We start from the raw sequence: 47,290 nt of genomic DNA on the forward strand, positions 1-47,290 counted from the left end.
GAGTAGGTCGGCGCTGCTGAAGCCGGTGGTGCGTAGGTCGGCGGTGCCGAGGTCGGTGGTGCGTAAGTCGGCGGTGCGGACGTAAGTGGTGTGGTGGAGGGTGCTGCGGCGCTCACCGGTGCGGCGCTCACCGGTGCGGCGGTCTGAGGCGCCGCTGCTATCGGTGCGGCGGTCTGAGGTGCCTGCGTCACCGGTGCTGCCGTCTGCGGTGCTGCCGTCGGTGGTGCCGAGGTCTGCGGTGCTGCGGTTTGTGCCGCCGCCGGTGTACCCGACCCGGGAGGCGCGCCGGACGTACCCGATTGGGCGGCCGCGGCTCCGGTCGAGGTACTCGCGGCCGGCTTCTCACCCGCCGCCGAGGTCCCCGCCTCACCACCCCCGAATGCCGCCGAGCCGTTGGTACCGCCCGCTGTGCCTGTACCGCCCGCAGTGCCCACTTCTCCTGCGGTGCCTGCGTGGCCTCCGCCGCCCGTCGTGCCCGCGCCACTTGCGGTGCCTGCACCTCCCGTCGTGCCCGTGTCGCCCGTCGTGCCCGCGTGGCCTCCACCTGCTGCGCCGGTGCCGCCCGCCGCGCCGGTACTGCCGGAACCGCCCGGCGTCGCGGCATTGCCGTTGCTTCCGGCACTTCCGCCGCCCGAGCCACCGCTCGCCTGCTCGGCGCTGTTCCCCGTAGTGCCGGTGCCGCCTGGCGCACCTGTTCCTCCGGAGTTCCCCGGCGTGCCCGCCGAGCCCGCGTTCCCTTGTGCACCGGCGGTGCTGGATTCGCCTGGGCCGCCTGCGGTGCTGGAGTTCCCTGGTGCGCCTGCCGTACCGGAATTGCCCGATGTTCCGGAGGTTCCGGCGTCGCTCGGTGTACCCGCCAGACCGGAGATCTCCGACGTGCCCGCCGTGTTGGAGTCGCCCGGTGTACCTATCAGGCCGGAGACTCCTGACCCGCTCGAGTTGCCCGAGGCGTTCGCTCCGCCGGAGCTGCCCGGCGCACTTGCCCCGGCCGAATCACCTGGCACACCGGTGTTGCCGGAATCGCTTGCTGAGCCGAAGTTTCCCGATGTGCCAGCGGTGCCGGCATCGGTGGATATGCCCGCCGTGTCGACGTCTTCTGTCGCACCGACTGCGCCCGTGCCTATCGCACCGAGACCTCCGGGAGTGCCGACGGCGCTGCTACCGACGGACGTGCCCGAGATGCCCGAGTTCTGAGACGCACCGGTACCGCCTCCCCCGATGGGACCGCCCGGCCCACCACCACTCGAATCGTTCGGTCCGCTACCGGATCCGAACAGTCCGTTGGCGGTCCCGATACCGCCCCCGATCGGATCGACCACTGCGGGGAGCGGCGGAATTTCCTGAGCGGCCGCACCGTAGGGCTGGATGTAATAGGCGACCATGTCGTCGCGGGCCTGTTCTTCGCTGGCATTGCGTACCTCGGGAGCGGTGGAACCACCCGAGCGGTCACCTACTTCGGGAATCGCGGCTTTGAACCGAGCCGCCGCGTCCCCGGCTGCCTCGAGCGGAACCGTTTGCTGCCGTAGCGCTTCGCCGAATTCGCCCAGCCGGGTGACGTACCGGCGCAGACCGCCGACGGCCGCGTCGGCCGCCGCGCCCTCCCACCGCTGGTCCACGGCCTTTCCCGCGGCCGATTCGAATTGCTGGGCCGCCCTGGTCACCGCGGTCGCGATGGTCGTCCAGGCGTCCACCGCCCCGACCAGGCCGTCCGGGTCCATCTGTTCGGCGGCCTGTTTGATCTCGGCGTGGGAAAAGCTCTGCGCGTTCTCGGGATTCGTGATCGCCCGGCCGTCGATCGGTCTCATGGCGGTTGTCCCTTCCGTCGGTGCGGTCTGACGATATAGACGCACCCGCACCCGACTCGGTTCCATCGAAACACTGTCGATCCACCTGCGCGGCGGAATCGACGGCCGGGGGAGGGGACTAGTGCGCGACGAGCTGGGGGTAGTCACGCAACTCGATATCGTTGCTCGCGTCGTCGGAGTACTTCGACATCAGCCGCCACAGCGGTGATTCGAGGAACCGGTTGCGCATCGCGATTCCGTAGCCGGTCTTCGGCGCGAGGAACCGGCCCGCGTTGCTGCGCCCGGCGATCTTGGCGTAGCGGCGCATGATCGCGTCGTAGTTCGCGAAGGCGACGGTGTGATCGTCGTGCAGCGCGAGTTCGCCCGCGATCACATACGCGCCGACCACGGCGAGCCCGGTTCCGAAGCCGCCGAGCGTGTTCCCGTATCCGGAGTCGCCGACCAGCGCGACCCGGCCCCTGGTGTAGCCGGATTTCGCCATGTCGACGCGGCTGAGCGAGTCGAGGTAGAAATCGTCGAACGCCGACATCTCCTCCAGCATGCGGGGCACCTGCCAGCCCAGGCCCGCGTAGGCGTCGGTGACGACGCCGCGCTGGGCTGCCACGTCGTCTCGCGGGTAGTCGAGTTCGGGTGCGGTGAAGAGGTAGAGCTGCTGGGCTTTCGGCCCGCCGCTGACGGCCAGTCGTCCCGGCGTGTTGTAGCCGTGGGCGGTGGCCCGTCCGCGCGAACCCGCGTCGGTCGTGCTCCACGGACTCGCGCCCGCCACGCAGTAGTAGTGGCCGAGATGCCGGACGAACTCCCGTTCCGGTCCGAAGGCGAGGCGGCGCACCCTGGAGTGGATGCCGTCCGCGCCGAAGACGAGGTCGAAGGTGCGTGCCGTGCCGCGTTCGAATTCCACGCGCACGCCGTCCCCGGTGTCGGTGAGCGCGGTGACGGCGTCCCCGAAGACGTAGTCGCAGCGCGCCGCCGTCCGCTCGTACATGATCCGTGACAGATCGCCGCGCAGGATCTCCACATCGCCGCCGGTGAAATCGCCGGACATGAAGGCCAGGCGCTCGCCGTGTTCGTCGACGAAGACGGTGTCGGTGGTGCCGGTGCGATGGGCGTGGATCTCCTCCCAGATGCCCATTCGCTCGAGCACGGTCCGGTGCGTGTCGCCCTTGAAATCGACCGCCTGACCGCCGGGTCGAGGCGCGGGGGCGCGTTCGACGACGGTCACCGCGTAGCCGTAACGGTCGAGCCAGTAGGCCAGGGCCGGTCCGGCGATGCCGGCGCCGGAGATGAGGACGTTCTTGGTGTGCATCGGGTGCCTCCACGGGGGTCGCAATCTGTGTCCGATGGAATCTGTTTCCGGTGGACACGAATTAGAGTATGGTAGACACAGTTTTAGAGTCAAGGTATCCACGGAAAGGATTCGGATGGCGCAACCGACCACCGTCGAACTGCTGTGGGGCACCCGGCAGCGGCCGAAACGCGGACCCAAACCGGCGCTCACGCTCAAGGGAATCGTCGCGGAGGCCGTCGCCATCGCCGACGCCGACGGACTGGCCGAACTGTCCATGCAGCGCCTCGCGCAGGGGCTCGGCTTCACGAAGATGTCGCTGTATCGCTACGTTCCCGGTAAAGCGGAGTTGACCGCGCTGATGCTGGACTCGGCGCTGGGCGCGCCCCCCGAGATCGCCGCCGTCGACCGGGATCCGGTCGGTGAACCGTGGCGCGTCGGCCTGCGCCGATGGTGCGAATCGCTCTACGAGCGTTTCAGCGCCCACCCGTGGGCCCTGGAACTCGCCGTCGGCGCGCGGCCCGTCGGCCCGAACGAGATGGCGTGGATGGAGGTCGCGCTGCTCGACCTCGCCGATTCCGGCCTGACCACGTCCGAACGCTTCGACACCATCGCCATGCTGGCAGGCCACGCGCGCGGTCTCGCGCAGCAGGTGCTCGCCGCGGGTCCGCAGGATTTCCAGGACAGCATCGCGGCGCAACTGGCCGAGATGCGCGAGGTGGCGGCCCAGCGCTATCCGGTGGCGAGCGCCGCTTTCGCGGAGGCGGGGGCGGCGGCGGGCGGCGACGGCGCGTTGAGCTTCGGCATCGACCGCATCCTCGACGGATTGGGCGTCCACATCGCGCGCCGTCGCGACGCGCGGCGGCCTATCGTCGGAGCATGACCGAAGAACTCGAACTACAGCAGGACTCGATCACCACCGTGCGCGAATTCTTCGCCGCCCTGGAAATCGGGGCCGTCGGCGAAGCGCTGGAACTGCTCGATCCCGAGATCGTGTGGAAGAACACCTCGCTGCCCGATGTGCGCGGCGTCAAGCGGGTCGGCGGACTGTTGCGCGGGCTCAGCCGCGATCAGATCGGGTTCGCCGCGGAGATCCATCACATCGCCGCCGACGGCGATATCGTCCTCACCGACCGCACCGACATCCTGATCTTCGGACCGGTGCGCATCGCGTTCTGGGTGACCGGCACGTTCGAATTGCGCGACGGTCGAATCGTGCTCTGGCACGACCACTTCTCATTCGAGAACTTCATCAGGGGCACCGTGGTCGGACTCGTCCGCGCGGTCCTCGGTCGCCGCTGATCGGTTCGCGACGGGTCGGGCGTGGCGCCCGGCCCGCGCCGTTCAGGCACGCCCGGTGAGGTATTCCAGGTAGAACTGGCGCAGCATGTCGGCGATATCACCGTCACCGGCGTGGAAGTAGTCGTCGATCATCGGGACGACCCATTTGATGTCGGCTTCGCTCTCGCCGACATTGCCCGCCGCCGCCTCCGCGGCCGGGATCGAGGTGAGCAGACGCCAGAGGAACTTCACATCCCCGTGGCGTACCGCCAGTTTCACCGCGCGGTCGTGCAATTCCTTGGACGACAGCTTCTCGAGTTCCTCGTGATCGGACATGACTTCGACTCTAACGGGCCGTGCTGACCTGCGGCTACGACCGGCGTGCCGATGCCCGTTAACGGGATCTTCACCGACATGCCTACCGCTCCGGGAGCGGAGAACGGGTAGTCGGCGGTAGCGTCGATGATGCGGGCCGCGTCGTTGTGGTTCGTACGGGAGGTCCTGACCGTGACTGAGCTACTCAGTGCGAGGGGGCCGGCACCCGGCCCTCGTGGGTTCTGACGCAAGTCGAACCCATCAGGACGGACCGGTCCAGCGAGATCGTCCGCGCGGGTGCCGCACGGACAAACAAGGAGCCCACCGTGACTGCTGCACGCTCCGTTTCCGCTCCCTCGGCGACCTCCCGTAAAACCGGGAAAGGCGCCGCTGTCACTTCTGATCCCAAGGGAGTAAGCCCCTCGCTCTCCACTTCGTCCGGTGCCAAGACGTTCGTCATCGACACTTCGGTCCTGCTCTCCGATCCCTGGGCATACACCCGGTTCGGCGAGAACGACGTCGTGTTACCGCTGGTCGTCATCAGCGAACTCGAAGGCAAACGCCACCACCACGAACTGGGCTGGTTCGCGCGGGAAGCCCTGCGCAACCTGGACGATCTGCGTGTGCGGAACGGCAGGCTGGACCAGCAGGTGCCGATCGGCACCGAGGGCGGAACACTGCAGGTGGAACTCAATCACACCGACCCCACGGTCCTTCCGGTCGGCTTCCGCACCGACACCAACGACTCTCGCATCCTGGCCTGTGCGCTCAATCTCGCGGCGGAGGGCCGCGAAGTCGTCATGGTGTCCAAAGATATCCCGTTGCGCGTCAAGGCCAGTGCCGTCGGTTTGCAGGCCGACGAGTACCACGCCCAGGACGTGATCACCTCCGGTTGGTCCGGAATGGTCGAAATCGATGTCGCCACCGCGCAGATCGACCAGATCTATTCCGAATCGGTCATCGATCTGGACCAGGCGAGGGAACTGCCCTGCCACACCGGAATCCGGCTGCTCGGTTCCAGCTCCAGCGCGCTCGGCCGGGTGACCCCGGACAAACGCGTCCAATTGGTGCGCGAACGCGAGGCATTCGGCCTGCACGGCCGCTCCGCCGAACAGCGCATCGCCCTGGATCTGCTGTTGGACGAGAGCATCGGCATCGTCTCGCTCGGCGGCAAGGCCGGAACCGGCAAATCGGCGCTCGCGCTCACCGCGGGTCTGGAAGCGGTGCTCGAACGCCGCACCCAGCGCAAGGTGGTGGTCTTCCGTCCGCTCTACGCGGTCGGTGGCCAGGATCTGGGCTACCTGCCCGGCAGCGAGAGCGAGAAGATGGGCCCGTGGGCCCAGGCGGTCTTCGACACGCTGGACGGGCTGGCCTCCGCCGAGGTGATGGAGGAGGTGCTCAGCCGCGACATGCTCGAGGTGCTGCCACTGACCCATATCCGCGGTCGGTCGCTGCACGATTCGTTCGTGATCGTGGACGAGGCGCAGTCGCTGGAACGCAATGTGCTGCTCACCGTGCTGAGCAGGCTGGGCACCGGATCGCGGGTGGTGCTCACCCACGATGTCGCCCAGCGCGACAACCTGCGTGTCGGCAGGCACGACGGCGTCGCCGCGGTGATCGAGAAGCTGAAGGGACATCCCCTTTTCGCCCACATCACCCTCACCCGCAGTGAGCGGTCGCCGATCGCGGCGCTGGTCACCGAGATGTTGGAGGAGTACGGCCCGAACGCCTGACAGGCAAATGTCCAGGGTGTGTTTCATCTCACAAATGAGCGGGTAGTCACCGCTCGATAGCTGTTCGGCAACGACCCGGTGCATCGGTAATGATTCGCCGGGTCGTTGCCGTGCCTCGTCCTACGCTACGCGGGGCGCACCGCGTGAAAGAGCGCCCCGGCAAGCCACGGAAGCCAATTCGAGAGGATGGACATGCACCACTTCGCTCGACGAACGGCTGGATACACCACGGCGCTCATGGCCGCGACACTGCTGCTGACCACCGGATGCGGCGATGACGACGACGATTCCAATTCCGCGGCGAGCACCACGGCGCCCGCGGCCGTGACGACCACGACCGCGCGCGCCACGACCACGCCATCGGAGATCTCCGAAACCGCGCGCAGCGCCGAATCCGCGACCGCGACGACGGGAGCCGACTCCACCGGCGAGTCGACGGAGCAGACCAAGATCCCGACCCAGGGCGGGACCGAGGTCACCGTCTCCGGCGACATCTACGAGAAATATGTCGGCGCGGGCGGTCCGGCCGGCCCGCTGGGCGCGCCGATGGAAGCGCAGGAGAACGGCCCCGACGACGGCGAGTACCAGGATTTCGTGGGCGGAACGATCTACGAGGCGAAGGAAGGCGACCCGCACATCGTCTGGGGCGAGATCCGCAAGGCGTGGGAGAGCGACGGCGGCGCGAACGGCACGCTCGGCTATCCCACCAGCGACGAGACCGATATCCCCGGCGGCAAGCAGTCGACCTTCACCGGAGGCACCATCACCTGGGTGGACGGCCGGATCACCGTCACGCCGAAGTAGGCGGCCGGAATTCGCGGCCCGGTTACGCGATGGATGCGGCGTCCGGCATCATGTGACATCATCTCCGGTGGTTTCGGACGCCGTCCGGCAATGCCGTCGTATATCCCCGCGTCGCGGGCACAGCAGCTAGGTTGTGATGGTGCAAAATCTCTTGACCGATCGTGAGCTGCTCGATTCGCTCGCCCTCGAGGTGGAACTGAATCTGCGGCGCCACATCGAGGTGGCCGACGGATGGCAGCCGCACGACTACGTGCCGTTCAGCGAGGGCCAGAACTTCCGCTTCCTCGGCGGAACCGATTGGGAGCCGGGGCAATCCGAGCTCAGCGAGGTCGCCAAGCTGGCCTTGACGGTCAGTGTCCTGGTGGCCGACAACCTGCCCTCCTACCATCGTGAGATCGGCAAGTACCTGCGCACCGGCGCGTGGTGGCGCTGGGTCGGCCGCTGGACGGCCGAGGAGAACCGGCACGAGATCATGATCCGCAACTACCTCATGGTCACCAGGGCGGTCGATCCGGTGCAGCTGGAGCGGTCGCGCATGGAACACATGACCAAGGGCTTCCGCAGGCCCGCCCTGCATCTGCTCGACGTGCTCGCCACCTGCGCGTTGGAGGAGACGGCGTCGGCGGTCCGGCATCGCAATATCGCCGCGCTCGGCGAGAACGAGATCGTCACCGCCATGGCCGAGCGCATCGCGCTCGACGACGAATTGCAGGCGAGGTTCTTCGCCGATCTCGTCGCCGCGGGATTCGATATCGCCCCCGATCAGACCATGCGCGCCGTCGCCGACAGCGTGGCCGCGTTCACGGTGCCTTCGGTGACCCTGCCCGACGGACGCAGCAGCGACGAACTGCTGGCCGAGGCCGGTGTCTACGACCCGGCGCAGGAACCGACGCTGGTCTTCGCACCGCTGCTGGCACGGTGGAATGTCTTCGAGCGCACCGATCTCGGCGCCGAGGGCGAGCAGGCCCGCACCGACATCGCGCATCTGCGCGGCTGATTCGCCCCCGCCGGTCGGTGCGCTCGCTGAGCGCACCGACCGAAGCGGTCACTTCCCGTTCTTGACCTTCGCCATCGACAGCACGTCGAGACGCCGATCGAGTTCCTCCAGGGAGAGCCCGTCGCCGATGAGACCGCGGTCGATCACGGTCTGGCGAATCGTCTTCTTCTGCTTAAGTGCCTCTTTCGCCACCGCCGCGGCCTCCTCGTAGCCGATCGCCGAATTCAGCGGCGTCACGATCGACGGTGAGGATTCGGCCAGGGTGCGCAGATGGTCCTCGTTCGCCACCAGACCCCGGACGCATTTGTCGGCGAAGAGCCGGGAGACATTGGCCAGCAGGCGAATCGATTCCAGCAGGTTGCGCGCCATCACCGGAATGTAGACGTTCAACTCGAACGCGCCGCTCGCGCCGGAGAACGCGACGGTCGCGTCGTTGCCGATCACCTGCGCCGCCACCTGCGTGACCGCCTCGGGGAGAACGGGATTCACCTTGCCTGGCATGATCGAGCTGCCGGGCTGGAGATCGGGCAGCTGGAGTTCACCCAGGCCGGTGAGCGGCCCCGAACCCATCCAGCGGATGTCGTTGGCGATCTTGGTCAGGCTCACCGCGATGGTGCGCAGCGCCCCCGACGCCTCGACCAGCCCGTCCCTGGCGGCCTGGGCCTCGAAATGATCCTCGGCTTCGGAGAACGCGTCGATACCGGTGGAGCGCCGCAATTCCGCGACCACCTTCGCGCCGAACCCCTCCGGGGCATTGAGTCCGGTGCCGACCGCGGTGCCGCCGATGGGCAGCTCACCGAGCCGGGGCAGCGTCACCATCGCACGGTCGATGCCGAGCGCGATCTGACGGGTGTACCCGCCGAATTCCTGGCCGAGGGTGACCGGCACCGCGTCCATCAGGTGCGTGCGGCCCGATTTCACCACGGTGCGCCATTCGGTGGCCTTGTCCAGCAGCGCGAGCCGCAGATGCTCCAGCGCGGGAACCAGATCCTTGATGACCGCTTCGGTCGCGGCGAGATGGGTCGCGGTCGGGAAGGTGTCGTTGGAGGACTGCGACATGTTGACGTCGTCGTTGGGATGCACATCCACGCCGTTGGCCTTGGCGATCGATGCGATGACCTCGTTGGCGTTCATATTCGAGCTGGTGCCCGAACCGGTCTGGAAGACATCGATCGGGAACTGATCGTCGTGCTTACCCTCGGCGATCTCGGTCGCGGCGGCGATGATGGCCTCGGCCTTGCCCGGATCGAGTAACCCCAGATCCCGGTTCACCTTCGCGCACGCGCCCTTCAACAGTCCGAGCGCCCTGATCTGCGCCCGTTCCAGTCCACGTCCGCTGATCGGGAAATTCTCTACGGCCCGCTGCGTCTGCGCCCGCCACAGGGCATGCACCGGAACCCGTACCTCGCCCATGGTGTCGTGTTCGATGCGGTACTGCGTCTCCTCGGTCATATTTCCGACCCTATGCCGACCGCGCGCCGTGTGGGGCTGCCACGCCTGAGGCGATGCGCACAGCGCGGAACGGGCGACGAACGCCCCGAATCCGAGGGCCCGAAACGCGTACCCGACAGCGACGAAAAAGACGCGCAGCCAACGGCATACGCGTCTTCGTCGAATCTCACGGATCAGGGCAGCGGCGGATCCGCGTCCTCGTCGCCGATGAAGTCCACGGCGGAGTACTCGCGGAGTTTGGTGAGACGGTGGTAGGCGTCGATCATGCGGACGGTGCCCGATTTGGAGCGCATGACGATCGACTGGGTGGAGGCGCCGCCGCCGTAGTAGCGGACTCCGCGCAGCAGGTCACCGTCGGTGACACCGGTCGCGCAGAAGAAGACGTTCTCACCCGCGACGAGATCCTCGGTGGTGAGCACACGGTCCAGATCGTGACCGGCGTCGATCGCCTTCTGGCGTTCCTCGTCGTCGGTCGGCGCTAGTTTGGCCTGTAGCGCGCCGCCCATGCAGCGGATGGCGGCCGCGGCGATGATGCCCTCCGGGGTGCCGCCGATGCCGACCAGGATGTCGGTGCCGGAATCGGGCCGCGCGGCCGCGATGGCGCCCGCGACGTCACCGTCGGAGATCAGCCGGATCCGCGCTCCCGCGTCGCGGACCTCCTGGATCAGCTCCGCGTGGCGCGGACGATCCAGGATGCAGACGGTCAGATCCGATTTCAGCAGACTCTTCGCCTTGGCGACGCGCGCGATGTTCTCGGCGATCGGGGCGGAGATATCGATCACGTCGGCGGCGTCGGGACCGACCGCGATCTTGTGCATGTAGAACACCGCGGACGGGTCGAACATCGCACCGCGCTCGGCGACCGCGAGCACGGCGATGGCGCCGGGCGAACCCTTGGACATCAGCGTGGTGCCGTCGATCGGGTCGACCGCGAAATCCACCTCGGGTCCGGTGCCGTCGCCGACGATCTCGCCGTTGTACAGCATGGGCGCTTCGTCCTTCTCGCCCTCGCCGATCACGACGGTGCCGCGCATCGAGACCGAGTTGACCAGCTCGCGCATGGCGTCGACGGCGGCGCCGTCGCCACCCTCCTTGTCGCCGCGCCCGACCCAGCGGCCCGCCGCCATGGCGCCCGCTTCGGTCACCCGGACCAATTCGAGCGCGAGATTGCGATCAGGGGCCTCACGGCGGCTGGGTGCTGGCTTCGATGCCGTCATGGCGGGGTGCCTCCCTCGGTTGGTTTGTTCCGCACGATTGTCTCATTTCGCCTCGGCCCGACTTCGCACCAGATGGCATGACGTGCGGGGGTGCGGGCGGGAGCGGCCCGCCGCCGAGTGAATAGACGCCGAGTGGATACTTGGACCGTGTCCTACCAAAAGCCACGCATCCTCCACGACTACAAGGATCTGTTCTTCTCGCTGATCCCGTTGGTGCTGATCGCCGTGGTCTTCGCCGGTCTGGCCAGTCAGTGCAGCTTCTCGGCGACCGGTCCGACCGAGGGGAAGATCCCGCATTTCGATGTGCAGTCCGCGCTGAACTCCGACGCGCGCACGCTGCCGTTCCCGATCAGGAATCCGGCCGTGCCCGCGGACTGGACGCCGAATTCGGGCAGTCGCGACACCATCACCGGCCCGGACGGCGGTCCGGTGAGCACCGTGGGATATATCACCCCATCGGGGACGTACATGCAGCTCACCCAGAGCAGCGCCTCCGACGAGGTGCTCGCCCGCTCGATCCTCGGCTCCCGTTTCGCCAACGGCACCCAGCAGATCGGCAACCAGAAATGGACGGTGTTCGCCGAGCCGACCGAGGAGACGGCCTGGATCGCCGATTTCGGCCAGTCCAGGGTGTTGATCAAGGGCGCGGGCGACGCGAGCGCGTTCACGACGCTGGCTCAGGCCGTCACGGCCGCCCCGCAACTGTCACGCTGACCACTTGCCCCGGGCTCTCGGTCAGCGATGGCCGACGACGTTGACGACCGTTCCGTCGGGATCACGCACGAAGAATCGCCGCACGCCCCACGGTTCATCGCGCAACGCGTAGACGATATCCGCGCCCTTCGCGCTCGCCGCGGCGTGCACGGCGTCGACGTCATCGACCTCGACGCTGATATCGGGCTGGAACCGCTCGGCGCCCGGCCCGAGCAGCAGCACCTGGGCGGTCGGGTTGGTGGGCGAGGCCATGGTCACCGCCCAGCCCAGATCCATGGTCTCCTCGAAGCCGAGCAGGCGATAGAAATCGCGGCTGCGCGCCATGTCGTCGGTGCGGATATCGGGTGTCGCGCGACGAATGCCCATGTCTGCTCCTACGTCCGGTTCATACCTGTTCTTCGGCCTCGGAACGGGATATCGCGTCCTCGACGCGTTTGCGCGCGCCCGCCAGATGCTCCTCGCACCGGGTGGCGAGCGCTTCGCCGCGCTCCCACAGCGCCAGCGAATCGTCGAGGTCCATTCCGCCCTGCTCGAGCATCTTCACGACGTTGACCAATTCGTCGCGGGCGCGTTCGTAGCCGAAGCCGCGAATCTCGGCCAGCTCCGTCGGCTCGGCCTCGGCGTTGCCGGAATCGGTCACCGTCGTTCCTTCCTGTCGTCGATGTCGTGCTCGCGCGGACCCGCGCCGCTCACCACGCTCTTGCCGAGTGCCTGTGACCCCAACGCCGCCGCGGTGACGGCGCCGTCTGCCACCCGCACGCGCAACTGACTGCCCGCGGGCGCGTCGTCGATACCGCGCACCACGTGCCGTTCGCGGCCGGAAACCCGCTGCACCACAGCGTAGCCACGCGCCAGCGTCGCGGCCGGGCCGACCGCGGTGAGTTTCTCCCGCAGGTGCCGTGTCGTCGTGGACTCGGCGCCGATCAGGTGGTCGGCGCAGCGCCGGGCGGCGATCCTGAGCCGTTCGACCTCCTCGGTACGCCGGTCGATGTCGCGGAGCGGATCGGCGAGCACCGGCCGCGACCGCAACTGCGCGAGCGCCGCGGTCTCGCGGTCGACCCAGCCGCGCAGCGCCGCCGCGGCGCGATCCCGCATATCGCGCACCCCGGCGAGTTCGGCCGCGGCGTCGGGCACGATCCGCTTCGCGGCGTCGGTGGGCGTGGCCGCGCGCATATCGGCGACCAGATCGCAGAGCGGATTATCCGGTTCGTGACCGATCGCGCTGACGATGGGCGTCGTCGCCGCCACGATCGCCCGGCACAGTGCCTCGTCGGAGAAGGGCAGCAGATCCTCCACGCTGCCGCCGCCACGGGCGAGCACGATGACGTCGACCGCGGGATCGCGATCCAGCGCGGCCAGTGCCTCCAGGATCTGCGGTACCGCCGTCGGACCCTGCACCGCGGTATTGCGGACGTCGAAAAGTACTGCGGGCCAACGATTTCTGGCCACCGTCAGCACATCGCGCTCGGCGGCGCTCGCCCGGCCGGTGATCAGCCCGACGGTGCCGGGCAGGAACGGGACGGGACGTTTCAGGCGCGGATCGAACAACCCCTCGGCGGCCAGCAGCGCCTTGAGCCGCTCGATACGGGCGAGCAGTTCGCCGACGCCGACCGGACGGATCTCGATCACGCGCAGCGAGATCGTGCCGCGCCCGACGAAGAACGACAGTTTGCCGAAGACGACGACCCGGCTGCCCTCCTGGAGCGGAACCAGCGATCGACGGATCAATTCCGGATCGCAGGTCACCGACAGCGACATGTCGGCGGAAGGATCGCGTAGGACCAGGAACGCGGTGCGCGTGCCCGGCCGCAGGTTCATCTGGGTGATCTGACCCTCCACCCAGATACTGCCGAGCCGGTCGATCCACTGCGAGACCTTGAGCGCGACCGTGCGCACCGGCCACGGTTGTTCGGCGGAATTGGCTGGCGTCGCGGCGCCGGTCCGCGCCGCCGTGCCGTCCTGAGTCATGCCGCCAGATATACGCGTCGGGTCGGACACGAACGCAACGGGTCGGGCGATTCGTCGCCGCGGCCCCGCGGCGAGCGCTCGGAACCGACGCGCGGAAGTCGGTCACGCGCGCTTCGCCGCCGTCGCGAGTCCGGGCTCACTGGGCGCGGACGGTGGCGATCCGATTGGTCAACATCGTGACGAACGGCGCCCTGTCCAGGGTGAGCTGTTCGTAGTCGAGCAACTCGGCGAGTTCCTCGACCGAGAGCATGCGCAGCCGGGCGCGCAATTGCGCCAGGGTCATATTCGCGTAGTCGTAGCGCGTGGCGACCTCGGGTGCGACGACCTCGGGCGTTTCCTCGGCGATATCGACCGCGGTGTCGGCTGCCGTGGCGCCTGTCACTGTGGTGTCTGTCACCGGGGTCTCCGTCATCGCGGAGTCGTCCGGCGCGTCGACGGTCGGCAGCGCGACGGCGTGCCCGTTCGTCTCGCTCGCCACGGCGGGCTCGTCGGCGGTGTACAGATCGAAACGGCTGGTTCGCGCGGGATTCGCGAACGCCGGTTCCGAGGAGGGATCGGAGTCGAGATCCTCGTCGAAGGTGGCCCACTCCGGCTGTTCCTGCTCACCGCTGCTCAGACGGTCGAAAACCGCGTCGCCCTTGAGTGCGAGGCTGGTCACGAACTGCTGGATATGCATGGAGGTCTGGAGCAGCTGGCTGATGGCGGTGATCGGAAAGTTCACGGCCGCCGTGGGCAGCCTGCGAGTCTCTTCCAGGGCGTACACGGCGGCACCGGCGGCGACCCGGGCCAGGAACGGAGGTCGGAACATGGTTCTAGCCTGCCCGATACGCCCGACGATGCAAAGGGTGGGTGTCACAGACAGATTGTCGCGTGTCCCTCCACCCGGCTCGCAACCGCCCGACGCAAGTAAGCTGTCGTCATGTCTTCGGCCATCCCCTTGAACGTCGGAATCGCCCGCTCGGCCGGTACCGGAACCGCGCTCGCCGACGGCGAGAAACGAGTCCTACTCGCGGAGCCACGCGGCTACTGCGCGGGTGTCGATCGCGCGGTGGAGACGGTGGAGAAGGCCCTGGAGAAGCACGGCGCACCCATCTACGTGCGCAAGGAGATCGTGCACAACCGCCACGTGGTGGAGACCCTGCGTGAACGCGGTGTGATCTTCGTCGACGAGACCGACCAGGTGCCCGACGGCCAAGTCGTGGTCTTCTCCGCGCACGGCGTGTCGCCCGCGGTGCACGATTCGGCCGCGGCCAGGAATCTTCACACCATCGACGCGACATGTCCGCTGGTCACCAAGGTGCACCAGGAAGCCAAACGATTCGCCCGCGACGATTTCGACATCCTGCTGATCGGCCACGAGGGCCACGAGGAGGTCGAGGGCACCGCGGGGGAGGCGCCCGATCACGTGCAGCTCGTCGACGGCCCCGATGCCGTCGACAAGGTCACCGTGCGTGACGAGAACAAGGTGATCTGGCTGTCGCAGACCACCCTCAGCGTGGACGAGACCATGCAGACCGTGCAGCGGCTGCGCGAGCGGTTCCCACTGTTGCAGGATCCGCCCAGCGACGACATCTGCTACGCGACGCAGAACCGTCAGGTCGCGGTGAAGGCGATGGCGCCCGAATGCGATCTGGTGATCGTCGTCGGTTCGCGCAACTCCTCCAATTCGGTGCGGCTGGTCGAGGTCGCGCTCGGCGCTGGCGCGAAGGCCTCGTACCTGGTCGACTACGCCCGCGAAGTGGATCCGGCCTGGCTGGCCGGGGTGCGGACGGTCGGCATCACCTCGGGTGCGTCGGTGCCGGAGATCCTCGTACGCGGTGTGCTCGACATGCTGGAGGAACACGGCTTCGCCGACGTACAGCCGGTCACGACGGCCAACGAGACCCTGGTCTTCGCCCTGCCGCGAGAACTGCGCACCGCCCGCCACTGACGGACGGGCACGCGCTCAGAGGTTCTCCGGCTTCCGGCGTTCGTTGCGCTGCGACTCCCGGTCGCGATACCGGACATTGGGCTGCGGATGCGGTGGCACCTCGCCTCGGGCGCGACCGCCGCGTGGCGCCTCGCTCTCGGCGCGCGCCGGCATCGCGGCCGCGGGGCGGGCCGTCCGTCCCGTCACGGGCCGACCGCCCTCCCTCGGACGGCCTTTGGTCGCGACCCGGGGCGGGGTTTCCGCCACCTCCGCGCTCGGACGCCTGCCGCCGGGGCGCGGCGGTTCGTACTTGTCGGTCTTCTGATCGCTGATATCCACGATGGGCTCGGGATCGGGCCGTTTGGGACGTCGTTTGGCGGCCTCGGGCGGCGCGGCCTTCGCGGGCCTCGCGTTCTTGGCCGGGGCTTTCGACTTGGCGGATTTGGCCGGACTCGCGGATTTCGCCGGGCGGGAGCGATCGGCCGAGCCGCTGCGTCCCCAACTCGATCCGCGGCGCGCCTCGTCACCGCGTTCCTCGGCTTCGGCCCGCCGATGCAGGTAGATACGCAGGCCACCGATCGCCAGACTCAGCGCGGTGGCGAGGAACATCGTCGGGAACCGCTCCACCAACGGGATCGCGAGGTTGAGCAGGATGTCCTTGATACCGCTCGAGTTACTGCCGGTCAGCTGTTGATACGACAGCGGAACCGCCAGGAACAGCAGCAGCGGCGGCAACACCATCGCGGTGAACAAGCCGCGATAGCGGACCGCGAGAACCGCGGCAACGCAGCCCGCGACATACAGCGCCGCGAAGGTGCCGGTCAGTTCCCCGGTGTTGCCGTTTGCATCGATCAGGAACCCCAGAAACGTGCACGCCACCGCAATCAGGATCGCCGCACCGGCCGGGATACCCGGCACCGACGGCAAGATCGAACGTTGCGGCGCGGGCACCCGGGATCGCACACGTTGGGAAGCAGCCACGCTGAGAACACTAACCGGCGTGGCGCGTGTCGGCGTTACGGCACGGCCAGCGGCGCCGTCGTCGATCGATCGGCGCGAAGGTCGTCGCCGGTCGACGGACGCGGGCGGCGGGTGGTCGAGCGGTGCGCGCACCACTACTCCTCCGCGTCGGCGAAGGCCGCCGCCCTCGGCATCGATTCCAGCTTGCCGATCTCGGGAATCGGCTGCTCAGCGATTTCCAGGTCGTGCAATTTCCTGGCCGTCACCATGACACGAGATTCTACCGACGCCACGGTGTAGTTGAACGCCTCGACCGCCTTACCGAGTTGCGATCCGAGCCGGTCCAGGTGTTTACCGGTCATTCCGAGCCTGTTGTAAAGCTCTCTTCCCAATTGCTGGATCGTCGCGGCGTCGCGCGAGAGCGCCTCCTGCCGCCAACTGAAGGCCACCGTGCGCAACAACGCGATCAGGGTGGTCGGGGTCGCGAGGATCACATTGCGACCGAAGGCGTGCTCGAGCAATCCGAAGTCGGCGGTGAGCGCGGCATCGAGGAACGGATCACCCGGAATGAAGAGCACCACGAATTCCGGGGCCGGATCGAAGGCGGCCCAATAGGCCTTGGCCGCCAATTTGTCGACGTGCACCCGCAGGTGTTTGGCGTGCCGGGCCAGCAGATCGGCGCGCAGATCCGGATCATCGGCCGCGCACGCGTCGAGGTATGCCTCGAAGGGCACCTTGGCGTCGACCACGATGCTGCGGCCACCCGCCAGATGGACCACCAGATCGGGACGCACCGTCGCGGTCCGGTCGTTGTCACCGTCGTCGCGGGTGGCCCGGCTCACCTGGGTGGAGAAATCGCAATGCCTGGTCATACCCGCCAGTTCGACGACCCGTTCCAATTGGATCTCGCCCCAGCGCCCGCGCACCTGCGGCGCCCGCAGCGCGGAGACCAGTTGATTCGTCTGCCCGGCCAGCTGATTCGAGGTGCGCTGCATACCCGCGACCTGTTCGCGCAGACCGGAATACGCGTCGACGCGCTGGTGCTCGACATGCTGGATGTGGCGTTCGAGCGCCCCCACCGCCTCGCGCAACGGTTCGACCATCGCGCCGATCGCGTGCGAATGCCTGCGCGCGGCGTCTTCGTTCGCCGCGGTGAGGGAATGGCGTAGCAGCCGTTCGTTCTCACCCGCCGCCTCCAGTCTCGCTTCGGCGGCGACCGCCCTCCTGCCCGCCCGCGCGGAATGACCGAGCCAGCCGAGTCCCACTCCGGCGGCGAATACCAGCATCAGTGCGACGAGCATCGGTGCGGTCATAGCGCAGATAGTGCCGTACGTCACCGACAGGAATCAAAGCCGACCGGCTACCGATCGGCGACGCGTCCGCAAATCCTCGGCGCCACGGTGGAATCCACGCCGGGGCGGTAGAGGAAACACCGCCGAACACGCCGATCCGAACGCGGCAAATCCGACACCCGGGTCGGGGCGATTGAATTCTGTCGGTGGGTACGCCTACGGTTTCGCCCCATGCGGATGCTGCACACCTCGGACTGGCACATCGGGCGTACCTTCCACGGCGTCGATCTGTTATCCGACCAGGAGCGCGCGTTGGGCGCGGTCGCGGAACTGGTCGCCGAGGAGTCCGTCGACGTCGTGCTGATCCCCGGCGACATCTACGACCGATCGATTCCGAGCGCGGACGCGATCGCGGTGTGCAACCGGGGATTCGAGGCGATCCGCGCCGCGGGCGCCACGATCGTGGCCACCTCGGGCAATCACGATTCGCCGACACGTCTCGGCGCCGGCGCCAGTTTCGCCGCCGCGGGTGGCCTGCACCTGCGCACCACCGTCGCCCAGGCCGATCGGCCGGTGCTGCTCGCCGACGAGCACGGCGACATCGCGATGTACGGCATCCCGTACCTCGAACCCGAGATCACCCGCGCCGAACTCGGTGTGCCGCAGGCACGTTCGCACGCCGACATCCTGGACGCGGCGATGGACAGGATCCGCGCCGACCTCGCGCGACGCGGCGATATCCGTTCGGTGATTCTCGCGCACGCCTTCGTCGTCGGCGGCGCGGCGACCGGGTCGGAGCGGTCCATCTCGGTCGGCGGCGTCGAGACGGTTCCGCTCTCGGCGTTCACCGGGATCGACTACGTCGCCCTCGGCCACCTGCATTCGCCGCAGACCCTCTCGGAATCGGTGCGCTATTCGGGTTCGCCGTTGCCGTACTCCTTCGCGGAGAACTCACATCGCAAGGCGGTGTGGATCATCGATCTGGACGAGTCGGGGTTGCGGGAGGTCCGGCGTCGCGACCTTCCCTCGGTGCGTGGTCTGAGCAGGCTCACCGGCACACTCGACGAACTGTTGGACGACCCGGCACATGCCGAGGCGCAAGAACATTACGTCTCGGCGACCCTCACCGACACCGCCCGTCCCGTCGATCCGCTGCGTAAGCTGCGCGAACGGTTTCCGCACGTGGTGCACGTCGAATGGGCGCGCCCGGAGGGCAATCCGGAACTGCGCTACCGCGAGCGCGTGCGCGGCAGGCGTGATACCGAGGTGGCGCAGAGCTTCCTCACCGATGTGCGCGGCGCACCGAGCGCGGGCGAGATGGCCTGGCTGGAAAAGGCACTCGCCGCGGCGGTCGCCGAACCCGACCGGCAGCCCGCCGCGCTGCCACTCGCCGGGGAACTCACCGCGTGAGGCTGCACCGGTTGGAGATGACCGCGTTCGGACCGTTCGCCGAGCCGACCGTCATCGACTTCGACACGCTGGGATCCGACGGACTCTTCCTGCTGCACGGGCAGACCGGCGCGGGAAAGACCACCGTGCTGGACGCGATCGCCTTCGCCCTCTACGGCAGCGTGCCGGGGGCGCGGGGGGAGAGCAAACGCCTGCATTCCGATCACGCCGACGAGCAGACACCGCCACGGGTGGTGCTGGAGGCCGTGATCGGCGGCAGGCGGCTGCGGCTGACGCGGTCACCGGAATTCGTGCGGCCGAGTAAACGCGCCAAGGGCGGCTTGGTGAAGGAGAACCCCACCGCGACACTGGAATGGCTCGACGGTCCCGGCGTCAACCTGTCCAGGCTCACCGATATCGGCAACGAGGTCATCCGCCTGCTCGGCATGAGCGCCGACCAGTTCTTCCAGGTCGTCCTGCTGCCACAGGGGGATTTCGCGCGATTCCTGCGGGCACACAACGAGGATCGCGAGAAACTGCTCGAAAAACTTTTCGACACAGAACGTTTCGGCACCGCCGAACAGTGGCTCGCCGAGAAGCGCCGCGCCTCCGAGGCCGAGATGAGACGGCGGACCGATTCCATCCGGCGTCTCATCGACAATGTGGCGATGGCGGCGGGGCGCAATGTCACCGAGGTCGTCGAACCTCACGAGGCAGTCACCTGGTCACAGGATCTGCTGGCCGCCGCCAGAGCCGATCTGACGACCGCCACCGCGGAATCCGAACGGTGTCAGCGGGATTCGGCGCGGATTCGGTCCGAGGCGGAGGAACAGCGCCGCCTCGACGAACTACGCCGCCGGAGGGGAGCCGCCCGCGCCACCCTGGACGGTTACCTCGCCGGGGCGGACCATCGCGCGGCATTGCGCGCCGAATGGGAGTCCGCCCGTCGCGCCCAGCCGGTCACCGAAGCGATCGATGAGGCGAGAGCCGTGGTCGTGACCGCCCGAAAGCACGAGAAACGGCGGCGCGAGGCCGAAGACGCGCTGGTGACCGCGCTGATGGATCCCGCGGCCGCCGATCTGGGTCGGGCCGAACTGCTCGCGACGCCGCCCGCCGACACGGCGAGCGATGCGGACGATCGTGAGATCTCGCGGGCCGGTGATCGGCAGTCGGGAACACATTCCGGGCGGGGCACGACTGTGCGTCCCGACGCCGATATCGATGCGGCGATCCGGCGCTGGAGCGCACAGACCGGAGCGCTGGACGAGGTGCGCGGCGACGTCGACATCGCGACTGGCCTGAGCAGGGAGTTGACCGAACTGCGCGGCGAGGAGACCGCGCTCGCGGCCCGCATCACCACGGTGAACCGACGTCGCGAGGAACTGCCCGCGGCGATCGCCGCCGCGGAAGCGCGTTCGCGCGAGGCCGCCACCGCCGCGGCCACCCTGCCCTCGGTGCGTACCGAACTCGAACGATTGCAGACGGCGGTGTCGGCCGCGGTCGAATTGGCCACCCGCCGAACAGCACTCGACCACGCCCGGATCGAATTCGAATCCGCCAGGTCCGATCACAACGACGCCAAGGAGCGGGTGCTCGACCTGCGTGAACGTCGTCTCGCCGGTATGGCCGCGGAATTGGCGGGTCAGCTCGTCGACGGGCAGCCGTGCGCGGTCTGCGGTTCCGAGGACCATCCGGACCCGGCGCGCCCGACCGCGCACGCGGTATCCAAGGCGTCCGAGGACGAGGCCGTCGCCGCCGAACGGGTCGCCGAGGAAGCACGCAATCGAGTGCAGACACAGATCACGGAGCTGGAAAGGGAGATCGAGAAATTCAAGGCCGCGGGCGGTGACGCCGATCGGGTCGAACTCGCCGCCGCGCTGCGCGCCTGCACCGACCGCTACCGCGACGCCGAGGATATGGCCGAACTGGTCGACGGATTCGACGCCGAGCTGGCACGGCTGCGCGCCGACGAGACCGGCCTCCTGGACGAATTGCGCGCCGCCGATACCCGGCGCAGCACCGTGTCCACGCGGATCGCCGGTGCGGCCGCCCGTCACACCGAACTCACCGAACGGCTGCGCGCTGCCGCCGGTGCGGACCGGACCATCGATGATCGCCGTCGCCGTATCGACGCCCTGATCGGCACCGCCACGGCACTGCGCGAGGCCGTGGCAGCCGTCGCCAAGGCAGGTGAACAGGTGGTCGTCATGGCCGAACGCGTCGAAAGTCTCGCTCGTGCGGCGGGATTCGCCATCGACCCGCAGGTACGCGCCGATGCCGTCGGTGACGATGTCGCCGTACTGGCCGCCTACGCGAAGGTCGTCGCCACCGCATCGCGACCCCCGCGACGGCACGAGGAGATAGACGCCGAACTGCTCGACGCGGAGCACAGGAAAGGCAGCGCCGAGGCCGTCCTCGCCGAACCCGAGGTGCAGGCGGCCGCGCTCACCGAACCCCGCGATCCGGCCGAACTGCAACGCCAGGTCGCGGAAGCCCAAACCCACCTGAACGCGGCGGTCGCCGCCCATGCCGAGGCCACCCGCCGGGTGAATCTGCTCGAGGATCTGGGCGGACAACTGTGGGTCGCGCTGGATCGGGTCGCGCCGCTGCAACGGGCCCACGACGAACTCGCCGGTGTCGCCGATGTCGTGGCGGGACGCGGGGAGAACAACCGCCGCATGTCGCTTCGGTCCTATGTCCTCGCAGCCAGGCTGGAGGAGGTGGCACTCTCGGGCTCGGTGCGGTTGCGTCGAATGTCGGGCGGGCGTTACGAATTCGTGCACTCGGACCGGGAGGGACCGAACGGTCGACGCGGCGGACTCGGCCTCGACATCCGCGACGACTACACCGGCGCGATCCGCCCGGCCAAAACGCTCTCCGGCGGCGAAACCTTCATGGCCTCGCTGTCGCTCGCCCTCGGACTCGCCGATACCGTCGCCGCCGAATCCGGCGGCCAGGTACTCGACACCCTCTTCATCGATGAGGGTTTCGGCGGCCTCGACGCCGACACCCTCGACGCCGTCATGGGCGTGCTCGACGAATTGCGCGCGGGCGGCAGAGTGGTCGGCCTGGTCAGCCACGTGGACGAAATGCGCCAGCGCATTCCCAGCCGCCTCCACGTCATCCGCGGCCGGAGCGGATCGCGCCTCGAGACGACCGTTTCGTAGCACGATCGCGGCTCCGCGCCGCGCGACTTCATCATCGAGCGTTCACACGCTGGTCAGGGGTGCGCCAGGAGTCGACGGCCGCGCCGCGCCGCGGTGCCCACGCCGCGCGACCGCGTAGGTCGAATAGCTCGTAGGTCGAATAGCCACCGTTTCGCGGGCAGACCCAGCGGACCCGCCTACCGCGTGCGCCCTTCGTGGTCGAGCAGCCACCGTTTCGCGGGCAGACCCCAGCGGAACCCGCCGAGCGCGCCGCCGATGCGCAGCACGCGATGACACGGCACGAACAGGGCCGCCGCGTTGCGGGCACAGGCGTTGGCGGCGGCGCGGGTGGCGGCGGGCCTGCCCGCGACGGCGGCGAATTCGGTGTAGGTGACCGGATCGCCCGCGGGGATCTTGCGCAGCACCTCCCACGCGTGTAGCAGGAACTCACCCGAGTGCTGGCGGACCGGGATCGCGTCGATCGCGTCGAGTTCACCCCGGTGGTAGTCGGAGACGGCGGTCGTGATCGCACCGAGCGAATCGCGTTCACGCAGGTCGTCGGGGCGCAGCCGGGTATGGATCAGCAGACGCAGGTTCTCGGCGTCGGCGGTCCACCCCGCGGCCAATACCGCCCCGTCCCGATCCGCGAGGGCGGTGAACGGACCGATGGGTGTGTCGACCGTGGCGTAGTCCGCGGTGCTCATGACGTATGCCCTTTCGTTGTTCGAGGTTGCCGGTCGATCGGTCGACTCACGACGCCCCGGCCCGTTTGTGCCCGTTCTTGCGCGGCGCCCGTCCCGCCAACGCGGCCTTCCACATGTGCATCGACAGATACGACCGCCACGGCGCCCACCGTTCGGTGTCGGTGAGGTCGACGCCGAGCAGTGCGGCCCCCTCACGAACCACGAGGTCGGTGCCGAGCAGGATATCGGGGTCGGCGAGCAGTCGCATGGCCACGTAGTCGGCGGTCCACGGGCCGATGCCGTCCAGGGCGAGCAGGTCGCGGCGCAGGTCGGCGGCGGTGCGGCCCTGATGCAGTCGCAGTTCGCCCGAGGCGATCGCGCCCGCGGCCGCGACGATCGAGTGGACCCGCCGCGCGGGACCGGTGAGGACTTCGGCGCCGCGTTCGGCGATGATCGCGGGCGTCGGGAACAACCGGGGCAGCGGCCCTTCGACTTCCTCGCCCAGCGCGTCGACCAGGCGTGCGGTATGTGTCGACGCCGCCGACACGGAGATCTGCTGGCCGATCATGGTGCGCAGCAGCAGTTCCGGACCGTCCAGGCAACCGGGCACCCGGATCCCGGGACTGAACAGCGGACGCTGGGTTCCGGTCGGCTGCGGCGGCTCACCGGTCGCGGGTGTGGTGCCCGCGTCGGGCAACTGCTCGCCGTCCAAGGGTTGGGCGGCGTTGCGGCGCGACAGCACGCCGAGAACCTCATCGATGCCGACCGGATCGGCGTCGAGATCGAGCAGGTGCCGCAGCCGCGCCACGGTCGGGGCCAGATCGCGCATATCGTGCAGGGCGAGTTCGGCGCGCACGTGATCCCGCTGGAAGCTGAGCCGGGCCGTCGCGTGGCCGTGCGGTGTGCGCAGATTGCGGGTGTAGGCGTGGTCCTCCCACTGCTCCACGCCCTGCGCGACGTGCGAGGACAGGAACCATTCGAGCCAGGCGCGGTCAAGCGGTTCCCGGTAGGGCAGTCGCAAGGTCAATACCCCGTTGACGGCGGGGGCGATGGGCGTGTCCTTGCGCGCGCGCTGGGCCTCGGTGCGCATGGTGGTCGGACTGACGGCGAAGACCTCGCGCACGGTGTCGTTGAACTGCCGGATGCTGGCGAATCCGGCCGCGAACGCGATATCCGACATCGGCATCGCGGTGGTCTGGATCAGCAGCCGGGCGGTGTGGGCGCGGTGCGCGCGGGCCAGGGCCAGCGGCCCCGCGCCCAGTTCGGTGGTGAGTACGCGCGTCAGTTGACGCTGTGAATACCCGAGGGTCGCGGCCAGCGCGGGCACGCCGCCGCGTTCGATCACGCCGTCACCGATGAGTCGCATGGCCCTGGCCGCGAGATCGGCCCGTGTGTTCCATAACGGGGAACCGGGTGCGGCATCGGGTAGACAGCGTCGGCAGGCCCGGTATCCGGCGTGCTGCGCCGCCGCGGCGGTCGGCAAGAAGCTGACATTGGTTCGTTTGGGTGTGATGGCCGGGCACGAAGGGCGGCAATAGATCCCGGTGGTTCGCACCGCCGTGAAGAACTGTCCGTCGAACCGCGAGTCCCGCGTCGACACCGCCCGATAGCACCGCTCGAAATCCAACGCCGTGATCGTCACCCAATCAACAATGTCAGCTCGCGCGAGACCGTGCTAGCGGAAATCCGCCACGGATGCTCGAAGTTGCCCCGGACCCGGGAAATCAGGGCGGCGTAAACCCGCGTCGGACGCCGTGGATCGGCCCGAACGCCGTCGGCCGCAACACGAAACAGCAACAACCGGAAGGTATTACCGATAGGGAGTTATCGGCGTTTGCCCGCCACGGCGACAGGCGATGTCAGCAGCAGCGGTTCTGTGGATTCCGGTCCGCTTCCGCGTACCGGTCCCGCCAGTAGTCGCGCTCGGTCGGGATCTCACGACCGGGGTGATTACGCCGCAGATGTTCGACATACCTGCGGTAGTCCTGTCCGCCGAGTACCGAGTCGACCCACCAGAGAACTGCCTTCACGCCGCCGCGCACGCGGCCGAGTGCGCCCGAACCGTCGGACGGGCCGACCAACCGGAGGGCACGCGCGCGCCGCCGGTCGGCCGATCCACCGGACCGGCCGACCCCCGACCCGGCTGTGCGCGTCATACGGACGAACGATCCACCGCGTGCGCCGCTCCCGGCGCCCGCACCGTCCCCGCCGCGATCAACTCGTCCCACTGCTTCTGCACCTCCCGCTCCGCGGCGGTGGCGACGAACCCGCTCGGCGCGAAGATCCGCGACGGTTCCTCCGGCGATTCGGTCGTCTCCGAACCGCCCGCCCGCCACGCCCGCACGCAGACGATGGCGCCGACGATCGCGACGATCAACACCAGCACCGCGAAGACGATCGACAGGGTGCCCTGGATGAACGTATTGCGCAGGGCGGTCTCGACCTGGTCCGGTTTGGCCGTCAGACAGCCCTTGCCCGCGTCCTTGGCCGCCTGGCACAGGCTGTGTTGTTTCCAGTACCCGAGTTTCGGATCGGCGGAGAAGATCTTCTGCCACGACGCCGTCATCGTCACCGTGAGATCCCAGATCAGCGGAATACCCGGTATCCAGGCGTATTTCACCAGGCCCTTCTTGATGATGATGGTCAGCACCACCGTCAGCGCCACCGCGGCGAGCAACTGGTTGGCGATGCCGAACAGCGGGTAGAGCGCGTTGATCCCGCCGAAAGGATCGTTGACGCCCATCAGCAGGACCGAACCCCACGCCGCGACGACCACCAGCGAGCACAGCCACGCGCCGATCCGCCACGACGGATCCTTGAATTTGCGCATCGGGCCACCGAAATTGCCGAGCGCGTCGGAGACGATGAAGCGCGCGACGCGGGTGCCCGCGTCGATCGTGGTGAGAATGAACAGCGCCTCGAACATGATCGCGAAGTGGTACCAGAACGATTTCATCGCCGAGCCGCCGAGGAATTCGGAGAAGACCTGCGAGATACCGATCGCCAGCGTCGGCGCACCGCCGGTGCGCGAGATGATCGTCTTCTCGCCCACGTCGGCGGCGGCCTGGGCGAAATCGGCCGCGGTGGCTGGCGGTCCGGACAGTCCGAGCGAATTCGTATACGCGGCGGCGGTTTCCGGGGTGTTGCCGGTGAGCGCGCCCGGTGCGTTCATGCCGAAGTACAGGTGCTGGTCGATGATCGAGGCGGTGATGATGGCCATCACCGCGACGAACGATTCCATCAACATGCCGCCGTAGCCGATCATGCGGCCGTGGGATTCCTTCTCCAGCAGTTTCGGTGTCGTTCCCGACGCGACCAGCGAATGGAATCCGGACAGCGCGCCGCACGCGATGGTGATGAACAGGAACGGGAACAGGCTGCCCGCGAAGGCCGGTCCGGTCCCCGAACTCGCGAACTGCGAGACGGCGGGCGCTTGTAGCACCGGCATGGTGATCAGGATGCCGACGGCGAGCAGACCGATGGTGCCGATCTTCATGAAGGTCGACAGGTAGTCGCGCGGCGCGAGTAGCAGCCACACCGGCAGCACCGAGGCGAAGAAACCGTAGGCGATCAGCAGCCACGCGATCGTCGTCTTGGAGAGGGTGAACCAGTCCTCGCCCCAGCCGGTCTCGGAGACCCAGCCGCCCGAGACGATCGCGAACAGCAGCAGCGCGATACCGATCGCGGACACCTCACCGACCCGACCTGGCCGCAGGAACCGCAGGTAGACACCCATGAACAGGGCGATCGGGATGGTCATGCCGATCGAATACACACCCCACGGGCTCTCCCCGAGCGCGTTGACGACCACGAGCGCGAGCACCGCCAGCAGGATCATCATGATGACGAGGATCGCGACGATGGCCGCGACGCCGCCGATCGCGCCCAGTTCGTCGCGCGCCATCTGCCCGAGGCTGCGACCACGTCGTTTGGTGGAGGCCCACAGCACCAGGTAGTCCTGCACCGCACCGGCGAAGACCACGCCGACGACGATCCAGATGGTGCCGGGCAGATATCCCATCTGGGCGGCGAGCACCGGTCCGACCAGCGGTCCCGCGCCCGCGATGGCGGCGAAGTGGTGGCCGTAGAGGACCCGCCGGTCCATCGGCATGTAATCCTTGCCGTTCTCCAGGATTTCGGCGGGTGTGGCCAGATCGTCGCGCGGTGTGGTGATCTTCCATTCGATGTAGCGCGCATAGAACCGGTAGGCGATGACGTAGGTGCAGACCGCCGCGACCACGATCCAGACCGCGTTGACGTTCTCGCCGCGCGCGAGCGCCAGGATGGTCCAGGCGACCGCGCCGAGTACCGCGATTCCGGCGAAAACCGCCTTCTTGGCCGGTGTGACCGGGGACCGATCGACCACGCCGACGGGTGGCAGCTCCGGATCGGTCCGCAGATATTCGAGTGTCGCCATCGGCCTACTCCCCTGTAGAACTCCGCTGAAACACGTGCCAACGTATCCGATCGGCGTCGGCGGTCAGGCGGAATTCCGCTATCACGGGCTCATCGACGAAATTTGTCCCGTGTGTCGGGCGCTTCGTGATTGTTGCCGTCAGTAAGCTGCGTTGCCGTCCGTACTACGCCGCCCTCGCCCCGCAGGAGTGCCGTACTGCATCCGACCCGCGCGGTTTCGCAACCCCGGCCGTCGCACCGGCCGGTCGTTCCCGCCGCGCGGTTGCGTAGGCGGACACTGCTCGGCTCCGCACTCGCCTTACCGCTGCTGAGCGGCTGCGGCGGTGACGACGACGCGCTCACCTTCTTCTTCCAGGCCCGCCCCGAGGAAGCGCGGGTGCGCCGCCGGATCATCGAGGAATTCCGGAAACTGCACCCGGAGATCAGGATTCGGACCATCGTGTCCGGCCCCGACCCGCTCCAGCAGATGCTCACCTATTGCGCGGGCGGCAAATGTCCCGACGTCATGATGGCGTGGGAACTGCTCTATTCGGGTTTGGCGAAACGTGGTGTGCTGCTCGACCTGCGCACCCTGCTCGACCGCGATCCCGGCTATGCGGAGACGCTGCGCCGCGACAGTTTCCCCGCGCTGTACGACACCTTCGCCTACGCGGGCGGCCAGTACGCGCTGCCCGAACAGTGGTCGGGTGTCTTCCTCTACTACAACCGCGAACTGTGCGCCGGAATCTCGCCGCCGACCCGGTGGCGCGACGCGTGGACCTTCGACGAATTCCTCGACGCCGCGCGTGCCGTCACCCGCCGGGACAGCTCGGGGCATGTGTCGCGCTGGGGTTTCGTCGACGCCTGGGTGCCGTATTTCTCGGCCGCCTGCTTCGGCATGAACAACGGGTCCGACTGGTTCACCCCCGCCGTGGACCCGGTCCGCGCCAATCTCGACGACCCGCGCTTCGCCGAAGGATTCCAGTTCTATGCCGACCTCGCGCTCCGGCACCGGGTCGCCCCGCGCGTCGGCGAACAGCAGTCGGTCTCCGCGCCGGACCTGTTCCGCCGGGGCCGCGCCGGGATGGCGATGGGCGGACACTGGCTGTACTCCGAATTCGCCGGGCAGGACGATCTCGATATCGACCTCACCGTGCTTCCGGTCGGACCGCACGGCGGCCCGGGCGCGATCACCGATGTCGGATGCACCGGCCTGGCGATCGCCGCGGACAGTCCGCGTGTCGAACAGGCGTGGGAATTCGTGAAATTCGCGACGGGACCGGTCGGGCAGGAACTCATCGCGCGATCCGGGCTGTTCGTACCCGTTCTGAAATCGGCGATGGCGGCACCGGGATTCGCCGACGCCCACCGCGATATCCGCAATCTCGCCGTACTCACCGACGGTCCGGGCAGTTCGCGCCCGCTGGCGGTCACCCCGGCGTGGGGCAAGGTGTCCGCGCTGCTGGAACGCGGCGGGAATCGGGTGCTGCGCGGCGCCGCCCGCGCCGACACGCTCGACCCCGGGGATATCGACGCGGTACTCGGCGCGTCATGACATCCGGGTCCGGCAGGCATCGCGCGAAGAAACGTCGCCCGACCCTCGCGCGTCGCCGTGAACGAGCGGGTTGGCTGTTCGTGGCGCCGAATCTGACCGCCGTCGCGATATTCCTGCTGTTCCCGCTCGGCTTCTCGCTCTATCTCAGCTTCCACGCCTGGGATCTGTTCAGTCCGCCCCGATTCGTCGGGACGGCGAACTATCGCAGGCTGTTCGGCTCGGATCCGTTGTTCCCCATCGCCTTACGCAATACCGCGTTGTTCACCGTGCTCACCCTGGTGCCGACGGTCGTCATCGGAATGACGGTGGCGTCCGCGCTGCATCGAAAACTCGCCGGTATCGCGGTCTTTCGCACCGCCGCCTTCCTGCCCCTGGTCGCGTCGACCGTCGCCATGGCCGTGGTGTGGCGGTTCATCTTCACCACCGAAGACGGGCTGCTCAACCTCGCGCTCGCCCGCGTCGGGATCGACCCGGTGCCGTGGCTGACCGACCCGAACTGGGCCCTGATCTCACTGAGCGTCGTGACGGTCTGGAAGAGCGTGCCGTTCGCGACCGTCATCCTGCTCGCCGCACTCCAGGGCGTGCCGACGGTGCTGTACGAGGCGGCGAAGATCGACGGCGCGGGTGCGTTTCGGCGCTTCCGGTCGATCACGGTGCCGCTGATCCGCGGGCCGCTGTCGTTCGTCTTCGTCATCACCGTCATCGACTCGGTCCAGGCTTTCGACCAGGCCTATGCGCTGACCGGCGCGAACGGCGGGCCCGAGACCGGAACGTATCTGCTCGGAATCATGCTGTTCCAGCACGCCTTCGGCTTCTACGAGATCGGCTACGCCTCGGCCCTGGCCTGGGTCATCTTCGCGATCCTGTTGGTCCTGACCCTGGTGCAACTGCGATTCGCCCGACGCGGCGAGGTGGAGTTCTGATGCGCGTGCGGCAGATCGACGAGGCCGAGGCGGTCAACGGCGGGGCGACGGCCGGTACCCCCGGTGTGCTGGGACGGGTGGCGCGCAGATTGGTGAGGTCGGGCTCCGGTGCGGAACGCGAGTCGGTGCCGTCACCCGTTCGTGGTTCCCGCGCCACGCGCGAGTCCCGGCCCCGACGCTCCCATACCGCGCGGCGGTTCCTCCACGGCTCCGCGATCTACGTGATCCTGATCCTCATCGCCTGGTGCGCACTGATCCCCATCCTCTGGGCGGTCTCCGGTTCACTGAAGAGCGACGGCGAAATCACCGAGCCGTCGATCCTGCCCGAGCATCCGCAGTGGGCCAACTACGGCCGTGTCTTCGACACACTCCCCATGGGACGGATGTTGTTCAACACCACCGTCTACGCGCTGTGCGTGACCGCCGGACAGGTCTTCTTCTGCTCCCTGGCCGGATACGCCTTCGCCCGCTTACGTTTTCGCGGCCGAGAAGTGCTCTTCCTCGCCTACCTCGCCACCCTGATGGTGCCGCTGACCGTCACGGTGATCCCGCAGTTCCTGATCATGCGCACCCTGGGCTGGGTCGATACCCCGTGGGCGATGATCGTGCCCGGCCTGTTCGGCAGCGCCTTCGGCACCTACCTCATGCGTCAGTTCTTCCGCACCCTGCCAACGGAATTGGAGGAAGCCGCGATCCTGGACGGTTGCACCACCTGGCAGATCTACTGGCGGGTGCTGCTGCCGCACACCCGCCCCGCCCTCATGGTGCTGGCCGTACTCACCTGGATTTCGGTGTGGAACGATTTCCTGTGGCCGCTGATCATGATCCAGCGCAACGAATACGCCACCGCCACACTGGGTCTGGTTCGACTGCAAGGCCAGTACCACACCCAGTGGCCGCTGTTGATGGCGGCGGCGGTCGTCATCCTGTTACCACTGCTCGCGCTCTACGCCGTGGCGCAACGCGCGTTCGTGCACGGCATCGCCATGTCGGGAATGGGCGGGCGTTGAACGGTTCGATACGCCCCGGTCGTCAGGCGTGCGGCGAGTGCGTGCCATCGCGATCGTCCCCACGAACCACCTGATCCGAGGTCGAAGAAACTCAATCGAGCGCGCGCACGGTCGACGGCGTCGCGGCACGCTCTACTCGCCGCTGTAGGTACCGAAACTCCAGATATTGCCCTCGGGATCGCGCACCGCGAAACCCCGTGAGCCGTAATCCTCGTCGCGCATGTCGCGCACCACCTCCGCCCCCGCCGCCGTGGCGCGGGCGAAGAGTTCGTCCGGGTTGTCGCAGACGACATAGACCAGGTCGTTACCCGGTTCACGCTGCCCGAACGGGGTGTCGTCCTTGCCGACCGAGCCGAACATCACCCCGCCACCCAGCGGCCAGCGCAACTCACCGTGTTCGACGACGGAGGGATCACCCTCGCGGGCGTAGATCGCCGTCAGTTCGAAACCGAACGCGTCGACAAGGAAATCCGCCGACGCGCGGGCGTCACGGAAGGCGAGGCACGGCCACACGGCCGCGGCGATACGGGTAGTGGATTCTGCTGGATTCGTCATGTTCTCAGCCTGCGCTCTCGACGCCGGACCCGTCTTGGACGGATGTAACCTCCTGCGCCAGCCAGGTCGTCGGACTACACCCGGCCAACTCGGCGAAATCGCGATTCAGGTGCGCCTGGTCGTAATACCCGCAGGTGGCCGCGACCTGGGCGATCGTGATGTGCGCCGGAACGCGCTCGATCATCCGCCGGGCTCGTTCGAACCGGGTGATCCGCCCGGCCAGCTTCGGGCTCACCCCGAATTCGGCGCCGAACCGCCGCGCCAGATGCTGCCTGCTCCACCCGATCCGGTCGGCCAGCGGCCCGATCGCCACACCACCGCCACTGTCGACGAGAGTCCGCCAGGCCCAAGCCAATTCGGGCGTCACGAGACGATCGGGATGCGCCAACCGCCCCAGCACGTCATCGCAGATCGCGAACCGCCGCGACCACGGCGCGGGCCCCTGCAACCGCTCCCACAACTCGTCACCTGCGGGCCCCGCCACATCCGCGCATTCCAGCGAGGTATTCCACAGCGCACTCGCGGGCGTCCCGAACAAGGTCCGACACCCCATCGGCGTCAACGCGATCGTCACCCCCTCCTGATCCCCCGAATGCGCGATCGCCGCCGAACTGGCCTGCAACCCGCTGAGCACACAGCGGTAATCCTCCGGCCGCTGCCTCGGATCCGTCTGCGCGACCACATCGATACTCGGCCCGATGGACACGATGAACGTCAGATGCCGCGACGGCAGACCCCGGTGCAATCCGGGCGGATAACCGGTCATCCGGTAGCCGAGGTAGTGGTCGATGAACCCGGCCAGCGCGGGCGCGGGTCGTGCCGTCACCACCTCCGTGGTCGGCTCCATATGGTCACGGTACGCCGGGGTGGGGCTGTGGATGGCGTGAGTGGCGACGAACGAGGGCGTTGCGGGCCGAGTGCGAAGGTTCCCGCCCGGTTTCAGGCATTGCCCGGGTCGGCACAACGAAGTTTCGCGTGCTTCGCTCGGCGACGGAGGTTTCGCGCGCTTCGCATTGCGGCTGAGCGGGCGCGTCGCTCAGCGACCGGAGGGCGCGCGCCTTGCGTCGGTGACCGGGGCGCAGCGCATCTCGCGGGGCAACCGAGGGATCCGGCAGACTTGGCGACGAGGTGCCCGCGTGCATTGCATGGCGACAGGGGCACCACGCGCCTTGCTCTCCGTGACCGAAGTGCCGCGACCTCGCATGGCAACCGGGCGCTGCGCGCGGCGAACAGGTCCTGCGCTGGCACGACACGGTTCGGATCACGCGGCAGCCGTGAGAGCAGATAGCGGCGCCGCTCGAGAATCTGCACGTGCATCTGCGCATCGACCACGACCTCGTGGCCACGCCGCAGCGCCCGCGTGCCACGCGAGGTTGCGGCACTTCGATCATGGAGCGCGAGGCCCGTGGTGCTTCGGGCGTCATGCACTGCGCGCGGGCACCCTCGTTGCCAAGCTGCCGGCCACCTCGGTGGGCGCTCGGTTAGCGACCGGGGCGTGCCTTGCGTTGGTGACCGGGGCGCAGCGCACTCGCGTGGCAGCGTCCGGAAGTGGCGCAGTTGGTCGGCGCTTCGATGCCCATCTCGGGCAGCGCTTGGAGGGCGTCCACTCTCCAGGCCGACGGTGTCCGGGGCCGGCCCGGCCTGCGCGGACGTTTTCGCCGCAGATCGGCGGAAACCTCGCAGCCGACGCAGTGAATGTCCACGCAGGCCGGACCGATCCCGCACATCGCATGTCGGACGCATTGCGGGCGGGTTGCCCGAGGTCAGAATGATGCCCGGACTCGGTCGTCGGCCCCGCGATGCCTTGCCGCACGTTGCGAACGCTGGGACCGAGCGAACGAGCGTCGAGCGACGACCACCGTGCCGTTGAACACCGCGACGACCGGTTTGCCGCCGGCTCCCAGACGGCGCAGATCGTCGGCGAGCGCGCGTGATCGCTCGGGGGTGGCCGGAGGCCTGACCACCGCACCTGCCGGTGATTCCGCAGCGTGCCCAGTATCGAGCCCTCCCGGAGACGGTCGTGAGATGCCGCACAACAACGCCAGTGGATACGTAATATCCGCAGGTCCTCCCGTTACCGTTACGCCTTCTGACGATCAACGGAGGTCGGTATGCGTCGGGTCGGATATGCGCGCAACGGTGGTCCCGAGGTACTCGAGGTGGAATCGGTGGATGTGCCGACACCGGGCCCCGGTCAGCTCCTCGTGCGCGTCGACGCGATCGGCGTCACCCTGCCTGTCGTGCGGAGAGTTCGGGAGACGGCGCAACCCGGCCCGCTCGGCGGCGAGATCGCCGGTGAAGTCGTCGCGGTCGGCGAGGGCGTCACCGACTGTATGCCCGGCTACCGGGTTACCGGTCCGTGCTTCGGCCACGCCTACGCCGAGTACGCCCTGCTCGACGAGTCGATGGCCTCGACCATCCCGGACGGCGCGTCCGCCGTCGACGCCGTGGCCCTCGTGCGCGGCGGCCTGGTCGCGCTGGGCGCGCTCGATGCCGCGAAACCGGAATCCGGCGATTCGGCGCTCATCACGGCGGCGGCGAGCGGTGTCGGTCACCTCGCCGTCCAACTCGCCCGGATCCGCGGAGCCAAACGTGTCACCGCGGCCGTCTCCGACCTCTCGAAAACCGATTTCCTCACCGATCTCGGCGTCGACGACGTAGTCTCCTACGACGCTCCGACCTGGGGCGACCCCGTCGACTTCGCCCTGGACGCCGTCGGCGGCGACCTGCTCACCTCGACCTTGGCCGCACTCGCCCCCGGCGGCCGCCTGGTGACCCTCGGCTCCGGCGGCACGATCCATGCCGACGACCTCGCCGACGCGAAATCCGTGATCGGCTTCCGGATCGCGCGCATCGCCAGGGAAGCCCCGGAAACCTACGACCACTGGCGTCAAGAGCTGTGGCAGTACGTCGCCTCGGGCCAGCTGCGCCCCGCCGTCCACGCCGAATTCGCCCTCGACGACGCCGCCGCAGCGCACGCTGTCATCGAAGCCCGCGCCAACCTGGGCAAAGTCGTCCTCATCCCCTGATCCCGCCCCACCCGGGCAGCACCGCACCCGCTGGGCGCGCGTTCCCGGGAGCGGCGGACCGCGAGGTCGAGCGCGACGCGTAGACTTCCTGACTCGTGAGTCTCACCCTCGGAATCGTCGGCCTGCCCAACGTCGGAAAGTCGACGCTTTTCAACGCGCTGACCAAGAACGACGTGCTTGCCGCGAACTACCCGTTCGCGACCATCGAGCCGAACGTCGGGGTGGTCCCACTGCCCGACCCACGTCTCGACGTCCTCGCGAAGATCTTCGGCTCCGAGCGCATCGTGCCCGCCGTCGTCTCCTTCGTCGATATCGCGGGCATCGTGAAGGGCGCGTCCGAGGGCGCCGGTCTCGGCAACAAATTCCTCGCCAACATCCGCGAAGCCGACGCCATCTGCCAGGTCGTGCGCGTCTTCGCCGACGACGACGTGATCCACGTGGACGGCAAGGTCGACCCGGCCTCCGATATCGAGGTCATCGAAACCGAACTCATCCTCGCCGACCTGCAAACGCTGGAGAAGGCCGTCCCGCGCTTCGAGAAGGAAGCCAAGCTCAAGAAGGAGCGCAAGCCCCTCGCCGACGCCGCCAAAACGGCGCAGGAGATCCTGAACAACGGAACCACCCTCTTCGCCGCAGGCAACAAGGTGGACACCGAACTCCTGAAGGAACTTTCGCTCCTCACCACCAAACCCTTCCTCTACGTCTTCAACGCCGACGAATCGGTGCTCACCGACGACGCGAAGGTCGCCGAACTGAAAGCCGCCGTCGCCCCCGCCGACGCCGTCTTCCTCGACGCCAAGGTCGAAGCCGAACTCCTCGAACTCGACGACGAATCCGCCCTCGAACTCCTCGAATCCATCGGCCAGGCCGAACCCGGCCTGCACGCCCTCGCCCGCGCCGGCTTCCACACCCTCGGCCTCCAGACCTACCTCACCGCGGGCCCGAAAGAAGCTCGCGCCTGGACGATCCACCAGGGCGACACCGCTCCCAAAGCAGCGGGCGTCATCCACACCGACTTCGAACGCGGCTTCATCAAAGCCGAGATCGTCGCGTTCGCGGATCTGGTGGACGCGGGATCGATGGCGGCGGCGAAGGCGGCGGGCAAGGTCCGCATGGAGGGCAAGGATTACGTCATGTCCGACGGCGACGTCGTCGAGTTCCGTTTCAACGTTTGATCGCCGCATGGTCCGCGAACCAACAGGGCGGACCATATACCGCCACCCGGCGGACGTTCTGCGGTTTCCATCCCACCTTCGGGTGGAGGATCCGGCCGCTTGGTCGGCGCCACGTGCCGCCTACCGGGGCGCAAACGGTAGGCGCACCGCGACGTGGTCGGTCTATCGACGCCATCTCCGACGTGTCTTGCCACCGGCCGCCAGCTCCACGACGATCCCGCCGAAACGACCCTCCCGCATCGTCGCGGTGTGTCCGTCGATAAAGCATGTACCGGTGCGGGTGACCTCGACGCATTCTTCTCTCTGGGAGCCGGAGTCGAGCGTGTCCGCGTAGTAAGCGATCATTCCACCACTGAAATCGGTGTTGAAGCCGGTGACCCGGCGCCCAGCGTTGTCGGTGGTGCGATTCAGGCACTGATCGCAGACCGCGCGGGGATAGCGTTCCGCGTAGATCGTGGGCCGCTCGCAGCGCGGGCAGGGTTGGGTGTATCGACGCCCCGCGGTCGGGCTCTGCAACAGGAAGTCATTGCGGGCGAGGACTTTACGCCCGGAGTCTCCCCGATTGCCGCTGCGCCGCAGGGCGATGAGAACGAACTCGGCGTAGTCTGCCGTCTCGGGATCGATCGTCCCGTGCCCGTCTATGCGTGTGAGGCCGAAGTCGTAGGCCTCGAGCGCCACACGGTGCGCCACCGAGAGTTCGCTGTCGGGGATGTCTCTGTTGGCGTGTTCGGCTCGGGCCAAGTGCTCGGCGATCACCGTGTCGATGGTGTCGTCGCTGACCGACAGTAGCCCGCCGCCGTGAGCTGTAGTTGTCACCAGGACATAACCCGCCATATCGCCGCGATCGGTGCTGATCGTTTCCAGGAAGGCGAAACCTCCTCCGTACCGGGCATTCTCGAGCCCCGGATGCGGATAGGGGATGAGCGTGTCGGGATCCCGAGCCAGATCACGCGCGATTCGCAGCGCTTCCTCATAGGTCGGCGGCAGGCTTGGGTCTGGCGGTTTCATGTCGGCCAGCCTATCGAGCCGGGCTTCGATGGGTCCGAATGTGAAATCGGCACTTCAGGTTTGGTCGCACCGGGCACCTTGGGTGCGCGGCAACACGACATGGCCTCCATCGACGCGACCGACGGTTCGGTGTCGAGCACCTCGGAGCCACGACCGAGGTTCACCTTCTTACCGACTCCCGGTTGCGAGCCGTGGATTCGCTGATCGCGATCCCAGGCGAGGCCGAATGAATCTGTGTGCAAGGACTTTCCGGTGCCTACGTCGACCCGGTGTCGATGAGCGGGCACGTGAACGGCGGGAGCGGTGTCGGAGGTGCTGTAGCCGGCGTCGGCCATCGTCGAGGGGCCGCCCTATACTCGGCTGCGCCGGGCTCTGCCATCCCGGTACAGGGGGAGGGGCAAATCGTGGGTGTTCGTCGCGGCCACCGGATCGTGGTGGTGTCGGGTGTTCTGTGCATGGTGGCATGGCTGGTCGGCTGTGCCACTCCCAAGAGTTTTCAGCTGAAGTATCAGCCGGGTTTCTCCTCACTTCCTTCGACATGCGCCGCTGCGGTACGACCCGCGGAGTCCGCGGTGCAGGCGTACGCGGACGAGTTGTACGACGCGGGAGCCGATTTCGAACATACCGATGGCAACGACAGCGACCAATTCTCGGACCTGAACTGCGTGATGAAGTACTCCGATCCGATCTTGCGTCAACCGGTCGCGCCCCATCGGGTCGCGATGTCGCGCAGTTTCGCGATCTCGATGAGCCTCGATCGAAGCCCGAGATCCGTCGGGACGACGACGAGCCGATTGGCGGCGCAGGCCACCACGACCGGCAACAACGCGCGACCGCAACCGCTTCCCGGTATCGGCGAAGACGCGATCGTCTGGGTGGAGGAGTTCGAGCGGCGCGTTACCCGCGTGGGGGTCCGGTTCCGGATCGGCAACCTACAGGTGGAGGTGGAGACCTTCGGCAGGGATTGGTCGGGCGTGCCGCAAACCTTCCCGGTCGCCAACTCACCGGAATTGCGCGAGGATCTGCGGGCGGGCGCCCAATCGATCGCCGAAGCGATTGCCCAGCAGGCGCGGTCGGCGTATCCGACCACGGTCTACGACTACGAATCGCCCACGAGGGTGACCAGCCGGACCCGCACCACGACATCGACGACCGTCACGCCTTCGGCGGAGAAAATCTGGGATTCCTGTGCGGTACCGGAGAGTGACCTCGCCGCAGCCGATATCCGGATCCAGCAGAAATCATCCGGATGCAGCTGGCGCGGAGAATGGTTCCAGATTCTTGCTCCCGGTGTCGCCGCCAACTATGAGAGCACGCTGTTCGAACTCGGCCATCAGACCTACGCGCGGCCGACACCGCTGACCATCGGCGACCGTTCCGCGGTGATGTTGCACTGGGAGACCACCGACAGCTTCTGTGTTCTGGCGTTCGATGTCCTCGCTGACCCGCAGGCCCCTCGGGAACCGCGGGTGATCATCTTCGAAGCGTCGAAAGACAAGGGGCACACGCGAGACGCGCTGTGCACCGAGCTGGTACGAGTGGCGACCGTCATCGTCGGATTGCTACCGCCCGCGGCTCGAGCCTTCCCGAGATGACGATGGCGATCCGATCCTCGGATCAGCCGCCATCGCGCTTCGGGCGATTCAGAACGCGGGCACGCTGCTGGTGCTGGCATTGCCGCCGAGTGACGGTTGCAGGGTGATCTCCCAGTCCGATTCCGCGTCGAACGGATCATCGAATTTCTGGAAGGTGCGGGAACGGGTGAATCCGAGTGTGGCGCTGTCCCAGTCGACACCGGATTTCAGGTAGACGAAGTAGGTGCCCGCGATCCCGGTGAGCGTGGCCTCGGAGTTGCCCTGCACGTAGATCGTCGCCTGCGGGGCATTGGGGCTGCCGTTGGTGACCACCACCGCGAAGTCCGCGCTGTTGCCGTTGTTGATGAGCAGGGTTCCCGATCCGTTGAGACCCGCTTCTTGGACGACCTCGCCGTTCTCGGCGCGACGGTTCAGCACCGGCGCGGGCGGTGGGGCGGGGGTGGTCGTCGGTGCGCGCGAGGTGCTGAACGGGCTCGGTCGCTGTGTCGTGGTGGATGCGGTCGTGTCCACCGACGTCCCACACCCGACGAGCGCCAGAGCAGCAGCCACGACCGCGGCGCCAATGAGCCAGCCTTGCTTTCTCGACATGATTTCCCCCGTTGCCTCAGAGCGCTGATCAGCTCTCGCGTACCCAGTATCGCGTGTAACAGCGGTGATGTCAGTGCAATTGATGCCGTGCTCATGGACTGGACGAGGAGGCGGATCGGTGGCCGTTTCTCGGACTGATCGAGCCCGTCATGGGTGAATGGCGGCTGCCTCGCACTGTGAGCGGACAACGGTCGGCCGGGGCTGTGAATCCGTACGTCGGCCGATGTGTGGGTTGTGTGGAAGGTCTGTGGAGCCGACCGGTGGCACGGGTGATTCGGGTGATACTGGGCGGTGTGAACGGGACGTGGGAGGCATGGGGCGGAGTCGCGTTCGTCGCGTTCGCGGCGATACCGATCGCGGGTCTCGTGGCGTGGTGGTTGGCTCGGCGGCGCGGGTGGCGTGCGGCGCTCTGCGAGGTCGGGATGGTGGTGGGCACCGTGCCGTGGTTGTGGATGATCTTCACGCCGCTCGGAACCGGTCGATCGGTGAATCCGGTGCCGCTGCGTGATCTGGCCGAGGTACTGGCGGACAATCGCGTCGTCGAGCAGCTCGGAGGGAATCTGCTGGTCTTCGCGGCACTCGGCTTCCTGTTGCCGGTCCGTTGGCCGTGGTTCACCCGCTCGTACCGCATCCTGTTGGTGGCAGGGACGGCGTCGATCGTGGTGGAGGCCGCACAGTTCGCGCTCGCGATCGGCCGCCACTCCACCGTCGACGACGTGCTGTTGAACGCGCTGGGCGCATACCTGGCGGGCAGGCTCTCGCGACGTTGGTGGGCGCCGCACCCGCCGGACCGCTTCGGCCCGCCATCCGTGAGTGAGTCCCGCAGCAGCGTGGCGATGTAGCAGACCGGCCGATCGTGCGAGCACTTGATAGGTTTCGATGGTGCGGGCGATCACGCTTTTCGAGGAATACGTCGACTGGCTCCGTGTCAATGTGCCACTGGCATACGACAACCTCGGGCCACCCGCCGACCGCGCCGAGATCGATGCGCTGGAACAAGCACTCGGGCAATGCCTTCCGGACGATGTGAAATCCGTCCTCATGCTGCACAACGGTCAGCGCCGAACGGTGACATCGACGCGCGGCGACCATGCGGTGCCCTGCATTCCGACCCTGACCTTCCTGTCGACATCTTCGATACTCGACTGCTGGTCGGAATGGATTCCGGTGCGCGCGAGCAAGGACATCGAGGCCCTGCAAGCCGCCGGTGCTGTCATGTCGGGTGCGGAAGGCCGAGTCGAACCGCTGTATACCTCGCCCGGCTGGATCCCGCTGTGGTCGGATACCGCGCGCGCCGACTACATCGGCCTCGACCTGGACCCCGATTCCCAAGGAGTCCACGGCCAGATCATCAACTTCGGACGAGATGAAGAGCGGCACTACGTCTGCGCGGACAGCTTCACCGACTTGCTGGGGTTTCTCGTCGACGAGGTTCGATCCGGACGGTGGCCCGCATCGATCTTCATCGATGACGATTACGAAGACGACGACCGGTCGGAGCTCGAAGAGCTGCCGTGGTTCGGCAACCCCGGCGACCATTTCTTCAACGCGCTCTACGACCGAGCCATGAACTCTGCCCGGTCCCGAGCGTCGGAGTCGTGAAAGAGAAGGTCCACACTTGTCGGAATCCGCTCTCCTGAATCACGTAGACGACGATGTCGCGAGGTCTGCTCGATACGGAATCGCCCCTGCCTGCGTCATCGACGGGTAGCGCGTCTACCGAACTCGATGGGCTGACCGCGTCGCTGTCTTCGCTACGATCCGCCCGTGGCCACGGGCGAGTTCACCGCGTTGACCGGACTCGAGATCGAACAGATCTGGATCTGGAAATCCTATGTGCGCCTGGTCTTCGATCTCGCGGCATCCGATCGGCCCGGCGTTCACATCGACCTGACCGACTTTCGGTTCACGGACGCGGCGAACGAGAATTGGGAAGTACGGGTCGACAGTGATCCCCTCACGGCAGCCCCGATACTGGGCTTACTGAACCATCGGATCACCATCGCGCGGGTTCACGATTGGGAACTCACCCTCGACTTCGACACCGGCGCGCACATCGTCTGTCCTCCGCAGGCGCCATACGAAGCCTGGTCGGCCTGCCTTCCCGACGAATGCTGGTACTGCCCGCCGGGCGGGCCCGAGTCCGACTGGCCACATCCCTGACCCGTTCGGCCCGGCGGTCCCGCCGGCATTCGCGGATGTATCGACGTTCGCCTGGCACGAACCGTCGGCGGCGACCATGGCGGGGCAGCGATCAGCCCTCGTCCACACGCGCCGCGACTCACCACGTACCCCTTCGGGTCACGCCATTTCTCACCGGGGTCGCCGCGAACCCGACACCGCTGACGCACCACACGTGCGATGGTCCAGACCGCCGATACGATCGTCGCCTACATCCTCACGTTCGCGCTTGACATTGTCACGGTGTCAAGGCCTTCACTGGCTGTCGGAGGTGGTCCCCATCAATTCGACACACACGAACCCACAGCACACCCGACTGCTCGACGCTTTGGCCGCGGGGAACTCGTCCACGCGGCTCGAGGCGGCGATGGCGCTGGGCACGTATCCCGATCCCGGTTTTGTCGACGCGCTGGTGGGGCGGTGCGCGGTCGAGCCGGATTTCTTCGTTCGCGACATGCTCACCTGGGCGCTGACCCGTCTCCCGTCGGATATCACGGTGCCGAAACTCGGCGTGGAACTTCGTTCCGAACGTGCTCAGGCGCGCAGTCAGGCGCTGCACACGTTGTCCAAGATCGGGGATCCGAAGGCGTGGTCGGTGATCACGCCGTCGCTGTTGCGTGATGTCGACGACGAGGTCGCGCGGAGTGCGTGGCGCGCCGCCGTCGTTCTCGTGCCGGACGCGGAGAAGGAAGGGTTGGCGGTGACGCTGGCCACGCAGTTCGGGCGCGGGGACCGGGAGGTTCGGCTGAGTCTGAGTCGTGCCATGGTCGCGCTCGGCGAGGTGGTCGAACCGGTCCTGCGGACGGCGATGGACAGTCACGACGAAGCGGTGCGTGCGCACGCGCGTGCGACGCTTGGACTTCTGCGTGATCCCGACGCCGGGTTCGATCTCGCCGTCGATGCGGCGAAGCGGGTCGTCGCGCTCGGACCGGAACGGGAGGAGACGACGACGTGCTGATCGGCGAGGTGGCGCGCCGCTCGGGGGTGAGTGCCAGGATGCTCAGGCATTACGACGCCCTCGGGCTGGTGCGACCGACGGGCCGCACCGTGGGCGGCTACCGGGAATACGGCCCCGAGGACATCCGGCGGATCTTCCATGTGGAAGGTTTGCGCTCTCTGGGGCTGTCGCTCCGCCAGATCGGGCGGGCGCTCGACGATCCTGGATTCACCCCGTCCGCGTTGGTCGGAGACCTCATCCGCAAGACCGAACAGCGACTGAACCGGGAGCGGGAACTCCTCGACCGACTCCGCGCGGTCGATGCCACCGGCCCTTCCGGCTGGCAGGACGCCCTGCGCACCATCGAACTCCTGCACAAACTCCGTTCACGGGATTCCGCCCGGCGACAGCAGGCCGTCCTCGCTCCGGCCGAGGACGTAGCGATGCCCGCCGAACTGCTGGCCGAGGCGATTCTGACCGAATCCGACCTGAATGTCGCCGGAGCGTTGCGGTGGGCCCTCGCGCGCGCGGGCGGTGACGGTGTGGCGATCCTGGAGTCGGGAATGGGCTCCGACGACGTCGACGTCCGGCTACGCGCGACCCTCGCGCTCGCCGAACTTCCGGGCGACGACACGACCGCCGTGCTCACCGACGCGCTCGAGGACGCGGACCCGACGGTCCGCCGCCGCGCCGCCCTCGCGCTGGGCGCGCGGGGCGTGACCCGAGCCGTGCCGGAACTCGTCGGTTCGGTGGTCGAGGGCAGCAGCGATGTGGAGGCGGCCGAGGTCCTGGGAACGTTGGCGCGGGACGCGAAGTGGGCCGAACGGATCATGAACGCGCTGGTCGACGAGCTCACCGCGCACGCGGCGGATTCGGCCGTGCGGATACGACTGACGCAGGCGCTGGCCGAGATGCCCGGAACGATCGCCCTGAACCTGCTGCGGGAACTGGTCCACGACGGAGATCGGTCGGTGGCGCTGCTGGCCTCGGCGCTCGTGGAGATGCTCGAAGAGCGGTCGGACGAGGGATCAGCGAGCGAACAGTGACGAAGACCGGGGACCGTCCCCTCACCGCAGGGCGGCCAGAACCGCGTCGACCCGGTCGGCGAGTGAACCGTCCAGTTCGATCACGGTGACGTCCTCGAACAGCGGCGATAGGTCCGTATAGACCAGATCCAGCATGACGTCATCGACCGCTCGACGCAGTTCCGGCATCTCCGCCGTCGGTAGTCTCCGCTCGGTGTCGGCGGTGATCGGCACGATGACGAGCAGGTCGAGGCGGGCGAACGCGGCGCGCAGGACGGATGTGTCGATCTCGGCCTCCACGTCGACCCCGTACGCCGCCAGATAGGCGAGGAAGTCGAGTGGTGTCCGGTCGAAGACGACGCGCGGGGCCGGGGCGCGTAGCGACTGCAGTGACCGGCTCAACTGCGCACGGTAGTCGGCGAGCGAGGGCGGATATTCGAACTCGTAACCCTCTTCTTCGAGAAGTACGTAGGGCTCGTCGACGCAGAGGTGATCGGTCAGGCGACCGCACAGCGCTTCGACCAGTGTCGTCTTGCCGGTGCCGTGTGGTTCTGATACTCCTATGCGCATGATCGCCGCCCGATTTTCATGCGCCGACGCGCGCGTCGACGAACGCGCCGTCGGTCAGAACCGGTACGGCGGAACTGGATTCGATCTCCACGGCGACGGCGACGTCGTCGGCGAACCCGATACTCGCCAGCTCCAGACCGGACGCGCACCCCGAGACCAGTGCCGCCGCATCGGCGTTCCCGGTGTAGGAACTCCGTGCCAGCGTCGCTTCCGGTGACAGCGGTCCGGCCCCGGATTCGACGAGCGCCGCGATGACGGCGGCGGCTCCGAGCCAATCCTCGATCGCCGGTCGCAGCACATCCCGGCCCGGCCAGTGCTCACCGGCGGCGATCACCGAGACCGGCTGCTCTCGGGTGCCCCATCCCTGGTCGACGATCCAGCGCGCGACCGCCGACGCGTTGCGCAGGCACGCGGCGATGACGGGAATCCCGTCGACCGCCGCCGAGATGGCCGATCCGTTCGGTGACGGAAGGACCAGGCGTCGCGGTGCGGGAGCGCGGCGCAACGCCGCGGGAGACAGCGACCACGGCCGACGCTCCGAGACCTCGCGTCGGCCGACGGCCAGTTCCGCGTCCGAGTCCGCCGCGAATCGCGCAGCGGTCCCGTCGCGCCACCGGTAGGGCAGCACTTCGGTCCCGGCGTCCACGGCCACCGATACCGAGGTCGTGAACGACAGGATATCGACCACGACGACCGCCGCGCTGCCCGGTCCCAGCGCCTGTGCGCCTACCGGGCCCCAATCGACCCGCACACCGAACCGACGTTGCTCGGCCCAGTCCGGAATCACCCTCGAGATCTGTTCCCCTCCCATGCCCGCGACTCTATCCGCGCCCACCGACATCTCCGAGTGGGAACGGGAGGTTCCGCGTCACCGCGCGCTGAGCAGAACGACGGGGTATTCCCGGTCGGCTTTGCGCTGGTATTTCGTGTACCGGGGCTGAGCGGTGGTGATCCGCTGCCACGCGCGCTCGCGGTCGGCGCCCTCCAGCACCTGGGATGTCACCGGGACGGCGTCGCGGCCGTGGAATTCGATCGCCACGCTGTCGGGGTGCGCCCGCAGGTTGACGTACCAGTCCGGGTGCACGGCGCCGCCGCCGGAGGCGACGATCAGCCAGGAGCCGTCGCCGTCGCCGAACCACGAGAGCGGGGCCTGTCGCGGCTGCCCGGTGCGTTTGCCCACGGTGTGCAGGATGAACATATCCATGCCCATGACCTTGCCGGGTTTGCGCCGGATCCTGCGGGTGGTCCTCACGTTCATCTTGCGCTGGAACCACAGCGACAGGGCGTTGGATTTCTGTGCTTTCTCGGTCATCAGTACCTCCGATCGATCCATCGGTTTCGTGACACCCGTCCGGGACGAACAGTATCGGCAGTGCGCGTGACCGGACGTCGTTCTCGTCTCAGGCGCGCTCGTCGATGCGCACCATATTGCCCGCGGGATCGCGGAAGGCGCAGTCGCGCACGCCGTAGGGCTGGACGGTCGGCTCCTGGACGACCTCGGCCCCGTCGGCCCGCACCCGTTCGAAGACGCCGTCGAGATCGGAGGTCGACAAGAGGATGGAGGCGTAGGTTCCCTTCGCCATCATCTCGGCGATGGTGCGACGTTCTTCGTCGGTGACGCCGGGCGCGGCGGTCGGCGGGTGCAGCACGATGGACGTCGCGGGCTGGTCGACCGGGCCGACGGTGATCCAGCGCATCTCGCCCTGTCCGACGTCCTCGCGGACCTCGAAGCCGAGGGTGTCGCGGTAGAAGGTCAGCGATTCCTCGGGATCGGCGTGGGGCAGGAAACTCGAATGAATGATGATGTCCATACCGATGACGTTAGGTGCCGGGTCGGGCGGTCGCTTCTCGATTCCTGACCGGTCCGCCGGGTGCGGGGTGCGCCCCGATGCGACCGCCACCGGATCTGGACCAAGATTGCGACATGTCTGTAGATCCCGACCTCGCCGAGGCGATCACCGCCATGCACTCCGATCTCGCCGAATGGATCGGTTCGGCCGCACCGCCGAAGGTGTTCGACCGGTTCGCCCATGTCTTGCACGAGGGGTTCTCGGCGGTGACGACGGTGGGACAGGTGGTCGACAGGGACACCTTGCTCGCCGGGTTGTGGTCGGCCAGGAATCTGCAACCCGGTCTGGAGATGGACATCACCGATATCGCGGAACTCGTGCACGGTGGCGGTCTCAGCGTCGTCCGCTTCACCGCGGCCAACCGTCTCGGTGACGTCTCGTCCGCGCGGCGCCTCGCGACCGCGGTCCTCGTCCCGGGAGATTTCGGCTATCAATTGCGAATATTGCACGAAACGAACACGCCGACAACGGAAATCGAGGACCCCTCGGTCGAGCGGATCGCGAACAGTTCGAGACGTGGGGAATCGACGGGATGAGTTTCGCCGTCGATGGTGAGATCGTCGGTATCCGCGAGTTCGCGAACTGATACCGAATTCAGAAATCGTCTCATAAGCGGACCGGGGCCGAATATCGCTACGGCCGCATCGACCCCGGCCCGAGGTCGCGAAATACGAAGCGGATCAATGGTTTCTGTGCGGTCCGAAGGAACTCGTCGCCGAAACGGCACTGGCGCTGGGGAAACGCGGTATCGACCGATCGCGGATCGAAACCGAGCTGTTCGAGACCCACATCCCGGACGTGACGCCGGTGACGACCGACACCCGGACGAGTACGGTCACACTCACCGGATACGGCGCGGATCTCGATGTCGAGGTGCCGCGAACCGCCCTGATTCTCGACGTCGCGCTGCGGCAGCGGGAAGATCTGCCGTATTCGTGTCTCGGTGGCTCGTGTGGAACCTGTATCGCCACCGTCGAATCCGGACGGGCGCGAATGGAGCCGGATCCGCTACTGGCGATCATCGAGGACGAGATCGACCGCGGGCTGGTACTGGCCTGTCGTGCGCGTCCGGTATCGGACGAGGTGACCCTGCGCTTCGGTCGCTGAGCGTCTCACCGGCCCCTCGGATACATCGTGACGATACTTCCGTCGAGGTTGGCGGCGAGGTAGGCGCCGCCGTAATCATCGGTCAGGTAGATCAGCAGGGTGGGGCGTTCGTCGTTGAAGGTCCAGGCCGGATTGACGATCACGTAGCGCAATGTCGGTTCCGGGACGCCGAGTTTCTCGTTCGCGGTGGCGAAGAGTCCGGGTACCAGGTCCCAGTTGATCGTGTTCAGCGCGATGGTGGCACTGTCGGCGTCGAGTTCGCCGCCCGCGCCCTTGCGGCTGGCCGAGCCGTTGCGGAAAACGTACTCGTCGTACACGCTCGGCCTGTTCCGGACCGGCGCGGAGGCGTTGACGTAGTTCGGGTAGAAGGTCACCTCGGTGAATTCTGTTCCACCCGAAGCCTTTTCCAGGGCGGAAACGGCTTGGCGCATCCCCGTCGGGGTCAGCAGGTCGGTGCTGTCCCCGGCCGGTGAATTGGTCACGCGCACACCCGGACTCGTGATGACACCCGAACCGGGCACGATCAGGGGCTCGGTTCGTGAGCCGGTGGTGAGTGTGGTGCCGGGGAACGCGGTCGCGCCCGGACCGTCGTCGCCGGAATCGGGACGCAGGGCCAGCGCCGCCAGCGCGACGACGGCGACCACCAGGACCGCGGCGGTGGCCATGCCGAACTTGGCTCCGCGCGAGACCTTTCCGCGCGCGGGGGGACTCGCGTGCAGGTCGGGCCGATACGGGGCCGGACCGGACCCGACGGCGTGCGACGGCGGGGTATAGGGGTCGGTCCGGTACGGGGGCTGCGGCGTCGGGCCGGACACGATGGGCTGCGACGGCGGGGTCGGC

Annotated in this window: 45 protein-coding genes and 1 pseudogene; 22 read left to right on the top strand and 24 right to left on the bottom strand. The window is 67.7% G+C overall.

The window, feature by feature from the left end; translation table 11 throughout:
• Both JZ792_RS25830 and JZ792_RS25835 read right to left on the bottom strand, forming a co-directional pair.
• Nucleotides 1–1,805, bottom strand: a 1,805-nt coding sequence (locus JZ792_RS25830; protein WP_438804385.1) for a PPE domain-containing protein, incomplete at its 3' end; no start/stop codon positions are given.
• A gap of 118 nt (nucleotides 1,806–1,923) precedes the next feature.
• A complete protein-coding gene (locus JZ792_RS25835; protein WP_216914284.1) occupies nucleotides 1,924–3,108 on the bottom strand; it encodes an FAD-dependent monooxygenase in 1,185 nt (394 codons plus the stop codon).
• 115 nt (nucleotides 3,109–3,223) lie between these two features.
• Here JZ792_RS25835 and JZ792_RS25840 point away from each other — a divergent pair, with 115 nt between their 5' ends.
• Both JZ792_RS25840 and JZ792_RS25845 read left to right on the top strand, forming a co-directional pair.
• Nucleotides 3,224–3,970 (top strand): TetR/AcrR family transcriptional regulator, encoded by a 747-nt coding sequence (locus JZ792_RS25840; protein ID WP_216914286.1) that lies wholly within the window; start codon nucleotides 3,224–3,226, stop codon nucleotides 3,968–3,970.
• The gene (locus JZ792_RS25845; RefSeq protein ID WP_216914288.1) at nucleotides 3,967–4,389 is read left to right on the top strand and encodes a limonene-1,2-epoxide hydrolase family protein; all 423 of its coding nucleotides are present in this window, start codon (nucleotides 3,967–3,969) and stop codon (nucleotides 4,387–4,389) included. Before JZ792_RS25840 ends, JZ792_RS25845 begins: the two co-directional genes overlap by 4 nt.
• 42 nt (nucleotides 4,390–4,431) lie before the next feature.
• On the opposite strand, the gene JZ792_RS25850 is transcribed toward JZ792_RS25845, so the two are convergent.
• The gene (locus JZ792_RS25850) at nucleotides 4,432–4,704 is read right to left on the bottom strand and encodes a hypothetical protein (protein ID WP_216914290.1); all 273 of its coding nucleotides are present in this window, start codon (nucleotides 4,702–4,704) and stop codon (nucleotides 4,432–4,434) included.
• A 305-nt stretch (nucleotides 4,705–5,009) separates the two neighbouring features.
• Between JZ792_RS25850 and phoH2 the strand changes: the two genes are divergently transcribed.
• The 3 genes from phoH2 (at nucleotide 5,010) to JZ792_RS25865 (ending at nucleotide 8,217) form a co-directional block, all read left to right on the top strand.
• Nucleotides 5,010–6,416: an RNA 5'-3' helicase PhoH2 gene (gene phoH2 / locus JZ792_RS25855; RefSeq protein WP_216914292.1), complete on the top strand. Its 1,407-nt coding sequence runs from the start codon at nucleotides 5,010–5,012 to the stop codon at nucleotides 6,414–6,416.
• A 237-nt stretch (nucleotides 6,417–6,653) separates the two neighbouring features.
• Complete coding sequence (locus tag JZ792_RS25860; RefSeq protein WP_254190360.1) at nucleotides 6,654–7,220, top strand: LGFP repeat-containing protein; 567 nt, start codon at nucleotides 6,654–6,656, stop codon at nucleotides 7,218–7,220.
• Between the two features lie 136 nt (nucleotides 7,221–7,356).
• Nucleotides 7,357–8,217 carry an acyl-ACP desaturase gene (locus tag JZ792_RS25865; protein WP_216914296.1) on the top strand — a complete coding sequence of 287 codons (861 nt, stop codon included), beginning with the start codon at nucleotides 7,357–7,359 and terminating at the stop codon, nucleotides 8,215–8,217.
• Nucleotides 8,218–8,265: 48 nt separating this feature from the next.
• Here the strand turns inward: JZ792_RS25865 and JZ792_RS25870 are convergent, their stop codons facing one another.
• Together JZ792_RS25870 and glpX are read right to left on the bottom strand one after the other, a co-directional pair.
• The gene (locus tag JZ792_RS25870; RefSeq protein ID WP_216914298.1) at nucleotides 8,266–9,669 is read right to left on the bottom strand and encodes a class II fumarate hydratase; all 1,404 of its coding nucleotides are present in this window, start codon (nucleotides 9,667–9,669) and stop codon (nucleotides 8,266–8,268) included.
• A gap of 173 nt (nucleotides 9,670–9,842) precedes the next feature.
• The gene (gene glpX, locus JZ792_RS25875; protein WP_216914300.1) at nucleotides 9,843–10,886 is read right to left on the bottom strand and encodes a class II fructose-bisphosphatase; all 1,044 of its coding nucleotides are present in this window, start codon (nucleotides 10,884–10,886) and stop codon (nucleotides 9,843–9,845) included.
• A gap of 147 nt (nucleotides 10,887–11,033) precedes the next feature.
• On the opposite strand from glpX, the gene JZ792_RS25880 reads away from it, so the two are divergent.
• On the top strand, nucleotides 11,034–11,600 hold the full coding sequence (locus JZ792_RS25880; RefSeq protein WP_216914302.1) for a DUF4245 domain-containing protein: 567 nt from the start codon (nucleotides 11,034–11,036) through the stop codon (nucleotides 11,598–11,600).
• Nucleotides 11,601–11,621: 21 nt separating this feature from the next.
• On the opposite strand, the gene JZ792_RS25885 is transcribed toward JZ792_RS25880, so the two are convergent.
• From JZ792_RS25885 to JZ792_RS25900, 4 genes are all read right to left on the bottom strand, one after another.
• Nucleotides 11,622–11,966 (bottom strand): VOC family protein, encoded by a 345-nt coding sequence (locus JZ792_RS25885; protein WP_216914304.1) that lies wholly within the window; start codon nucleotides 11,964–11,966, stop codon nucleotides 11,622–11,624.
• A gap of 19 nt (nucleotides 11,967–11,985) precedes the next feature.
• Nucleotides 11,986–12,240, bottom strand: a complete 255-nt coding sequence (locus JZ792_RS25890; protein ID WP_109527909.1) for an exodeoxyribonuclease VII small subunit — start codon at nucleotides 12,238–12,240, stop codon at nucleotides 11,986–11,988.
• Nucleotides 12,237–13,568, bottom strand: coding sequence for an exodeoxyribonuclease VII large subunit (gene xseA / locus JZ792_RS25895; RefSeq protein WP_216914306.1), 1,332 nt, complete (start codon nucleotides 13,566–13,568; stop codon nucleotides 12,237–12,239). Before xseA ends, JZ792_RS25890 begins: the two co-directional genes overlap by 4 nt.
• A gap of 136 nt (nucleotides 13,569–13,704) precedes the next feature.
• Nucleotides 13,705–14,376 (bottom strand): lipid droplet-associated protein, encoded by a 672-nt coding sequence (locus tag JZ792_RS25900; protein ID WP_216914308.1) that lies wholly within the window; start codon nucleotides 14,374–14,376, stop codon nucleotides 13,705–13,707.
• 111 nt (nucleotides 14,377–14,487) lie between these two features.
• Between JZ792_RS25900 and JZ792_RS25905 the strand changes: the two genes are divergently transcribed.
• Nucleotides 14,488–15,498, top strand: coding sequence for a 4-hydroxy-3-methylbut-2-enyl diphosphate reductase (locus JZ792_RS25905; RefSeq protein ID WP_216914310.1), 1,011 nt, complete (start codon nucleotides 14,488–14,490; stop codon nucleotides 15,496–15,498).
• A 15-nt stretch (nucleotides 15,499–15,513) separates the two neighbouring features.
• Here the strand turns inward: JZ792_RS25905 and JZ792_RS25910 are convergent, their stop codons facing one another.
• Together JZ792_RS25910 and JZ792_RS25915 are read right to left on the bottom strand one after the other, a co-directional pair.
• Complete coding sequence (locus JZ792_RS25910) at nucleotides 15,514–16,590, bottom strand: DUF6542 domain-containing protein (RefSeq protein WP_308165461.1); 1,077 nt, start codon at nucleotides 16,588–16,590, stop codon at nucleotides 15,514–15,516.
• Nucleotides 16,591–16,592: 2 nt separating this feature from the next.
• Nucleotides 16,593–17,750: a DNA recombination protein RmuC gene (locus JZ792_RS25915; RefSeq protein WP_216914312.1), complete on the bottom strand. Its 1,158-nt coding sequence runs from the start codon at nucleotides 17,748–17,750 to the stop codon at nucleotides 16,593–16,595.
• 210 nt (nucleotides 17,751–17,960) lie between these two features.
• Between JZ792_RS25915 and JZ792_RS25920 the strand changes: the two genes are divergently transcribed.
• Nucleotides 17,961–19,139 carry an exonuclease SbcCD subunit D gene (locus JZ792_RS25920; protein ID WP_216914314.1) on the top strand — a complete coding sequence of 393 codons (1,179 nt, stop codon included), beginning with the start codon at nucleotides 17,961–17,963 and terminating at the stop codon, nucleotides 19,137–19,139.
• Complete coding sequence (locus JZ792_RS25925) at nucleotides 19,136–22,285, top strand: AAA family ATPase (protein ID WP_216914316.1); 3,150 nt, start codon at nucleotides 19,136–19,138, stop codon at nucleotides 22,283–22,285. The genes JZ792_RS25920 and JZ792_RS25925 overlap by 4 nt, the downstream gene beginning before the upstream one ends.
• A gap of 176 nt (nucleotides 22,286–22,461) precedes the next feature.
• Here the strand turns inward: JZ792_RS25925 and JZ792_RS25930 are convergent, their stop codons facing one another.
• From JZ792_RS25930 to JZ792_RS25945, 4 genes are all read right to left on the bottom strand, one after another.
• A complete protein-coding gene (locus JZ792_RS25930; RefSeq protein ID WP_216914318.1) occupies nucleotides 22,462–22,968 on the bottom strand; it encodes a methylated-DNA--[protein]-cysteine S-methyltransferase in 507 nt (168 codons plus the stop codon).
• Nucleotides 22,969–23,014: 46 nt separating this feature from the next.
• A complete protein-coding gene (locus JZ792_RS25935; protein WP_216914320.1) occupies nucleotides 23,015–24,589 on the bottom strand; it encodes a DNA-3-methyladenine glycosylase 2 family protein in 1,575 nt (524 codons plus the stop codon).
• A 217-nt stretch (nucleotides 24,590–24,806) separates the two neighbouring features.
• Nucleotides 24,807–25,103, bottom strand: coding sequence for a YbdD/YjiX family protein (locus JZ792_RS43540; protein WP_216914322.1), 297 nt, complete (start codon nucleotides 25,101–25,103; stop codon nucleotides 24,807–24,809).
• Nucleotides 25,100–27,364 carry a carbon starvation CstA family protein gene (locus JZ792_RS25945; RefSeq protein ID WP_216914324.1) on the bottom strand — a complete coding sequence of 755 codons (2,265 nt, stop codon included), beginning with the start codon at nucleotides 27,362–27,364 and terminating at the stop codon, nucleotides 25,100–25,102. Before JZ792_RS25945 ends, JZ792_RS43540 begins: the two co-directional genes overlap by 4 nt.
• Before the next feature lie 261 nt (nucleotides 27,365–27,625).
• Between JZ792_RS25945 and JZ792_RS25950 the strand changes: the two genes are divergently transcribed.
• From JZ792_RS25950 to JZ792_RS25960, 3 genes are read left to right on the top strand one after another with little or no spacing between them, the layout of a single operon-like run.
• Nucleotides 27,626–28,897: an ABC transporter substrate-binding protein gene (locus JZ792_RS25950; RefSeq protein ID WP_216914326.1), complete on the top strand. Its 1,272-nt coding sequence runs from the start codon at nucleotides 27,626–27,628 to the stop codon at nucleotides 28,895–28,897.
• Nucleotides 28,894–29,820 carry a carbohydrate ABC transporter permease gene (locus tag JZ792_RS25955; RefSeq protein ID WP_216914328.1) on the top strand — a complete coding sequence of 309 codons (927 nt, stop codon included), beginning with the start codon at nucleotides 28,894–28,896 and terminating at the stop codon, nucleotides 29,818–29,820. Before JZ792_RS25950 ends, JZ792_RS25955 begins: the two co-directional genes overlap by 4 nt.
• On the top strand, nucleotides 29,820–30,830 hold the full coding sequence (locus JZ792_RS25960; RefSeq protein WP_216914330.1) for a carbohydrate ABC transporter permease: 1,011 nt from the start codon (nucleotides 29,820–29,822) through the stop codon (nucleotides 30,828–30,830). The genes JZ792_RS25955 and JZ792_RS25960 overlap by 1 nt, the downstream gene beginning before the upstream one ends.
• A gap of 132 nt (nucleotides 30,831–30,962) precedes the next feature.
• Here JZ792_RS25960 and JZ792_RS25965 read toward each other — a convergent pair whose 3' ends face one another.
• Both JZ792_RS25965 and JZ792_RS25970 read right to left on the bottom strand, forming a co-directional pair.
• A complete protein-coding gene (locus JZ792_RS25965; RefSeq protein WP_216914332.1) occupies nucleotides 30,963–31,385 on the bottom strand; it encodes a VOC family protein in 423 nt (140 codons plus the stop codon).
• A gap of 4 nt (nucleotides 31,386–31,389) precedes the next feature.
• A complete protein-coding gene (locus JZ792_RS25970) occupies nucleotides 31,390–32,232 on the bottom strand; it encodes an AraC family transcriptional regulator (RefSeq protein ID WP_216914334.1) in 843 nt (280 codons plus the stop codon).
• Nucleotides 32,233–33,496: 1,264 nt separating this feature from the next.
• On the opposite strand from JZ792_RS25970, the gene JZ792_RS25975 reads away from it, so the two are divergent.
• Both JZ792_RS25975 and ychF read left to right on the top strand, forming a co-directional pair.
• Complete coding sequence (locus JZ792_RS25975; protein ID WP_216914336.1) at nucleotides 33,497–34,414, top strand: quinone oxidoreductase family protein; 918 nt, start codon at nucleotides 33,497–33,499, stop codon at nucleotides 34,412–34,414.
• A gap of 95 nt (nucleotides 34,415–34,509) precedes the next feature.
• Entirely contained in the window at nucleotides 34,510–35,589 is a 1,080-nt protein-coding gene (gene ychF, locus JZ792_RS25980; RefSeq protein ID WP_216914338.1) for a redox-regulated ATPase YchF, read from the top strand.
• Nucleotides 35,590–35,751: 162 nt separating this feature from the next.
• Here ychF and JZ792_RS25985 read toward each other — a convergent pair whose 3' ends face one another.
• Entirely contained in the window at nucleotides 35,752–36,597 is an 846-nt protein-coding gene (locus JZ792_RS25985; RefSeq protein WP_216914340.1) for a hypothetical protein, read from the bottom strand.
• 404 nt (nucleotides 36,598–37,001) lie between these two features.
• Here JZ792_RS25985 and JZ792_RS25990 point away from each other — a divergent pair, with 404 nt between their 5' ends.
• Nucleotides 37,002–38,192, top strand: a complete 1,191-nt coding sequence (locus JZ792_RS25990) for a hypothetical protein (RefSeq protein ID WP_216914341.1) — start codon at nucleotides 37,002–37,004, stop codon at nucleotides 38,190–38,192.
• A gap of 48 nt (nucleotides 38,193–38,240) precedes the next feature.
• Here the strand turns inward: JZ792_RS25990 and JZ792_RS25995 are convergent, their stop codons facing one another.
• Nucleotides 38,241–38,702, bottom strand: coding sequence for a hypothetical protein (locus tag JZ792_RS25995; RefSeq protein WP_216914343.1), 462 nt, complete (start codon nucleotides 38,700–38,702; stop codon nucleotides 38,241–38,243).
• A gap of 338 nt (nucleotides 38,703–39,040) precedes the next feature.
• Here JZ792_RS25995 and JZ792_RS26000 point away from each other — a divergent pair, with 338 nt between their 5' ends.
• From JZ792_RS26000 to JZ792_RS26020, 5 genes are all read left to right on the top strand, one after another.
• Entirely contained in the window at nucleotides 39,041–39,622 is a 582-nt protein-coding gene (locus JZ792_RS26000; RefSeq protein WP_308165462.1) for a VanZ family protein, read from the top strand.
• A 37-nt stretch (nucleotides 39,623–39,659) separates the two neighbouring features.
• Entirely contained in the window at nucleotides 39,660–40,382 is a 723-nt protein-coding gene (locus JZ792_RS26005; protein WP_216914345.1) for an SMI1/KNR4 family protein, read from the top strand.
• 165 nt (nucleotides 40,383–40,547) lie between these two features.
• A complete protein-coding gene (locus tag JZ792_RS26010) occupies nucleotides 40,548–40,943 on the top strand; it encodes a DUF6188 family protein (protein WP_216914347.1) in 396 nt (131 codons plus the stop codon).
• A 289-nt stretch (nucleotides 40,944–41,232) separates the two neighbouring features.
• Nucleotides 41,233–41,919, top strand: a complete 687-nt coding sequence (locus JZ792_RS26015) for a HEAT repeat domain-containing protein (RefSeq protein ID WP_216914349.1) — start codon at nucleotides 41,233–41,235, stop codon at nucleotides 41,917–41,919.
• Nucleotides 41,913–42,944, top strand: a complete 1,032-nt coding sequence (locus JZ792_RS26020; RefSeq protein WP_216914351.1) for a MerR family transcriptional regulator — start codon at nucleotides 41,913–41,915, stop codon at nucleotides 42,942–42,944. The genes JZ792_RS26015 and JZ792_RS26020 overlap by 7 nt, the downstream gene beginning before the upstream one ends.
• A gap of 21 nt (nucleotides 42,945–42,965) precedes the next feature.
• Here JZ792_RS26020 and JZ792_RS26025 read toward each other — a convergent pair whose 3' ends face one another.
• The 4 genes from JZ792_RS26025 to JZ792_RS26040 form a co-directional block, all read right to left on the bottom strand.
• Nucleotides 42,966–43,493 carry an AAA family ATPase gene (locus tag JZ792_RS26025; protein WP_216914353.1) on the bottom strand — a complete coding sequence of 176 codons (528 nt, stop codon included), beginning with the start codon at nucleotides 43,491–43,493 and terminating at the stop codon, nucleotides 42,966–42,968.
• Nucleotides 43,494–43,509: 16 nt separating this feature from the next.
• Nucleotides 43,510–44,304: a 2-phosphosulfolactate phosphatase gene (locus JZ792_RS26030; RefSeq protein WP_216914355.1), complete on the bottom strand. Its 795-nt coding sequence runs from the start codon at nucleotides 44,302–44,304 to the stop codon at nucleotides 43,510–43,512.
• 57 nt (nucleotides 44,305–44,361) lie between these two features.
• Nucleotides 44,362–44,805 carry a nitroreductase family deazaflavin-dependent oxidoreductase gene (locus tag JZ792_RS26035; protein ID WP_216914357.1) on the bottom strand — a complete coding sequence of 148 codons (444 nt, stop codon included), beginning with the start codon at nucleotides 44,803–44,805 and terminating at the stop codon, nucleotides 44,362–44,364.
• An 88-nt stretch (nucleotides 44,806–44,893) separates the two neighbouring features.
• Entirely contained in the window at nucleotides 44,894–45,304 is a 411-nt protein-coding gene (locus tag JZ792_RS26040) for a VOC family protein (RefSeq protein WP_216914359.1), read from the bottom strand.
• Between the two features lie 113 nt (nucleotides 45,305–45,417).
• Between JZ792_RS26040 and JZ792_RS26045 the strand changes: the two genes are divergently transcribed.
• A complete protein-coding gene (locus JZ792_RS26045) occupies nucleotides 45,418–45,879 on the top strand; it encodes a hypothetical protein (protein ID WP_216914361.1) in 462 nt (153 codons plus the stop codon).
• Between the two features lie 271 nt (nucleotides 45,880–46,150).
• The gene (locus JZ792_RS42720) at nucleotides 46,151–46,450 is read left to right on the top strand and encodes a 2Fe-2S iron-sulfur cluster-binding protein (RefSeq protein ID WP_216914363.1); all 300 of its coding nucleotides are present in this window, start codon (nucleotides 46,151–46,153) and stop codon (nucleotides 46,448–46,450) included.
• A 5-nt stretch (nucleotides 46,451–46,455) separates the two neighbouring features.
• Here the strand turns inward: JZ792_RS42720 and JZ792_RS26055 are convergent.
• Nucleotides 46,456–47,290 (bottom strand): annotated as a pseudogene (locus JZ792_RS26055) (hypothetical protein); the annotation flags it as partial.

Origin of the sequence: Nocardia noduli (genome assembly GCF_019038455.1) — a bacterium.
Classification (GTDB): Bacteria; Actinomycetota; Actinomycetes; order Mycobacteriales; family Mycobacteriaceae; genus Nocardia; species Nocardia noduli.

What these genes read in the sequence shown, in the direction of transcription:
- JZ792_RS25975 (WP_216914336.1), top strand. Translation starts at nt 33,497, where the DNA reads ATGCGTCGGGTCGGATATGCGCGCAACGGTGGTCCCGAGGTACTCGAG.
- JZ792_RS25945 (WP_216914324.1), bottom strand. Translation starts at nt 27,364, where the DNA reads ATGGCGACACTCGAATATCTGCGGACCGATCCGGAGCTGCCACCCGTC.
- JZ792_RS26035 (WP_216914357.1), bottom strand. Translation starts at nt 44,805, where the DNA reads ATGACCGAGAAAGCACAGAAATCCAACGCCCTGTCGCTGTGGTTCCAG.
- JZ792_RS26030 (WP_216914355.1), bottom strand. Translation starts at nt 44,304, where the DNA reads ATGGGAGGGGAACAGATCTCGAGGGTGATTCCGGACTGGGCCGAGCAA.
- JZ792_RS25930 (WP_216914318.1), bottom strand. Translation starts at nt 22,968, where the DNA reads ATGAGCACCGCGGACTACGCCACGGTCGACACACCCATCGGTCCGTTC.
- JZ792_RS25865 (WP_216914296.1), top strand. Translation starts at nt 7,357, where the DNA reads ATGGTGCAAAATCTCTTGACCGATCGTGAGCTGCTCGATTCGCTCGCC.
- JZ792_RS43540 (WP_216914322.1), bottom strand. Translation starts at nt 25,103, where the DNA reads ATGACGCGCACAGCCGGGTCGGGGGTCGGCCGGTCCGGTGGATCGGCC.
- JZ792_RS25985 (WP_216914340.1), bottom strand. Translation starts at nt 36,597, where the DNA reads ATGAAACCGCCAGACCCAAGCCTGCCGCCGACCTATGAGGAAGCGCTG.
- JZ792_RS25915 (WP_216914312.1), bottom strand. Translation starts at nt 17,750, where the DNA reads ATGACCGCACCGATGCTCGTCGCACTGATGCTGGTATTCGCCGCCGGA.
- JZ792_RS26005 (WP_216914345.1), top strand. Translation starts at nt 39,660, where the DNA reads ATGGTGCGGGCGATCACGCTTTTCGAGGAATACGTCGACTGGCTCCGT.
- JZ792_RS25835 (WP_216914284.1), bottom strand. Translation starts at nt 3,108, where the DNA reads ATGCACACCAAGAACGTCCTCATCTCCGGCGCCGGCATCGCCGGACCG.
- JZ792_RS26025 (WP_216914353.1), bottom strand. Translation starts at nt 43,493, where the DNA reads ATGCGCATAGGAGTATCAGAACCACACGGCACCGGCAAGACGACACTG.
- JZ792_RS25870 (WP_216914298.1), bottom strand. Translation starts at nt 9,669, where the DNA reads ATGACCGAGGAGACGCAGTACCGCATCGAACACGACACCATGGGCGAG.
- JZ792_RS25860 (WP_254190360.1), top strand. Translation starts at nt 6,654, where the DNA reads ATGGCCGCGACACTGCTGCTGACCACCGGATGCGGCGATGACGACGAC.
- JZ792_RS25840 (WP_216914286.1), top strand. Translation starts at nt 3,224, where the DNA reads ATGGCGCAACCGACCACCGTCGAACTGCTGTGGGGCACCCGGCAGCGG.
- JZ792_RS25960 (WP_216914330.1), top strand. Translation starts at nt 29,820, where the DNA reads ATGCGCGTGCGGCAGATCGACGAGGCCGAGGCGGTCAACGGCGGGGCG.
- JZ792_RS25970 (WP_216914334.1), bottom strand. Translation starts at nt 32,232, where the DNA reads ATGGAGCCGACCACGGAGGTGGTGACGGCACGACCCGCGCCCGCGCTG.
- JZ792_RS25905 (WP_216914310.1), top strand. Translation starts at nt 14,488, where the DNA reads ATGTCTTCGGCCATCCCCTTGAACGTCGGAATCGCCCGCTCGGCCGGT.
- JZ792_RS26045 (WP_216914361.1), top strand. Translation starts at nt 45,418, where the DNA reads ATGTCTGTAGATCCCGACCTCGCCGAGGCGATCACCGCCATGCACTCC.
- JZ792_RS25955 (WP_216914328.1), top strand. Translation starts at nt 28,894, where the DNA reads ATGACATCCGGGTCCGGCAGGCATCGCGCGAAGAAACGTCGCCCGACC.
- xseA (WP_216914306.1), bottom strand. Translation starts at nt 13,568, where the DNA reads ATGACTCAGGACGGCACGGCGGCGCGGACCGGCGCCGCGACGCCAGCC.
- glpX (WP_216914300.1), bottom strand. Translation starts at nt 10,886, where the DNA reads ATGACGGCATCGAAGCCAGCACCCAGCCGCCGTGAGGCCCCTGATCGC.
- JZ792_RS25885 (WP_216914304.1), bottom strand. Translation starts at nt 11,966, where the DNA reads ATGGGCATTCGTCGCGCGACACCCGATATCCGCACCGACGACATGGCG.
- JZ792_RS25845 (WP_216914288.1), top strand. Translation starts at nt 3,967, where the DNA reads ATGACCGAAGAACTCGAACTACAGCAGGACTCGATCACCACCGTGCGC.
- JZ792_RS25920 (WP_216914314.1), top strand. Translation starts at nt 17,961, where the DNA reads ATGCGGATGCTGCACACCTCGGACTGGCACATCGGGCGTACCTTCCAC.
- JZ792_RS26040 (WP_216914359.1), bottom strand. Translation starts at nt 45,304, where the DNA reads ATGGACATCATCATTCATTCGAGTTTCCTGCCCCACGCCGATCCCGAG.
- JZ792_RS25965 (WP_216914332.1), bottom strand. Translation starts at nt 31,385, where the DNA reads ATGACGAATCCAGCAGAATCCACTACCCGTATCGCCGCGGCCGTGTGG.
- JZ792_RS25900 (WP_216914308.1), bottom strand. Translation starts at nt 14,376, where the DNA reads ATGTTCCGACCTCCGTTCCTGGCCCGGGTCGCCGCCGGTGCCGCCGTG.
- JZ792_RS25850 (WP_216914290.1), bottom strand. Translation starts at nt 4,704, where the DNA reads ATGTCCGATCACGAGGAACTCGAGAAGCTGTCGTCCAAGGAATTGCAC.